Source organism: Bifidobacterium choerinum (assembly GCF_002761235.1).
In the GTDB taxonomy this organism is placed as follows: domain Bacteria; phylum Actinomycetota; class Actinomycetes; order Actinomycetales; family Bifidobacteriaceae; genus Bifidobacterium; species Bifidobacterium choerinum.
Genome location: NZ_CP018044.1, coordinates 1953919 through 2010682, shown reverse-complemented (window position 1 = coordinate 2010682; position 56764 = coordinate 1953919). Strand labels below are relative to the sequence as shown.

Below are 56764 nucleotides of genomic sequence, written 5' to 3'. Positions count from 1 at the left end.
CGCTCATAGGCGTGGCCGTGCAGCTGGCCGGCGTCGTGTGGATCGACCGCATCATGCCGCCGGTCGTCAACGGCGCGATCGTCGCGATCATCGGCTTCAACCTCGCGCCGACCGTGTGGACGAACTTCCAGACGGCGCCGGACACGGCGCTCGTCACGCTGTTCGCCGTCATCCTCGTCGCCGTGCTGTTCAAGGGTCTGCTCGGCCGCCTCAACATCCTCATCGGCGTCCTCATCGGCTACGCGTACGCGTGCGTGCGCGGACAGGTCGACTTCGCGGCGATTGAAAAGGCCGCATGGATCGGCTTCCCGCGCTTCCACCTGCCGCACGTCGACTTCTCGGTGCTGCCGATGTTCCTGCCGGTCGTCCTCGTGCTCATCGCCGAGAACGTCGGCCACGTCAAGTCGGTCGCCGCGATGACCGGCCACGACTACGACGACCAGATCGGCACCGCGCTCATCGCCGACGGCCTCGGCACGACGGTCGCCGGCTTCGGCGGCGGCTCCGGCACGACGACCTACGGCGAGAACATCGGCGTCATGGCCGCGACGAAGGTGTATTCGACGGCGGCCTACTGGTGCGCCGCCGGCTTCGCGTTCATCCTGTCGCTGTGCCCGAAGTTCGGCGAGGTCATCAACTCGATCCCCTCCGGCGTCCTCGGCGGCGTCACGACGCTGCTGTACGGCATGATCGGCATGATCGGCGTGCAGATCTGGGTCGACAACAAGGTCGACTTCAGCAAGCCGCTCAACATCATGACCGCCTCGATCGTCATGATCATCGGCATCGCCAACTTCCAGTTCGCGATCTCCGACGTGCAGTTCAACGGCATCGCGATCGGCTCGATCGCCGTGCTCGTGCTCTACCACGGCCTCAAGGCGATCGGACGGGCGACCGGCGCGATCCCGAAGACGCCGTCCGCCGACGACTCCGCGCCGTCCAGGCCGTCCGCCGGCGAGGACGAGGCGGCGCAGTGGACGTCCCCGAAGGACGCGCAGCCCGAGCAGCGGGATTCCGTGAAGATCGTCAAGTAACGACAGACCGCGCGATCCGTCCATGGACCTCGCGCGGGCCGGAAGCGGACGTGGGGCCGTGTAGCGGGGTGCTGCTAAAATGTTCGAGTTTGCGCATCCTGCGCCGACATCTGACTAGGAAGGCCACCGTGCCCGCTTCACCTGTTCCATCCGTTCCATCCGACATCACCCCCGCATCCGGCGTCGACGATTCCGCCGTGCAGGAGACCAAGACCTTCGCCGAGCTCGGCGTCGACAGCCCGATCGTGCATCTGCTGGCCGACGAGGGCAAACGCGCCGCGTTCCCGATCCAGCAGGACACGCTGCCCGATTCGCTCGCCGGCCGCGACGTGCTCGGCCGCGGCCGCACCGGCTCCGGCAAGACGCTCGCGTTCGCGATCCCGCTCGTGACGCGCATCGCGGAATCCTTCGACGACGACCGCGAGCACGGCCGCCGCGAGCCGCGCGGCGCGAAACCGCATCCGCGCGGCCTTGTGCTCGCGCCGACGCGCGAGCTCGCCAACCAGATCAACGACGTCGTCGCGCCGCTCGCCGCGCTGTACGGGATGACGACGACGACCGTCTACGGCGGCGTGCGCTACGCGCGGCAGTTGCGCGACCTCAACGACGGCGCGCAGATCGTCGTCGCCTGCCCGGGCCGTCTCGAGGACCTCATCGAGCAGGGCGCGCTCACGCTCGACGACGTGCGCGTCGTAGTGCTCGACGAGGCCGACGAGATGGCCGACATGGGCTTCCTGCCGCCGATCAAGCGTCTGCTCGCGCAGATCCCGCGCGACGCGCAGCACATGCTGTTCTCGGCGACGCTCGACCATGGCGTCGACGCCGTCGTCGACGAGTTCCTCGACGATCCGAAGGTGCACAGCGTCGACGAGGCGACCGACCGCGCCGACCTGATGACGCATCATGTGTTCCTGACGACGAAGGCCGACAAGAACGAGCTCGTGCGCGCGCTCGCGAGCGGCAAGGGCCGCCGCATCCTGTTCACGCGCACGAAGTTCCAGGCGAAGAAGCTCGCGAAGGCGCTCACGCAGCAGGGCATCCCGGCCGCGGAGCTGCACGGCAACCTCAGCCAGAACCAGCGCGACCGCAACCTGCAGGCCTTCGAATCGGGGGCGACGAACGTGCTCGTCGCGACCGACGTCGCCGCGCGCGGCATCGACGTCAGCGGCGTCGAACTCGTCATCCAGGTCGACCCGCCGGACGACCCCAAGTCGTTCCTGCACCGTTCGGGACGCACGGCGCGCGCCGGCAAGGCCGGTGATGTCGTCACGATCGTCACGCCGGACCAGAAGCGCTATGCGCGCGGGCTGCTGCGCCGCGCGGGGCTGACGATCAAGCCGCTCGAGATCCGTCCGGACTCGCTGCAGGTCGCCGAGCTCGTCGGCGAGACGGCGCCGCTCGTCGAGGGATGGGAGCTGCCCGAGCTCGAACGCCGGCGCGGCAAGCGTCCGCACGGCAGGAGGCCCGAACGCCGCGAGGTGCGCCAGTCGCGCAGCGCGAAGGCGCGGCGCAACCAGACCCGCACCCGCGAACGCAACCGCGAGCTGCAGCGGCAGATCGACGACGAACGCCGCGAGTTCGCGCAGCGCTTCCTCGGCGACGTGCACAGCGTGCGCGCCGCCGAATCGCAGGCCGCCGAACCGGCCGGCCGTGACGAGAAGCCGCGCCGCGACCATCGCCATGACGACCGTCGCGACGACCGGCGCGGGCGTCGCCGTCACGGCGATGAGCGTCGCAGTGAGGAGCGCCATGGCGGCAAGCGCATCCACCGCCGCGAGCAGCTCATCGTGCGCGACGAGCGCGGCGAGGACGCCAAACGTCAGGAGCGCCGCGAGGATGCGCGCCGCAGGCGTCGGCAGGAGAACGGCGACCAGGCCAAGTCGGCCAGGCGCGGCGGTGCGAAGAAGCGCGGCGGCGGCATGCGCAAGCGCGCCAACGGCGAGCGCCGTTCGGCGCCGTTCCGCACGCGCTGAGCGGGCGCATGTCCATCGCCGACGCCTATGCAATCGCGATGAGGGGCGGCATCCGGAACATGTTCCGGATGCCGCCCCTCATCGATGTTCGTACGCCGTGCCGGTCATGCAGCCGGCCTCGCCGTCCCGTCCGCCTATTCGTCCCGCCTGGCGGGATCGCCCCCGTTGAGCTTCGCGGCGATCCTCGCGGCGAGCGCGCGCGGGACGAGGCGCACGCCGAAGGCCGCCATCTTCGCGAGCGCGCCCTGGTAGGCGAGCGCGCTACCGGCCTGCATCTTCGCATAGGCGAAGGCGGCCGTGCGTTCGGGCGTCGACGGCCTGAGCACCGGCAATGTGTAGAAGTTCTTCCCCCTCATGTGCGCGGCGCTCTCGAATCCGGTGGACACGGGGCCGGGGCACACCGTCGTCACCGTCACGCCGCTGCCGCGCAGCTCGTAGGCGACCGCCTCGCCGAGCGAACGCACGAAGGCCTTCGTCGCGTAGTACATCGCCATGTACGGTCCGGGGGCGACCGACGCGACCGACGCGACGTTGAGGATGCGGCCGTGGCCGCGTGCGCGCATGTCGGCGCCGAAGCGGCGCATGAGCTCGGCGAGCGTGACCATGTTCACCTGCATCATCGCGCGCATCCGCGTCCCGTCCATGTCGAGGAAGGCGCTCCAGTCGCCGAATCCGGCGTCGTTGACGAGCGTGTCGACGGCGATGCCGCGTTCGCGCGTGAAACGGTGCAGGCGCTGCGCGGCGTCGGGATGCGCCAGGTCGATCGTGACGGCGATGACGTGCGCGTTGAGGTCGTGTTCGAGCGTCGCCTTGAGCACGGCGAGCCTGCCGGCGTCGCGTCCGGTGATGACGAGGTCGGCGTCGTGCTGCGCACAGCGCAGCGCGAGCTCCCTGCCGATGCCGCCGGTGGCTCCTGTGATCAGTGTCGTCATGATGGGGTCCTTTCCGCGGGGTTGCGCAGGTCGCGCGGGACGTCCCCGCCGGCGCTCCCGCGCGCGTCGTCGCCGCCCACTGTAGTCCGCCGCCGCTGGGTCCGGGATGTGTTCAGCTCGTCGCCGACGCCGTGCGCGACATGCCCGCGGGGCGTCCATATGGAATAGCAGGCGCGCCGCCGGCGTTGATTCTGGTGGTGCCAGCGGCCCGTCACGGGCGTGCCCTATGATCGGGGCGCCGGCTTTTCCGATGTAGATGTATTGGCATAGGGCAAGGAGCGAAACGATGGCGACTGCGGGCATCATCGTCGCGGCGGCGCTGCTCAGCGCGCTGCTGCTGTGGTATTTCCTCGCGCCCCGGCGCGCCGCGCACGCGGATGAGGACGTGTCCGGCGGCGTGCAGCGGGTGCGCATCGAGGTCAAGGGAGGCTATGAACCGGGCGAGGTCATCGTGCGCGCCGGCGTGCCGACGCTCATCGACTTCGACCGGCGCGAGGGCGGCGAATGCTCGTCGCACGTCGTCTTCGCCGACCTCGGCGTCGACGCCGCGCTGCCGGCCTTCGCGCACACCGAACTGCCGCTGCCGGCGCTGCCCGCCGGCGACTATCCCTTCGCCTGCGGCATGAACATGCTCCACGGCATGCTGCGCGTCGAAGGCGACGGCGGCGACGCGGCCGCCACGGTGTTGCCCGCCGCGCCGGCCGCCGTCGCCGAAAGCGACGACATGCTGCGCGAGCGCCAGCATGCCGAGGACCTCGACCGGGCCCACGAGATCCGGACGCTGACGCGCCGTCTCGTCGTCGCCGCCGTGTTCACGGTGCCGCTGCTGCTCGTCGCGATGCTGCCGATGATCCCGTCCGTCGGCGTCTGGATGCGAGCCTCGCTGCCGGCGTGGACGCTCGGCCCGTGGCTGCAGCTCGCGCTGACGGTCCCGGTCATGTTCTACTGCGGCTGGCCGGTGCACCGCACCGGATGGCTCGCGATCGCGCACCGCGCGCCGGAGATGAACTCGCTCGTCACGCTCGGCACGATCGCCGCCTTCGGCTACAGCCTCGTCGCCACGGTATGGCCGGGTCTGCTGCCGGCCGCGGCGCGCGCGCCGTACTACGAGGCCGTCGGCACGATCATCACGCTGATGATTCTCGGCCAGCTGCTCGAGGCGAAGGCGCGCGCCGGCACCGGAGACGCGATCCGCGAGCTCATCGGGCTGCGTCCCGACACGGCGACCGTCATCCGCGACGGACGTCCGACGACCGTCGCGACCGCGGACATCGCCGTCGGCGACGTCGTCGAGGTGCGCCCCGGCGAACGTCTGCCCGTCGACGGCGTCGTCGTGTCCGGCACGAGCGCCGTCGACGAGTCGATGATCACCGGCGAGTCGCTGCCGGTCGCCAAGACGGTCGGCGACCCGGTCACCGGCGCGACGATGAACACGACCGGCGCGCTGCGCTACCGCGCGACGCGCGTCGGCGCCGACACGACGCTCTCCGGCATCATCCGCCTCGTGCGTGCCGCACAGACCTCGAAGGCGCCGATCCAGCGCATGGCCGACAAGGTCGCCGGCGTGTTCGTGCCGGCCGTCGTCCTCGTCGCGATCTGGACCTTCGTCATCTGGTGGTGCGTCGGCGTGCCGCCGCGCGGCCTGTACGGACTCATCTGCGCGATCTGCGTGCTCGTCATCGCCTGCCCGTGCGCGCTCGGTCTGGCCACGCCGCTGTCGATCACGACGGCGACCGGACGCGGCGCGCGCCACGGCGTGCTCTACCGCAACGCCGAGGCGCTCGAGACGGCCGCGAAGATCGACGTCGTCGTCTTCGACAAGACCGGCACGATCACGCGCGGCGAGCCGCACGTCGTCCGCATCGCCGCGCTTGGCGCCGACGGCGCCTTCGACGCTGCGATCGACGACGCGACGCTCGCCGTCGTCGCCGCCGCCGAGGCGAAGTCGGAGCATCCGCTCGCGCACGCCGTCGTCGAGGCCGCCCATGCGCGCCATCTCGACGTCCCCGAATGCCTGACCTTCGTCGCCGTGCCCGGAGGCGGCGTGCGCGCTGACGTGGACGGCCACGACGTCGTCGTCGGCGCCGACCGCTTCGTCGGGGAATCCGTCGGCGCCGACGGCCTCGCCCCGGCGCGCGAGACGATGCGCCTGGCCGCGCAGGACGGCGCGACGCCGGTCGTCGCCGTCGTCGACGGCCGCGTCGTCGCCGTGTTCGCGATTCGCGACACGATCAAGGACGACGCGCGCGCCGCCGTCGACGCGCTGCATGCGCGCGGCATCGGCGTCGTCATGCTCACCGGCGACAACCGCCTGACGGCCGACGCGATCGCGCGCGAGGCCGGCATCGCGCATGTCGTCGCCGACGTGCGTCCCGAGGACAAGGAATCGGTCATCCTCGCGCTGCAGCGCCAGGGACGGCATGTGGCGATGGTCGGCGACGGCATCAACGACGCGCCCGCGCTCGCCCGCGCCGACCTCGGCATGGCGATGGGCACCGGCACCGACGTCGCGATCGAATCGGCCGACGTCACGCTGATGAACGGCTCGCTCACGTCGGTCGTCACCGCGCTCGACCTCGCGCATGCGACGATGCGCAACATCCGCCAGAACCTCGGGTTCGCGCTCGGCTACAACGGCCTGGGCATCCCGGTGGCCGCCGGCGTGCTCTACCCGGTCTGGCACGTGCTGCTCAACCCGATGATCGCCGGCGCGGCGATGGCGTTCTCGTCGCTGTCGGTCGTGCTCAACGCGAACAGGCTGCACGCCTTCGTCTCCGGACGCGCGCACCGCTACGCGATGCACGCTGCGCCCATCGGTGAATCGACGCTCGAGGCGGCGCGCGGCGGCGCGGGCCGTGTGCACAATGGTGACGGAACCAAGGACACTGCAACGAAAGGACATGCGATGGCAGATGAAACGGCAGCGGGGATCCTCAAGGATGCGATCGACGAGCAGCTCAGGCAGGAGGAAGCCGATGCCGAGGACGTCATCGACCCGGTGTGCGGCATGACGGTCGACCCGAAGGCGGCCGCCGCCAAGCGCGTGTGGCACGGCCGCACGATCTACTTCTGCAACCCGCACTGCGCCGAGGTCTTCGACACGAACCCGTCGAGCTACGTGGACGACTGAGCGCCGTCCATCGTTACGACGAATGCGCCGCGGGGCGCGCGCCGGCGATCCGGTGCGCGCCCCGCGGCGCATTCGTATCGGAATTCGGCGGCCGTCAGGCGCGGCGCCGGCCGCGCACGAGCGAGACGACGACGCCGATGACGACGCCGAGGCCGGCCGGCACGAGCCAGCCGAGCGCCAGGTCGTTGAGCGGCATCCATCCGCACGCCGTCTCGAGCCACGTCCAGCGGCCGCCGAGCGCGGCGACGAGGCCGACGACGCCGTTGGCGATGCTGTCGATGGCCGTGAGCAGCACCGTCCAGAAGTAGACGGCCGGGAAACGGCTCGTGAAGACGGAGTCGAACAGCGACAGGACGACGAGGACGATCGCGATCGGGTAGAGCGCCTCGAGCACCGGCACCGACAGGTTGATGATCGCGCTCAGGCCGATGTTCGCGATGACGAGCGCGACGAGCGCGAACGCGAGCGTCCAGACGCGGTAGGAGAGCGCATGCGGGAACTGCCTGTGGAAATACGACGCGCAGGTGGAGATGAGCCCCGCGCACACGTTGAAGCAGGCGACGACGAAGATGACGCCGACGAAGACGGTGCCGGCGTGGCCGAAGACCTGCTCGGTGAGGTTCGTGAGCACCGTCGCGCCGGTGTCCTTCTCGCCGTCGATGCCGCGGTACGAGCCGGAGACGGCGCCGACGAAACCGAGCATCGCGTAGATGACGACGAGCATGACGCCGGTGAACAGGCCGCCGAGGGCGGTCTCGCGGCGGTTGCCGTGCTCGTCGCGCACGCCCATCGCGCCGATGTTCGCCGAGATGACGATGCCGAAGTACAGGCCGGCGAGCAGGTCCATCGTCTGGTAGCCGTCGAGGAAGCCCTGCATGAGCTGATGGTGCGCGTACGCACCGCCCGGCGCGGCGAAGGGCGGATGGTGCACGCACAGGCAGGTGACGAACAGGACGGCGATCATGACGAGCAGCAGCGGGCCCATGATCTTGCCGAGCACCTGCGACAGGCGGTCGGGGTGCTGCGCGACGAGCCAGGCGAGCGCGAAGAAGACGATCGAATAGATCAGCTGGGTGACGCCGGGGTCGTCTCCGACGAAGGGCGCCACCGCCATCTCGAAGGATGTGGACGCCGTGCGCGGAATCGCGAACAGCGGGCCGATCGTGAGCATGATCGCCACGCCGAGCACGAGCGCGAAGCGCCTGGACACGCGCGCGCTGAGGTTGGCGAAGCCGCCGGCGCGCGCGACGACGATGACGCCGAGGATCGGCAGGCCGACGGCGGAGACGACGAAGCCGACCATGCCGAGCGCCGTGCGGCTGCCGGCGAGCGCACCCAGATACGGCGGGAAGATGAGGTTGCCGGCGCCAAAGAACATCGAGAAGAACGTGATGCCGACGATGACGCGCTGCCGTCTCGTCAGCCGCGTCTCACCCGCGCCGGGCAGCCGCGCGCCGTCGGCCTGCTCGACGTGTTCGGCGATGTCCTGCGCGACCTCGACGGCGTTCTCGGACGCCGGGTCGTCGGCGCCGTGCGCACCGCCGGACGTTGTGGGATGGGAATGGGAGTTCGGTGCGCGCATGACGTCGGATCGCCTCCAGAATGAATCGATGGGAAAGGATGGTCGCCCTCAAGTATAGGAGCCGTGAGCGGAGCGGAATGCGACGCCCGCGTACGGCGAACGGCGGCCGGGGCGCCCGCAGCGCCTTCCTACACTGAAGACGGCGTGGCATGGGCGGCGATGAAAGGGGATCGGATGCGGCAATCGGCGGACGGCATCATCGGCATGGAGGAGGGCAAGGCGGCGGGCGGCGGTACGGGCGCACCGTCTCGCCGACGGCTGCTGCTCGCGTCGTCGGCGGCCGGGCTGCTGCCGCTCATGCGCCGATGGCTCGGCCTGCGTCGCGGCGCCGTCGTCGGCTTCGTCCCGAACGCGAGCTTCGCCGAACACTACGGCTTCGCGAACCGGATGACGGCGCCGTGGTGGCGTCTGCGCGGCCTCGACGTGCGCGTCGTCGACTTGGACGGGAGGCGCTCGCGGATCTGCTCGCTGCTGCGCGGCTGCGACCTGCTGTACCTGTGCGGCGGCAACAGCTTCCATCTGATGCGCTGCCTGCGCGCCGCCGGCGTCGCGCCGCTCATCCGGGAACTCGTCGACTCGGGCGTGCCGTATGTGGGAGAATCGGCCGGCGCCGTCGTCGCGGCCCCGGACATCGACTACATCGCGCCGATGGACGCCCGCCGCGAACCGGCGACGACGTTGCGCGCGCGGCGTCGGCCCGCCGCACCGACGCCGGGGCTCGGCCTTACCGACGTGCATGTCGTCCCGCACGTCGGCGGCCGTATGCTCGGCGCGGCGGCCGACGAGATCCTGCATATGCACGCCGGCGACGCCGGATACCTGCCGCTGCGCAACGACGAGGCGCTGCTCGCCGAAGGCGGGCGTATGCGCCGCCTCGCCACCGGCTCGGCAGCCGCGCGGCTGCTGTAGCGCACGGCCGGCATGGGCCGCACGGACGCGGATGCGCCGGTGGCGAGACATGGACGGCGATATGGCCGCGCGGCGGCGCGGTGCGTTAGACTTGGGGGCGGTATCGTCACAGCGACATCGTCACCAGCAATGGAGGAACGCATATGAGCGCAGAAGCAAACGTCGGAGTTGTCGGACTCGCCGCGATGGGCGCGAGCCTGGCACGCAACCTCGCCCGCCACGGCAACCGGGTCGCCGTCTACAACCGGCACTATTCGCGCACCGAGCACCTGCTCGACGACTACGGCGACGAGGGCGAGTTCTATCCGGCGAAGACCGTCAAGGAGTTCGTCGACCTGCTCGAGAGGCCCCGCACCGCGATCATCATGGTCAAGGCCGGCGCGGCGACCGACGCCGTCATCGACGAGCTCGCCGAGTACATGGAGCCGGGCGACATCATCGTCGACGGCGGCAACTCGTACTTCAAGGACACGATCCGCCGCGAGAAGGAGCTGCGCGCCAAGGGCCTGCACTTCGTCGGCATGGGCGTCTCCGGCGGCGAGGAGGGCGCGCTGCTCGGCCCGTCGATGATGCCCGGCGGCTCCGACGCGTCGTGGGAGCGCCTCAAGCCGATCCTCGAATCGATCGCCGCGAAGGCGGACGACGGCGAACCGTGCGTCATGCACGTCGGCGAGAACGGCGCCGGCCACTTCGTCAAGATGGTGCACAACGGCATCGAATACGCAGACATGCAGCTCATCGCCGAAAGCTATGACATCATGCGCCGCGGCCTGGGCATGACGCCCGACGAGATCGGCGACGTCTTCGCGCGGTGGAACGGCACCGACCTCGACTCCTACCTCATCGAGATCACGGCCGAAGTGCTGCACAAGAAGGACCCGCAGACCGGCAAGCCGCTCGTCGACGTCATCCTCGACCATGCCGGCATGAAGGGCACCGGCACGTGGACCGTGCAGACGGCTCTCGAGCTCGGCGTGCCGGTCACCGGCATCGCCGAGGCCGTGTTCGCACGCGGCCTGTCCGACCAGACGGCGCTGCGCGACAAGGCGCAGGCCGACCCGTTCGAGGGCCCCGACGGCCACATCGAACTCGGCGTCGAGACACGCGAGGCCTTCATCGAACGCATCCGCCAGGCGCTGTACGCGTCGAAGATCGTCGCGTACGCGCAGGGCTTCAACGAGATCTCGCGCGCCGCCGAGACCTACGGCTGGGACATCGACATGGCGCATCTGGCGCGCATCTGGCGCGCCGGCTGCATCATCCGCGCGAAGTTCCTCGACCGCATCTCCGAAGCCTTCGAGGACGGTGCCGCCGACGTCTCGCTGCTGTTCGCCCCCTATTTCAAGCAGGGCATCGAGGCCAGCGAGTCCGACTGGCGCCACGTCGTGGCCACGACGGCCGAGGTCGGCCTGCCGGCGCCGGTCTTCTCATCGTCGCTCGCGTACTTCGACGGCCTGCGCGCCAGGCGTCTGCCGGCCGCCCTCATCCAGGGCCAGCGTGACCTGTTCGGCGCCCACACCTACCGCCGCGTGGACCAGCCGGGCGCCTGGCACATCCTGTGGGCCGAGCCCGGCCAGCGGGAAGTGAGGATGGCCGACTGACGGCCCCGTGCATATGCGAAGGCCGCCGACCCCGGGATAGGGGTCGGCGGCCTTCGTCGTCCGGTTGCGTGCGGCGGACGGTCGCCGTTCAGGCGCGCAGCTTCGCCGTCGACGCCTCGTCGCCGATCCACAGCAGCTGGCGTCGCGCGTCGGCGAAGGACGCCGGATAGTGCATGTCGCGCTCGTTCGTGAAGGTCTGCGCCATCGCGTCGGCCTTCGCCGCGCGCGAGCCGCAGATCCACAGATAGTCGGTCCTGGCGATCATCGGCACCGTGAAGGTCAGGCGCGTCGGCGGCGGCTTGGGGGAGTCGTCGACGCCGGTCACGAGGACGTCCGGGTCGTCGCCGAGCAGCTCCTTGTGGTCGGGGAACAGCGAAGCGAAATGGCCGTCGGGTCCGACGCCGAACATCATGATGTCCATCGCCGCCGCCTGGCCGAGCTCGCCGAGCAGCTCCGACTGGTAGACGGCGGCCGCGTGCCGCAGCGCGTCGCGCGTCTGCCGGGGCGTCGCGTCGGCACGCTGCCGCGCGTCGCGCGTGTCGGCCGGCATCGCGTGAATCTGCGCGTCGTCCATGCGCCCCTCGGCGACCAGACGGTCGAACAATGCGCCGCGCGCCTGCTTCTCGTTGCGCTCGTCGCTGTCGGCGGGCACGAAGCGTTCGTCGCCCCACCAGATGTGCACGCGGCGCCAGTCGACGACGTCGAGCAGCGGCGAGGACGCGATCGCCCTGAGGATCGCCGTGCCGTCGGTGCCGCCGGTCACGGCGACGTCGACGCGCTCGCGATCGGGCCGGTCGAGCACCTCGTTCATCGTCAGCAACGTGCGCGCGGCGATCGCCTCGGCGAACAGCCGCTGGTCGGGGTAGGTGATGAGTTCGCGTTCGATCATCGCATGTCCTCCTGCAGCCGGTCCCTCGCGCCGTCGGGGTGGATGCGCCGCCAGCCGTCGGTGATGACCCGCGCGTAAATCTCGTCGGGGTAGAGGCGGCCGAGCTCCTCGCTCAGGCAGTCGCCGAGCGAGCGCATCGGCAGCGGAATCGTCTGCGCGGACTGCTCGGGCACGCTGATCGTGACGATGTCGTCGTGGTCGTGGCAGCGCACGAGGCTGAGCACGCCTCCGTCCTCGCGCGTCAGGTTCACCGCGCAGATCGCCGTCGCGTCGTCGTCGGTCTCGATCGAAACCGGGATGTCGAGGCTGACGGCGAGCCATGCGGCGAGCAGGTCCTTGGGCAGGTAGTCCGCCTCGCCGACGACGTTCGCGGCCGTGATGCGCATATGCGGCGGCTGGTCGAGCATCGCCGCGAGCAGCGCGCGCCAGCGCGTGAGCCTCGTCCACGACATGTCGACGTTCTTCGGCGAGCGGTTGCGCCGCAGGTCCTCGATCGTGCGCATCGGGTTGACCGAACGCATCGCGTCGGTGATGCGCGACTGCGCCATCGCGCCGACGAGGTCCTTCGACGGGTTGGCCGGCGCCTCGGTCGGCCACCAGGCCACGATCGGCGCATCCGGCACGAGCAGCGGCGTGACGAGCGTGTCGAGATGGTGGATGAGGCCGCCGCGCGGACGCAGCACGATGATCTCGCCCGCGCCGGCGTCGGCGCCGATGCGCACCTCGGCGTCGAGGTAGGTGCGGTCCTCCTCGGGCTCACCCATGCGCCTCGAGCTCGGCGCGATCGCGATGACGCGGCACGGATGGTCACGGCTCGCGTCGTTCGCCAATGCGAGCGAGTTCTCGAGATGGTCCTCGTCGGTGACGATGAGCAGCGTCAGCACGCGGCCGAGCGCGACCTCGCCGCGCTCCTCGTGCAGTTCGTCGATCTTGTTCGAGATCTCATTGGTCTCGGTGTCCCGCATCGTAATGATCATGGCATCCTCCAACGGTGTCCGTCGCGTGCAAGCATCTCCACGGCCTCCTGCGGGCCCCACGTACCGGCGCGGTAGGGCTGCGGCTGTCCCAGCGTCGACCAGAAGTCCTCGATCGGGTCGAGGATGCGCCAGGACAGGTCCACCTCCTTCGTCGTCGGGAACAGCGGCGGGTCGCCGAGCAGCACGTCGAGAATCAGGCGCTCGTAGGCCTCGGGGGAGGCCTCGGTGAACGAACGACCGTAGCTGAAGTCCATCGACACGTCGCGCACCTCCATCGACGTGACCCCCGGCACCTTCGAGCCGAAGCGGATCGTGACGCCCTCGTAGGGCTGGACGCGGATGACGATCGCGTTCTTGCCGAGCTCCTGCGTCGCCGTCGACTCGAAGGGCAGATGCGGGGCGCGCTTGAAGACGAGCGCGATCTCGGTGACGCGCCTGCCCAGACGCTTGCCGGTGCGCAGGTAGAAGGGGACGCCGGCCCAGCGGCGCGTGTCGATGTCGAGGCGGATCGCCGCGTAGGTCTCGGTCGTCGAATCCGGGTCGATGCCCTTCTCCTCGAGATAGCCGCACACCGGCTCCGAGCCTTGCCAGCCGGCCGAGTACTGGCCTCGCGCCGTGTGGGCGGCCAGGTCGCGCGGCAGCCGCACGGCGGAGAGCACCTTCGTCTTCTCGGCCATCAGGTCGCGCGCCGAGAACGAGACCGGCTCCTCCATCGCCGTGAGCGCCATGAGCTGCAGCAGATGGTTCTGGATGACGTCCCTGGCCGCGCCGATGCCGTCGTAGTAGCCGGCGCGCCCGGCGACGCCGATGTCCTCGGCCATCGTGATCTGCACATGGTCGACGTAGTTCGCGTTCCAGATCGGCTCGTACATCGTGTTCGCGAAGCGCAGCGCGAGCAGGTTCTGCACGGTCTCCTTGCCCAGATAGTGGTCGATGCGGAACACCGAATCGGGGTCGAAGACCTCGGAGATGACCTCGTCGAGCTGCTGCGCGCTCGCCAGGTCGTGGCCGAAGGGCTTCTCGATGATGACGCGGCGCCACGCGTCCTCGCCGGACTTCGCCAGGCCGCAGTTCGCCAGCTGGCGCGCCACGATCGGGAAGTCGCGCGGCGGTACCGACATGTAGAACGCGTGGTTGCCGCGCGTACCGCGGTCGCGGTCGAGCTCGGCGACGGTGTCGCTCAGGCGCGCGAAGGCATCCGGGTCCTCGAAGGTGCCGCGCACGAAGCGGATGCCGCGGGCGAGCTGGTCCCAGGTCGCGTCGTTGAACTGCGTGCGGCAGTGCGCCTGCACGTTCTCCTTGACGAACTCCTTGAAGTGGTCCTCGGTCCAGTCGCGCCGCGCGAAGCCGGTCAGGCCGAAGCTCGGCGGCAGCAGGCCGCGGTTCGCCAGATCATAGATGGCCGGCAGCAGCTTCTTGCGCGACAGGTCGCCGGTCACGCCGAAGATCACGATGCTGCATGGTCCTGCGATGCGGGGAAGGCGCAGATCCCTGGGGTCCCTCAGCGGGTTGACCCAATCGAGCGGCGCCGCCCCTTGTTCAGTTGTCTGTGTCATGTCTGCCATCCTAGCGCCGCCCGCGTCCCCGTCCGTACGCGCACGCCGCTTTTCCACGCTCGGGGCAATGGATGCGTCCTACGCGTGCGATCGCATGCGCGCCCTGATGCGCGCGGCGATCGACGGGCCGGCCTTCGCCGCCGCAGGACGCAGCGGGCAGCCGGCGCAGACGATCGAACCGGGCGACGGCTCGCACGGTCCGGCCGAGCAGCCGGCCGTCAGCTCGACGACGTCGATCATGCCGTGCGCGCGCGCATGCTCGACGATCTGCTCGACGAAGTCGCGCGGCAGCCCGCGTCCGGCCGCGCACTGCGCGACGCTCATGCCGGCCTCCAGATCGGCGACGACGGCGGCGACGACGTGCGTGCGTGCGCCGCGCGCCGGCCGGCGCCCGTCGCCGGTGCGCCTGAAGCCGCTCATAGCAGCCACCTCAGCGTCTGGAACGCGACGACGGCAAGCAGATAGGCGACGACGAGTCCGAGTCCGACCGACTGCATCGCGATGCGCGTCGAATACTGCCGTCTGAGTTCGGCGACCGTCGCCAGGCACGGCGTGTACGCGAGCGTGAACAGCATGAACGCGATCGCGGCGGCGCGTCCGTGGCCGCCCGAGCTCTCGTCGAAGGAGGCGCGCATCGCGGCGCCGAGCGAACCCTCGCCCTGCTGCTGCTCGTCCTCGTCGCCGGTGTCGATGCTGTAGGACTGCGCCATCGACGCGACGACGACCTCCTTGGCGACGAAGCCGGTCATCAGCGCCGCCGAGGCGTGCCAGTCGTCGAAGCCGGCGGGCGCGAAGACCGGGGCGACATGGTCGGCGACGACGCCGTAGAGGGAATCGTGCACGTCGTCGACCTTCGCGAAGGAGCCGGCCGCGGCGGTCGCCGGGATCGACTGCAGCAGCCACATGACGACGAGCATCGAGACGATGATCGTGCTCGCGCCGCGCACGAAGCCCCACAGCCGCATCAGCACCGAGCGGCCGAGCGTGATCAGGCGCGGCACCTGGTAGGGCGGCAGGCTCATCGCGAACGGCTCGGAGCGCACGTCGGTGAAGCGCACGCGGCGCAGCAGGACGCCGACGAGCAGGATGAGCACGATCGAGCACACGTACATCAGGAAGACGACGAGGCCGGCCCGGTCGCGGAAGAACGCGTAGGCGAGCACGAGGTAGACGCTCAGGCGCGCCGTGCAGCTCGAGAACGGCACGAGCATGCCGACGAGGACGCGTTGGCGCGAATCGGGCAATGTGCGCGTGGCGGCGAGCGCCGGCAGGTTGCAGCCGAAGCCGATGACGATCGGCAGGAACGCGCGGCCGTCGAGGCCCATGCAGCGCATCGCGCGGTCCATGACGAAGGCGGCACGCGCGAGGTAGCCGGAATCCTCGAGCAGGCTCAGCAGGATGAACATGATGCCCATCGGCGGGATGAAGGTGGCGACGGCGACGACGCCGTCGATGACGCCGTCGACGACGAGCGAATGGACCCACGAACCGGACGCGGCGGGGCCGAAGCGCGCGAAGAGCCAGTCGGCGCCGGCGACGAGCCAGTCGCGCACGGTGCCGTCGATCCAGTCCTGGGCGGGGCCGGCGAGCGTCGTCGTCGCCTCGAACACGCCGAGCATGAGCAGCAGGAAGGCGACGACGCCGAGGACCGGGTTGAGCAATACGCGGTCGATGCGGTCGGAGACGGTGACGCGGTCGCGCGCCCGCATGTCGAGCCTGGAGAGCACGTCGGCGGCCCAGTCGAAGCGCGCGTCGGCGCCGCCCTCGACCCAGTCGCGCGCGTCGACGTCGCCGACCTGCACCTTCGTCAGGCCGTGCGGCATCGGCGTGCCGGACAGATGCGCGCCGACGGCGTCCATCAGCGCGGCCGCCCCGGCGCCGGTGCGCCCGTCGACCTCGACGACCGGCACGCCGTCGAGCGCGCGCGACAGCTGCGCCGGATCGACGCGCGCACCCTGCCGCGCGGCGAGGTCGTTCATCGTCAGCGCGACGACGGTCGGGCGTCCCAGTTCGAGGACGGTGGCGAGGAAGTACAGCGCGCGCGAGATGTTCGTCGCGTCGACGACGGTCACGACGAGGTCCGGGTCGCCGTCGCCCCCCAGCCCCATGACCGCCTGCGCGGCGACCTCCTCGTCCGGCGAGAGCGGCAGCAGCGAGTAGGTGCCCGGCGTGTCGATGAGGTCCCAGCGTTCGCCGTCGTGGTCGTAGACTCCCTCCTCGAGCAGCACCGTCGTGCCGGGCGCGTTCATGACGCGGGCCCTCGCGCCGAGGATCGCGTTGAACAGCGACGACTTGCCGACGTTCGGGTTGCCGATGAAGACGATGCGCGGCATGCCGCCCTCACGCACGCGGTGGCCACCGACGTCGCAGCAGGGGCGTGCGCCGCGGCGGGCGGCGCCGGTGCCATGGTCGTCGTGGCGGCGCGCGGGCAGCAGCGCCGCCAGTCCGCGTCGGTGGTCGTGATGGTCTGAGGTCATGGTCGGTCCTTGGATGTGGTTCAGGAGGAGAAAGAGGACGGAGATTGTCGCGCGCCGGTCAGTCGGCGGCGGGCGTGACGGCGATGAGCGAGGCGGTGCGCCCGTCGAGCGCGATGCGCTCGGTGCCCTTCGCGACGACGCGGCCGCCGAAGTTCGCGCGCTGCACGACGCGGATGACGGTGCCGGCGCGCAGCCCCAGCTCGAGCATGCGGAATCGGTGGCGTTCGTCGACGCCGACGGCCGTGATCGCCATGTCCTCGTTCGGCGGGCAGTTCTCGACGGTCAGTGGGGAAACGGTCAGTGGGGAAGAGGTGTCCATAAGCGCACATTGTTATGGCGATCGTGGGGAAAGTCAATAGTTCCGAGACGGAAAACGGGACGGAAAGCGACAAGGGCCCCGACGAGGCGGAATCAGTCCGCGCCCAGCGTGCGGCAGGTCTGCCCCAGACCCCGGCTGAGCGCGACGACGTCGAGCAGCCGGTCGATTTCGTCGTCCGGCAGGTCGGTGTGCTCCCTGGCGGCGCGCCGCACCGTGACGCCCTCGGCCATCGCGTCCTTCGCGAGCCCCATCGCGCGCTCGTAGCCGACCGCGTCGTTGAGCGCCGCCGCGATCGACGGCGACTGCTCGGCGTGGCGGCGGCCGCGCTCGACGTCGACGCGGATTCCCTCGACGCACTTCGTGCGGAACATGTCCATCGCGTTGATCGCGAGCGTCATGCCGGTGAGGATCTCGTGGATGATCACCGGGTCGAAGGCATTGAGCTGCAGCTGGCCCTCGGCGGCCGCCCAGTTGACGGTCACGTCCATGCCGAAGACGACGAAGCAGCACTGGTCGACGCATTCGGGGATGACCGGGTTCACCTTGCCCGGCATGATCGACGAGCCCGCCTGGCGTGCCGGCACCTTGAGGTCCTCGAAGCCGCAGCGCGGCCCTGAGTTGAGCAGACGCAGGTCGTCGGCGGCCTTCTTCAGATGGACCGCGAGGTTCTTCAGGCAGGCGCTCGCGGCGATGTAGGCGCTCATGTCGGTGACCGAGGCGACCGGGTCGGCGGCGGCGTGCACCGGCAGCCCGGTCAGCCGCGCGAGAGTGCGCGTCGCGCTCTCGCGGAAGCGCAGGTCGGCGCACACGCCGGTGCCGATCGCCGTCGCGCCGAGGTTGAGGTCGCACAGTTGGTCGACGAGCGCGTCCATCGCCTGCAGGTCGAGCTTGAGGAACGACGCCCAGGCGTGGAACTCCTGGCCGAAGGTCATCGGCACGGCGTCCTGCAGCTGCGTGCGCCCGATCGTCACGTCGTCGGCGTGCCGGTCGGCCAGTGTGTGGAACGCGTCGCGCAGGCGCCGCGCGGCGGCAGCGAGCGGCGTCAGCCCGCCGCAGATCGCGAGCTTGCAGGCGGCCGGGTAGGTGTCGTTCGTCGACTGCGAGCGGTTGACGTCGTCGTTGGGGTGGATGTAGGCGTAGTCGCCGCGCGGACGTCCGCAGATCTCGAGCGCGCGGTTGGCGATGACCTCGTTCATGTTCATGTTCAGGCTCGTGCCGGCGCCGCCCTGCAGCACGTCGACGGGGAACTGGTCGGCGAGAGCGCCGCCCTCGGTCTCCTCACAGGCCTGTTCGATCGCCTTCGCCTTGTCCTCCTCGAGCAGGCCGAGCTCGGCGTTCGCGATCGCGCAGGCGCGTTTGACGACGGCGTAGGCGCGGATGAGCGCCTCGTGCGAGGAGTCGGGGATGCCGCTGACCGTGAAGTTCTCGATCGCGCGCTGCGTGTGGATGCCCCAGTACACATCCTGCGGCACCTTGAGCGTGCCGATGCAGTCGTGCTCGGCCCTCATGGCCGGCACGTCCCGCGCCTCCGTCTCCGTGGCCGTATCGTCCGCGGCCGCCGTCGCGGCGTCCCGTCCTCCCCCGTCCCTGCCGATGCCGTCTCCGTCGCGCTGTCCGTCCATGATCTCGCTCCTTGTCCTTGCGCCGTCTGCGCGGTCCGCGCATATGCCCGCCGCGTTTTTCCGGCCTATGATTCTATGTTCGCGCCCGTGGACGCGGCAAGGACGATATTGCTTACAGCCGATTGCCCGCGCGTCGCCTCATGCGCGCGGTTCAATGGGGGCTATGGAAAACTTCGAGACCAACCAGAACGTGCATTTCACCTCGTCCAAGCCGATCTACGACTTCTATGTGGCGGGACCCTACGAGACGGCCGAGCAGGTCGAGAGCATGGAGCGCCTCGAGCGCGTGCTCAAGGGCCGCGGCAAGAACCTGTACCTGCCGCGCTTCGCGATGGACGTCAACGTCTCCGGACCGCGCGCCGTCTTCGAGGACCGCATCCGCGCGATCGGGAACTCGGCCGCGCTCATCGCGAACTTCGACGACAAGGACCCCGGCACCGTCTTCTCGATGGGCTACGCCTACGCGCTCGGCAAGCCGGTCTACGCGTACTGCGAGGGCATCCTGCCGAACGCCCGCATCAGCCTGATGATCGATCAGGCGGCCACGGCGGTGCTCGACGGCCCCGCCGACCTCGAGAGCCTGCTCGATTCGGGCCGCATCAAGCCGCTGAACCTCGAGCAGTGCTGAACGGCGACGTCGCGGCGCGCGTCCGTGCGCGCCGCGGCCCGCATGGACGGTGAGCGACGATGACCGACGACGACATGCGTTTCGAGCCGCTGCGCGCCGATGTGATCGAATGCGCGCAGAGGGCGCACGGCGACGCCGACACGCAGCTGTTCGCGTTCTTCGAGGAGCTCCGGCGCGTCGACCTCATCTACGGCGCCTACGGACGCCGCTCGGGGCTGCCGCTGAGCGTGTACCTGATCTTCGACTACATCTGCGAGAACGACGGCACGTCGCAGCGCGAGATCTGCGCGTACACGCTGCTGCCGCGCCAGAGCGTGAACAACGTCGTCAACTCGCTCGCCGCGCAGGGCCTGCTGCGGCTCGAGGGCAGCGAGCACGACCGACGCGTCAAGCGCATCCGGCTCACCGACGAGGGGAGGCGCTGGCGCGAACGGCTGATCGAGCCGCTGCGCGGCGCCGAGCTGCGCGCGATGGCCGAGCTCGAACCCGACGAGCGCCGCGCGATGATCGCCTACGTCGACAAGTTCATGAACGCGCTCGAACGTCAGATCGGCGCCCTCGGGGGCTGATCGGGCGCCGACGGCCCCTGTCCGCGCGGTTTCTCCCGGACGCTGTGCGCTGCGGCGCGGACAGGGGGCATGTGAAGATGCTGCAAGGATGACGCGCCGAGGCCGATACCGGCGGCGAGGGGAAGGTATGCTTACTGATTGTCCCAATATGGGACAGTTTTGGTAGTGCCTTTGACGCTTCGGCTGGCGGCTTTGGCGGTCTTGGTTCCCTGGGTTTTGAGCTGGTCGTCGGCGCTGTCGATGAGGTCGCCGTCGCCGGCATGAGGTGTTCCCGCTGGCCCGTGTGCGACCTGGCCGGCGGTGTGGCCCGTCTGGCCGATGATCGTGGTGGCGCGGTGGTTGAGGTTGAGGTGACCGAGGTGGCTGGTCGCCTGCCCGCTATCGCCGCTGCTGCGCAGGCCTTTCATGGGTTTTAGTTTCCTTCTCCGAACGTGGTCGAGAACAGCGCGTAGAGTTTGCTGTCGCTGGGGATGCGCCCGTCAATCGGGATGACAGCGTTGCCGCTTTTCATCAGGCCGTGTCCCCGGGGCACGTTGGTGAAGTAGCGGCGCTGGTCCTGGCTGAAGTGGAGCCTGAGGATCCGCCACCGCGCTCGAGCGTCCACGACGCACCTACTGCAAGGCGTTCTCGCGCCCTCGCTCGGCGCGCTGAAGGGCGCGGTAGACCGTGGAGCGGCCCACGCTGAACAGCTCGGCCAGCTCGCCCACGGTGTGCTCGTCGGCAGCATGTAGCCGGACGAGGTGAGCTTCTTGCCGGGGGTGAGTTTCGGTGACTTTCCGCGCAGCCGGCCCTTGGCCTTGACGACCTTCATCCCCTCGCGGGTGCGGGCACGGATGAGGTCGGCTTCGAACTCGGTGACCATCGCCAGCACGTTGAACAACAGTTTCCCCATCGGGTCGGTCGGGTCGTACACCGATCCGGCGATGCTCAGCTTCACTTCCCGCGCCGCGAGGTCGTCGGCGATCTGGTGGGCATCACGGACTGAACGCGCCAGCCGATCGAGCTTGGTGACCACGAACGTATCGCCGTCCCGACAGGCAGCCAGCGCCTGCCGCAGGCCCTCACGGTCGGCGTTGCGGCCCGTGAGCCCGTGATCGACGTAGATGCGCTTGGGATCGACGCCGAACGCCGCGAGTCCGTCACGCTGCGCGGTCAGGTCCTGCTCGTCGGTGGAGACTCGGGCATAGCCGACCTTCAAAGGGGACATGCTCCCCAGTGTGTCATATAGCCTCCCTTCACCGGACAGTTCACCGGACGGGTCTTACGGGACAGCCCGCCAGGCGTGCCGTCGTTCCTCTCGATAAGTAGCGGTGGTGTCCAGTGAGGGTTCCCCTTACGGGTATGCGATCTGGGCTGACGCCTGTGACCGAGTGTTCAGTGCGCGTTGTATAGTTCAGTCCATGCTGACTATTGCTTCGCGTCTCGACGTGATGAACCGCCTGGGTCGTGCACTGGCCGACCCCACTCGATCCCGGATCATCTTGACCCTGCTCGACCATCCCGCTTACCCGGTGGAACTGGCCCGAGATCTGGACCTGACACGCCCGAACGTGTCCAACCACCTGGCATGCCTGCGCGATTGCGGGATCGTCGTCTCCGAGCCCGAGGGTCGTCGGACACGATATGAGATCGCCGATTCGCATCTGGCGCAGGCGCTGACGGCACTGGTCGATGCCACCCTGGCAGTGGACGAAGACGCCCCGTGCATCGATCCCGCCTGCTCGCTTCCCGGATGCGACGCAGCTGGGGAGGGCGCATGATCCTCACCTCGGTCTTGCAGGCGATGGGCCTGTTCGCAGCGACCAACATCGACGACATCATCGTGCTCTCCCTCTTCTTCGCGCGAGGGGCAGGCCAGCGCGGCACTACCGCCCGCATTCTGGCCGGCCAGTACCTCGGATTCGCCGGCATCCTCGGTGCCGCGGTCCTGGTGACCATCGGTGCCGGAGCATTCCTGCCCTCGGCAGCCATCCCGTACTTCGGTCTCATCCCTCTGGGCCTCGGCCTCTGGGCCGCATGGCAGGCCTGGCGCGGAGACGATGACGACGAGGCCAAGGTTGCCGGCAAGAAGGTCGGCGTGTGGACAGTCGCAGGCGTCACCCTTGCCAACGGCGGCGACAACATCGGCGTCTACACCCCTGTCTTCCTCAGCGTGGAACCTCTCGCAGTAGTCGTCTACTGCATCGTCTTCCTCGCGCTCGTCGCGGTCCTGGTGGCCCTGGCAAAGTTCGTCGCCACCCTCCCCCCGATTGCCGAAGTGCTCGAACGCTGGGAGCACATCCTCTTCCCCATCGTTCTCATCGGCCTCGGCATCGTGATCCTCGTCAGCGGCGGAGCCTTCGGACTCTGACGTAGCGGCAGCGAACCAAACGGCCCCGACCGGGCGCACCCCTCTCGGTCCAGACCGCGACACCTACCTGCAGCCAGTCCTGCGTGATCGCGGCAACAAGATCGCCACAGAGCGCTGCAAGAACCCCGCCACCAAGCGAACGAAGCCACAGCGGATCACACGACATACCGCCAACCGGTGCAAAAACGGACAATTTTCGGACCTCGTCGCATGACGCCGTTTTTCTACCTTCCCGAGGAACTATGAGACTCGTACTGCGTTTCATGAAACCGTACCGCCCGCTGCTGGCGCTGACGATCGCACTGATGGCCATCGACGTCGTCGGCGCGCTGCTCGTGCCGACGCTCGCTGCGCGCCTGCTCAACGAGGGCGCCGCCGCAATGACGATGCGCACGATGGCCACGACCGCGATGTGGATGGTCGCCGCCTCGCTCGTCGCGTGCGCCTGCGCGATCGGCGCCGGCTACTGCTGCTCGCGGCTGTTCGCGCGCGCCGCCAAGGACATGCGCGACGCGATCTACGCCAAGTCGCTCAACCTGTCCGTCTTCGACTTCCGCCAGTTCGGCACCGCCTCGATGGTCACGCGCACGATGAGCGACGTCGTCAACATCTAGACGGCCATCACGAACGTCATCATGATGATGCTGCCGGTGCCGTTCATCTTCGTCGTGGCGCTCACCTTCGCGTTCAGCCTCGACACGGTGCTCGCCTGGTGGCTCGTCGGCGCGATCGCGAGCGTCTGTGTCATCGCGACGTTCACCCTGCGCTCCGCCGCACCGGCACCTGCAGCGCCTGCTCGACCGCATCGGCGCCGTGCTGCTCGAGAACCTCACCGGTGTGCGTGTCGTGCGCGCCTTCGGCAAGGAGCCCTTCGAGGAGGCGCGCATGGACCGGGCCTTCGCCGCCTATGCGGCCACGTCGATCAGGGCGAACCGCCTGTTCGCCAACCTTGACGGCCTGTCCTACCTGTTCATCACGCTGTTCATCATCGTCGTCTACTGGCTGTGCGGAGGGCGCATCACGGCGGGCGCGTTCCAGATGGCGACATCGTCGCCATCATCGAATACGCGGTCATGGCGCTGTTCTACCTGATGGCCGCGCAGATGGTCGTCGCGATGCTCCCCAGGGCGCTCGAATGCTGCCGCCGCGTGCGCGAGGTGCTCGACCGCACGCCAGACGTGGCCGACCCGGCCGACCCCGTCGACATGACATGCCGCGGCCCGCTGGCCGACGGCGAGGTACTCGCCTTCGACGACGTGACCTTCCGCTTCGCCGACGCCGAGGAGGACACGCTGCGCTACGTCAGCTTCACGGTGCGCACCGGCGAGACCGTCGCCATCATCGGCGCCACCGGCTCGGGCAAGTCGACGGTCGCCTCGCTCGCGATGCGCTTCCACGACGCCAGCTGGGGACGCGTGATCGTCGACGGCGTCGACGTGCGCGACATGCGCCAGCACGACCTGCGTGCGCGCATCGCCTATGTGCAACAGCGCGCATGGCTGTTCTCCGGCGATGTGGAGTCCAACCTGCGCTACCGCGACGCGTCCGCCGACGACCACGAGATCGCCGAGGCGCTCGAGATCGCGCCGACCGGCGCGTGCTCTTCGGCCAGCATTTCGCCGCGATCTCCGGCGCAGGCCCGCTCGTCGGCCCGATTCTGGCCGCGCAGATGGGCTACCTGCCGAGCGTGCTGTGGATCATCCTCGGCGTCATCTTCGCCGGCGCCGTCCAGGACATGCTGATGCTGTGGATCTCAGCGAAGCGCCGCGGCCGCTCCTTCGGCCAGATGGCCACCGACGAGATGGGCAAGGTCGGCGGCATCGTCATCTCCGTCTTCCTCGTCGTCGTCACCGCGATCGCGATGGCCCTCCTCGCGCTCGTCGCGATCAAGGCGATGGCGAGCTCGCCGTGGGCCGTGTTCTCGCTCGGCATGACGATCCCGATCGCGCTGGCCATGGGCTGCTACGAGCGCTTCCTGCGCCCGGGCCGCGTCATCGAGACGACGGCGCTCGGCTTCGTGCTGCTCGTTCTGGCGATCGCCGGCGGCGGCATGATCGCGTCCAATCCGACGCTCGCGCCGATCTTCACGCTCGACGCCAAGCAGCTCGTCGTCGCGCTCATCGTCTACTCCTTCGCCGCGGCCGCATTGCCGCACTGGCTGCTCGTCACGCCGCGCGACTACCTGTCCACATTGATGAAGATCGGCACGCTCGCATTGCTCGTCGTCGGCATCGTCGTCGCGAACCCGCAGGTGCAGGTCCCCGCGCTGACGACGCTCGCGTCGCGTTCGGACGGCCCGACCTTCTCCGGCGCGCTGTTCCCGTTCCTGTTCGTCACGATCGCCTGCGGCGCGCTCTCCGGCTTCCACGGCGCCGTCTCCTCGGGACTGACGCCGAAGACCGTCGAGAAGGAGAACCAGATCCGCATGATCGGCTACGGCTCGATGCTCGTCGAATCGTTCACGGCGATCATCGTGCTCATCGCGGCGGTCACGATCAGCCAGGGCGTCTACTTCTCGATGAACATGTCGCCCGCGCAGATCGAGGCGGCCGCGCGCGACGCCGGCGCGACGACCTTCGCGATCGGCATGGCGAACTTCCTCAAGTCGTATCTGGGCGGCGAGAACGCGATGGCGTTCTGGTACCACTCGCGATCATGTTCGAGGCGCTGTTCATCCTGACGACCGTCGACAACGGCACGCGCGTCGCACGCTACCAGATCGGCGACCTGCTCGGCAACGTGCGCCGCCTCAGGCGCTTCGCCGACCCCACATGGCGCCCCGGCAACCTCATCACGACCTTCATCGCCACGGCCGCATGGGGCTCGATGCTCTATATGGGCGTGTCGGACGCCAACGGCGGCATCAACGCGATGGTGCCGATCTTCGGCATCTCCAACCAGCTGCTCGCCGCCGGATGCCTGATGCTCGTCACCGTCTGTGTCGTCAAGGCCGGCCTGACGAAGTACGCGTGGATACCGGCCGTGCCGCTCGTCTGGGACGTCGCCGTGACCTTCACCGCCGACTTCCAGAAGATCTTCGACCCGCAGCTGGGCTACTTCGCGGCCGCCTCCGCATGGCGCGCGAGGATCGACGCCCGCGCGCTCGAGGGCGACGCGCTCGCGGCCGCGCACGCGTCGCTGTCGAACGCGTACCCCGACGGCGCGCTTTCGGTGTTCTTCCTCGTCATGATGACGGCGTTCCTCGCGGTCGGCGTGAAGACGTGCGTCGCCACGGTGCGCGCACGCCGCTACGGCGCCGAGTTCACGAGCGAGGAGCCCTTCGTCGAATCGTCGTGGTTCGCGCCCTCCGGACTGTTCGCCACGAAGCTCGAACGCAAGGCGCGCGCCGAATACGAGCTGATGACCGGCGCCGCGCCGCGAGCCGATGAGGACCGGGACGAGGACCGGGTGCGCGGACGCCGAGGCGCGCCCGCTCGCAGGCGTCGCCGGGGTGCCGGCATGACGGGCGCCGGACGCGCGGCCTCATGGGCCGCGCGGCTGTGGCGCGGCGCAGTCTGGTATCTGCGCGAACTGAGCGGCGAGGCGCGCTACGACCACTACGTCGAACGGATGCGCCGCGAACATCCCGACCGCACGCCGCTGGGCGAACGCGAGTTCCTGCGCGAGCGCGAACGCCACGAGCGCGAGCATCCGAACACGAGCTGCTGCTGCTGAGGGCGGCGCGGCCATGGGCGCAAGGCGGCCCCGGGCCACATCCATCGTGACCCGGGGCCGCCTTTATATATACCGGTCGGATCGCGCCGGCCGGCGTCCGTGCTCAGCGTATGAGGCCGATGGCGATCTTCATCGCGACGACGCGCGTCGCCGACGCGGTGACCCTGTCGGCGAAGGCGTCGTCGGCCGCGGCGCGCGCCCGCAGCCCGGCGAGGATCGGCGTCGTGTACGCCGGGTCGTTGATGCAGGCGACGTCGCCGCCGGCCTCGACGAGGCGCACGCCGAGCTGCGTCGGTTCGACGCCGCCGACGGCGCTCGCCGACAGCGAATCGGAGATGACGACGCCGTCGTAGCCGGTGCGTTCGCGCAGCAGCTCGGTGACGATCGGCCGGGAGAAGGCGGCCGGCACACCCGGGTCGAGCTGTGCGTACGAGGCGAGCGACATCATGACCATCGCCGGACGGCCTTCCCCGATCGCCTCGGTGAACGCGGCCACTTCGGGCCCGTCGGCGTCCGTCGTCGTGTCGACGATGCCGTCGGCCGTGAAATCGGTGTTGCCGGTGACCGAGCCCAGTCCGGGGTAGTGCTTGACGGCCGTCGCGACGCCGGCGTCGCGCATGCCGTCGATGAACGCGACGGCATGGCGCGCGTCGCCGTCCGCATCGAGGCCGAAGTCGCGGTCGAGGGCGCCGATCGGCGCGTTCGCCGCACGATCGATCGTCACCGTGTCGACCGACGGCGCAAGATCCACATCGACGCCGGCGGCATGCAGCTGCGCGCCCCAGCGGCGGCTGTCCTCCCGCAGCGCGTCCACGGTGAGCCGGCCCTGTTCCAGCGCGCTCGGCATCGTCTCGAACCCGGGGCCCTGCAGATGCTGCACGAGGCCGCCCTCCTGGTCGGTGGCGACGAGCAGCGGCGTGCCGTCTGTGGCGTAGCCGCGCAATGCGTCGATGGCGGCGCGCACGCCGTCGACGCCGGAGGCCCAGTTGCCCATCAGGATGACCGAGCCGACGTGGTCGTCGCCGATCAGCGAGGCGAGCGCCGACGGGTCGGTGCCGGCGGCGAGCGGCGCCATGACGAGCTGCGCGGCGCGCTCGTCAAGGCTCATCGCATCGACGATGCGCTTCGCGCGCGCCGTCGCGTCCCCGCGCCGCTGCGCGGCGTCGTCCTTCCCGTCGTCATCGCCCTTCGCGTCCCCGGCGCCGTCATCGTCCCTCTGCGCCGCGTCGCCCGTCGCCGGATCCGGCGACGGCGCGGGGGAGGAGGGGGATGACGTCCGCGCCGAGGTGGTGGCCTGCGTGCGGAAGTGCTCGCGATGGCGGGCGCCGGCGGCGAAGGCGATCGACACCGCGAGCACGAGCGCGACGGCCGCCGTCGCGACGAGCGCCAGGACATGTCCCGCGCGATTGCCTTCCGCGTCCCTGCCGTGTCTGCCGTTGCCCCGTGCCGCCATGCCGTACGCCCCTTTCCATGCGCGCCGCGTGTCCGCCGTGCGCCTCTTCTGCCTTGTCACGCCCCGCATCGCCCTGCGTGGCGACCGGCGTGATCCGTGAGCCCAGTCTAGCAAGCGCCGTCGCGAGCCGGTCCGTCCGCCCCGCACGGCCCCGCGCGCTTTTCGCGCACTCTTCGCCACTCTTCACGCACTCTTCACGCGTCGGCCTGTGCTTCTTCGGCTCGGTTCTGTAGACTGGACGAATGTCTTTCTTCGATTTCGGACCCCTGTTCGGCCAGGGACCGCGCAGGCGGCCCACCGATTCCGCCACCACCAACGACGATCCGATCGTGATCAACATCGAGACCGATGGCGAGGACGCCCCATCCCCCTCGGGCGCGCCGCCGACCGCGCCGCCGCGCATCACGCGCCGCGCGCCGTCGGGCGGGTCGGGCCGCGGCTACAAGATCGTCATCGGCGTCGTGCTCGCGCTCGCCGTCGTCGTCGGCCTGTTCTTCGCCGTCGCGTCCTTCGCGACCGACGTCATGTGGTATGACCAGCTCGGCTTCTCGAGTGTCGTGTGGACGCTGCTGGGCACGCGCGTCGGCCTGTGGATCGCCTACGCGCTGCTCATGGTGCTCATCACCTACGTCGCCGCGACGCTCGCGATCCGCGCGCGTCCCGACTTCGCCGACGGATCGACGATCCGCGTCAACGGCGACACGATCGAGATCGGCCGCGGCGTCTCCTCGAAGAACGCCCGGCGCGTCGCCGTCGGCGTCTCGCTCGTCGCCGGCCTGCTCTTCGGCTCGCGTTTCAACGCGAACTGGTCGCAGGTCCTGCTGATGTTCCACGCCAAGCGCTTCGGCGTCACCGACCCGCAGTTCGGCATCGACAACGGCTTCTACGTCTTCGTGCTGCCGGGCCTGTCGCTGCTGCTGTCGGCGCTGTCGGTGCTGCTGTTCGTCGCGCTCGTCTTCTCGATCATCACCCATGTGGCGATGGGCGGCATCCGCTTCACGATGCCCCGGCGTGGACGCAGCATCTTCTCGATGACGCGCCGTGCCCGCCGCCAGATCGCGATCTGGCTGATGGCGTGGATGTGCTCGTGGGCCGTCAACCAGGCGTTGTCCGTTTTCTCGACGCTCACGGACGAAGGCGACCGCATCACCGGCGCCACCTACACGACGGTGAACGCGTCGATCCCGATCACCTTCATCCTCGCGGGCCTGACCGCCATCGCCGGCGTCGTGCTCGGCGTGTGGCTCATGCGTTCGCCGGCGCTCACCGACGCCGCTTCCGCGAAGACGGCGCCGCCGGCGAGCGCGTGGAGGGAATGGCGCGTCCCGGCGATCACCGTCGCGTCGTGCCTCGTCGTGTCGCTGCTGCTGTCGTCGCTGTGGCCGGCGCTGCTGCAGCGCTTCCGCGTCAACCCGAACGCCCAGGAGATGGAATCGGCGTACATCCAGCGCAACATCGACGCGACGCGCGCCGCCTACGGGCTCGACTCCGTCAGGACCGAGGAGTACAAGGCCACGACGAAGGCCGAGGCAGGCGCGCTGCAGCACGACACGGAGACGACGGCGCAGATCCGCCTGCTCGACCCGCAGATCGTCTCGCCGACCTTCAAGCAGCTGCAGCAGATGAAGCAGTACTACACCTTCGCGGACACATTGGCGGTCGACAAGTACGACATCGACGGCGTCAACCAGGACACCGTCATCGCCGCGCGCGAGATGGACCTGTCGGGCAACGACAACCGCAACTGGGTCAACGACCACACCGTGTACACGCACGGCTACGGCGTCGTCGCCGCCTACGGCAACCGCGTGACGAGCGACGGCCAGCCGGAGTTCTTCGAATACGGCATCCCGACGCAGGGCTACCTCACCGACACGCAGCACTACGAGCCGCGCATCTACTTCTCGCCGAACGCGCCCGAATACTCGATCGTCGGCGCGCCCGAGGGTACGAAGTCGTGGGAGTTCGACTATCCGACCTCCGGCGCCGAGGGCGCGACGACGACCTTCGACGGCGACGGCGGCCCGAGGCTCGGCAACATCATGGCGAGGCTGCTGTACTCGATCCGCTTCGGCTCCGACCAGATCCTGTTCTCCGACCGCGTGAACGCCGACTCGCAGATCCTCTACGACCGCTCGCCCAAGGAGCGCGTCGCGAAGGTCGCGCCGTACCTGACGCTCGACGGACGCGTCTACCCGGCCGTCGTCGACGGCCGCGTCAAGTGGATCATCGACGGCTACACGACGTCGGACCGCTACCCGTACGCGCAGATGACCGACCTGGCCTCGGCGACCGAGGATTCGACGACGGTCTCGTCGTCGTCGGTCGCGGGGCTGAGCCCCAAGCGCGCGAACTACATCCGCAACTCGGTCAAGGCGACCGTCGACGCCTACGACGGCTCGGTCGACCTGTACACGTGGGACGAGGCCGACCCGGTGCTCAAGGCGTGGCAGTCGATCTTCCCGGCGAACTACCATCCGATGTCCGAGATCTCCGGCGACCTGATGGCGCACATGCGCTACCCGGAGGGCATCTTCAAGGTGCAGCGCCAGCTGCTGTCGAAGTACCATGTGACGCAGGCGAGCCAGTTCTTCTCCGGCGAGGACTTCTGGCAGACCCCGGTCGACCCGACCGAGTCGAAGGCCCAGCAGGCGCAGGACGTGCTGCAGCCGCCGTACTATCTGACGCTCAAGACCGGAGGCTCGAAGGAGCCGGTGTTCTCGCTGACGAGCACTTACATCCCGGCGGGCGCGAGCACGCGCGAGATCCTCACCGGCTTCCTGTCCGTCGACTCCGACGCCGGACGCACGAAGGGCGTCAAGGGGCCCGACTACGGCACGATCAGGCTGCAGGAGCTGCCGAAGGACTCGAACGTGCCCGGACCCGGCCAGGCGCAGAACAACTTCAACGCCGACGCCGACGTCTCCAAGGAGCTCAACCTGCTCGAATCGGGTTCGACGCAGATCGAACGCGGCAACCTGCTCACGTTGCCGCTCGGCGGCGGCCTCGTCTACGTCGAGCCGGTGTACGTGAAGTCCTCCGGCGCGACGAGCTACCCGCTGCTCAAGAAGGTCCTCGTCGCCTTCGGCGACAAGGTCGGCTTTGCGGACACGCTCGACGAGGCGCTCGACCAGGTCTTCGGCGGCGACTCCGGCGCCTCGGCCGGCGACGCGGATAACGCGGGCGCATCCGCCGGCGTGGCCGGCGCCGCCAAGGACGAGGCGGACAAGGACGAGACGCCGTCCGCCTCGGCCAAGGACCCGGCGCTCAAATCGGCGCTCGACGACGCCGCGAAGGCGATGAAGGACGCGGACAAGGCGATGAAGTCCGGCGACTGGAGCGCCTACGGCGAGGCGCAGCGCCGCCTCGAGGAGGCCGTCAACAAGGCCCTCGAGCTCGAAGGCTGAGCGCCGGCGCCGCGAACGGGGGTGCGCCCCACGGACCATATGGTCCGTGGGGCGCACCCCCGTTTTGCGCCGCATGGCGTAGCGGCGCCGGGCGAGTTCCGCGCCGCGGTTATGCTAGGACGTTATGATCACATACAGCTACAGGCAGGCCGGCGACGACGACGTGGACGTCATCACCGACGTCTACAACGAGGCCGTCGTCGAGGGCGGCTCGACGACCGACCTGACGCCGGTGGGGCGCGCGAGCCGCAAGGCGTGGCTCGAACGGCACCGCGATCCCTACGCGGTGTTCGTCATCACGGCCGAGGAGGACGGCGTGCGCCGCGACATCGGCTTCGCGTCGATCTCGGTGTTCTACGACCGTCCCGGCTACGACGGCGTGTGCAGCCTCGCCTACTACATCGCGCGCGACGCGCGCGGCAGCGGAGCTGGTGCCTTCACGATGCGCGCATTGCTCGACGAATGCGCGGCGCGCGGCATGCGGCGCGCCTGCACGACGATCTTCGCCGACAACGCGGCCTCCACCGGCCTGTGCGAGCGCTTCGGCTTCACCCGCTACGGCTACATGCCCGACGCGGCCTACGATTCGCGGCGCACATTGCACGCCATGAGCTACTGGTACGTCGACATCGACCGCTGACCGGCACGCCCCGGCGGGGCGCACACCGCCGCGCACAACCCCAAGTAACACAAGGAAGCAACAGGAAAAGAGCGACATCTTATGGCATCGGACTACTGGCTCATCGCGGGACTGGGCAACCCCGGCGCGAAATACCGCAACACCCGGCACAACATCGGGTTCATGACCGTCGACCTGCTCGCCGAACGCTGGGGCGTCGGCTTCGCCAGGCACAAGGGGCTCGCCGAGCTCGGCAAGGGGCTGATGACGATGGGGGAACGGCGCCAGAAGGTCTTCCTGTGCAAGCCGCTGACCTACATGAACGACTCGGGGCAGGCCGTCGAATCGATCCGCGAGTACTACCACATCGGCGTCGACCACATCGTCGTCATCCACGACGACATGGACCTCGACTTCGGCCGCATCAAGCTCAAGTCGGGAGGCTCCGCCGGCGGCCACAACGGCATCAAGTCCATCGACCGCTGCCTGCACACGCCCGACTACGCACGCGTGCGCATGGGCGTCGGCCACGCGAGCCGCTCCGGCGACGCGCACGACAACACGATCAACTGGGTGCTCGGCGAATTCAACGCCGCGCAGAGGAAGCAGCTGCCCGAATTCCTCGCCGACGGCGCCGACGCGGCCGAGACGATCGTCTTCGACGGCCTGACGAAGGCACAGGACCGGTTCAATGGCCGCTGACGACACCGCAACCACACCCGCGACCGCATCCATCGGCACGATCGACGGCGCGCTGACCACGCTGCGCGGGCATCTCGACGCCGACCCCGCCTTCCACGACCTGACGCACGGCCTGACCGAAGCGGACCCCGACGCCGGACAGCCGGCGCTGACGATCGGCGCGCCCGACGGCATCCGCCCGGCGCTCGCTGCCGCACGCGCCGAACTCTCGCCGATCGTCGTCGTCGTGCCGTCGGGACGCGAGGCCGAGGAACTCGTCGACGACATCCGCTCATGGTACGGGGGAGACCCGGCCGCCGTCGCCCAGCTCGAGGCATGGGAGACGCTGCCGCACGAACGGCTCTCGCCGCGCGCCGACACCGTCGCCAACCGCATGGAGGTCTTCCGCAGACTGTGCCATCCCGAAGCCGGCAGCGCGATGTTCGGCCCCATCCGCATCCTCGTCATGCCGGTGCGCTCGCTGATCCAGCCGCTCGTCGCCGGCATCGGCGACGTCGAGCCGCTCGTCTTCGCGCTCGGCGAACGGACCGCGCTCGACGAGGCCTCGGCCGCGCTCGTGCGCAACGCCTACACGCGCGTCGACCTCGTCATGGACCGCGGCGAATTCGCCGTGCGCGGCGGCCTCATCGACGTCTTCCCGCCGACGATGCCGCACCCGGTGCGCATCGAGTTCTTCGGCGACGACATCGACTCGATCCGCGAGTTCCACGCCTCCGACCAGCGCACCTACGGCCCGCAGATCGACTCCGTCTGGGCGACGCCGTGCCGCGAAGTGCAGCTCACCGACGAGATCCGCGCACGCGCTCGCTCGCTCGTCGGACAGATCCCGAACGCCGACGACATGCTCGAATCGATCGCGCAGGCGATCCCGGTCGAAGGCATGGAATCGCTGCTGCCGGCCCTCGTCGACGACATGCGGCCGGTCTCGTCGATGCTGCCGAAGGACGCCGTCGTCATGCTGTGCGACCCGGAGAAGCTGCGACGCGCCGTCGACGACCTCGCGAAGACGGCCAACGAGTTCCTCGCGACGAGCTGGCACGTCGCCGCCTCCGGACACGGCGCCGGCGCGCCGATCGACTTCGCGGGCGCGAACTTCCTCGACTACGACGAGGTCGTCTCCTCGCTGGAGTACAGTGAACGCGAACTATGGAAGATCAGCGGCTTCACCGTCGACACGTCGCTGCCCGGCCACGTGCAGATCGACGCGCAGACGCCCATGGCGTTCCGCGGCGACGAGCGGCGCACCGAACAGGGCGTGCGTTCGCTGCTCGACGACGGCTACGACGTGACGGTGACGGCCGCCGCCCAGGGCACGCTGCACCGTCTGACGCGCATGCTCAACGCTGTCGGCGCCACGCGCTTCGAGGCCGTGCGCTCGCAGGCGCGCGACGGCTTCGTCGACGCCGCCGCGAAGGTCGCGCTGCTCACCGAACGCGACCTGACCGGCCGCGAAAGCGTCGCCGGAGGGCCGAAGACGCCGCGCAGGCGCCGCAAGTCGATCGACCTGATGGAGCTCAAGCCGGGCGACTTCGTCGTGCACGAACAGCACGGCATCGGCCGCTTCGTCGGCATGCGCCAGCGCACGACCGGATCGGGGCGCAACCGCACAACGCGCGAGTACCTCGTCATCGAATACGCGCCGAGCAAACGCAACGCGCCGCCGGACAAGCTGTTCATCCCGACCGACCAGCTCGACCTCGTCAGCAAGTACATCGGCGCCGAGGTCCCCAAGCTCAACAAGCTCGGCGGCTCGGACTGGGCGGCCACGAAGGCCAAGGCGAGGAAGCACGTCCACGAGATCGCGCAGAATCTCATCAAGCTGTACGCGGCGCGCCAGCGCACGAAGGGCTTCGCGTTCAGCAAGGACACGCCGTGGCAGAAGGAGCTCGAGGACGCCTTCCCGTACCAGGAGACCGCCGACCAGCTCACGACGATCGACGACGTCAAGGCGGACATGGAGAAGCCGGTGCCGATGGACCGGCTCATCTGCGGCGACGTCGGCTTCGGCAAGACCGAGATCGCCGTGCGCGCCGCCTTCAAGGCCGTGCAGGACTCCAAGCAGGTGGCCGTGCTCGTGCCGACGACGCTGCTCGTCCAGCAGCACTACGAGACCTTCACCGAACGCTTCGAGGGCTTCCCGGTCAACGTCGCGGCGATGAGCCGCTTCCAGAGCACGAAGCAGATCGACGAGACGATCAAGGGGCTCGCCGACGGCGGCGTCGACGTCGTCATCGGCACGCACAAGCTGCTCAACCCGAAGATCAGGTTCAAGGACCTCGGCCTCGTCATCATCGACGAGGAGCAGCGCTTCGGCGTCGAGGCGAAGGAGGCGCTCAAGGCGATCCGCACGAACGTCGACGTGCTGAGCCTGTCGGCGACGCCGATCCCGCGCACGCTCGAGATGGCCGTCACCGGCATCCGCGAGATGTCGACGCTCGCGACGCCGCCCGAGGACCGCCTTCCGGTGCTCACCTACGTCGGCGCCTACGAGGACGCGCAGGTCACGGCGGCGATCCGGCGCGAGCTGCTGCGCGGCGGCCAGGTCTTCTACATCCACAACCGCGTCGAGGACATCGACAAGAAGGCCGCGAAGCTGCACGAGCTCGTCCCCGAGGCGAGGGTCGGCATCGCGCACGGCAAGATGGGGCGCAAGCAGCTCGACCAGATCATCCGCGACTTCTGGCACCGCGACATCGATGTGCTGCTGTGCACGACGATCGTCGAGACCGGCCTCGACATCTCGAACGCGAACACGCTGATCGTCGACCACGCCGACCGCTTCGGCCTCAGCCAGCTGCACCAGCTGCGCGGCCGCGTCGGCCGCGGCCGCGACCGCGCCTACGCGTACTTCCTGTACGACCCGGGCAAGCCGATGACCGAGCAGTCGCACGAGCGCCTCGTGACGATCGCGCAGAACACGGCGCTCGGTTCCGGCTTCGACGTGGCGATGAAGGACCTCGAGCTGCGCGGCACCGGCAACCTGCTCGGCGATGAGCAGAGCGGCCACATCGAGGGCGTCGGCTTCGACCTTTACGTGCGCATGGTCTCCGAGGCGATCGAGGACTACAAGGAGCCCGACCGCGTCGAGCCGCCGGTCGTCACGATCGACCTGCCGATCGAGGCGTCGATCCCGGTCGACTACATCGACTCGGACAAGCTGCGTCTCGAGGCGTACCGCAAGCTCGCCGAGGCGAGGAACGACGACGACCGCGAGGAGTTGCGCGAGGAGCTCACCGACCGCTACGGCGAGCCGCCGCAGGTCTTCACGTCGCTGTTCGGCATCGCGCGGCTGCGCGAACGCGCCCGCGACCTGCGCGTCACCGAGATCGTCGGGCAGGGAGGCAAGCTGCGTGTCGGCGGCATCGACCCGCCCGAGTCGGTGCGCATGCGCATCGAACGCATCTACAAGGGCGCGCAGTACCGGCCGCTCACGCACACCTACACGATCCCGACGCCCTTCGCCGGGTCGCTCGGGTCGGGGCCGATGGACTCCGACGAGGTCATCCGGTGGGTCGGCCAGCTGCTCGACGACCTTGCGTGGACGCCGAGGCCGCGCTCCTGAACGTCTGTGCCGCGCACTGCGGTGCACTGGACGGACGGGGACGGACGAAGCATCTGGAACGTCGAAGGGCCCGGGGTCGCCCCCGGGCCCTTCGACGTATCCGCGGACAACGGATATGCGTCCGTCAGCCGCGCAGCGCGCGGTGCAGCCGCTCCTCGAGCGCCTGATGGCCGAGGGGCCGTCCCTGGCCGTCGAGGCTCGATCGGTCGGCGTGCGCCTCGTCGCGGATGCGGCCGTCGGCGAGCACGAGGATGCGGTCGGCGAGCCGCACCGCCTCGCCGATGTCGTGGGTGACGAGCACCGTCGCGAAGCCGAGCCGCGCGCGCAGCCCGGCGAGCAGGTCCTGCATGTCGAGCCGGGTGAGCGCGTCGAGCGCGCCGAAGGGTTCGTCGAGCAGCAGCAGATCCGGTCGGCGCGTGAGTGCGCGGGCGAGCGAGACGCGCTGCCGCTGGCCGCCGGAGAGCTGCGTCGGCAGCTTGTCGACGGCGTCGGCGAGCTGCACCTGGGCGAGCGCCCCCGCGGCCGCCTCCCTGCGCGCGCGGCGCGTCATACGCCCGCAGTCGCCGGCCATGCCGAGCGTCACGTTGTCCCAGACGCGCAGCCAGGGGACGAGGCGCGCGTCCTGGAAGCCGAAGGCGACATGGTCGACGGTGCGCACCCGGCCGCGGTCGGCGTCGAGCAGCCCGGCGACGATGCGCAGCAGCGTCGACTTGCCGCAGCCGGAGCGGCCGATCAGCGCGACGGTCTCGCCGGCGTCGACGCGCAGGTCCACGTCGGCGAGCACGGCGCGTCCGTCGAAGGCCTTGCACACGCCGTCGAGCGCGACGGCGGGCGCCGCTGCGCCGCTCATGCGCCGCAGTCCATCGTCGCGGCCGCGATGTCGGGCATCCGGTCGATGAAGCCGAAGTCCACGTATTCCCGGGCCTGCGCCTCGAGCATCGCGCGCCCGTCGGCGTCGATCGGCACGATCCTCGGCACGTCGAAGCGCGCGATCTGGTCGGCGACCTCGTCCGAGGCGCCGAAGCGCCGGTAGGCGTCGGTGATGATCGCCGGGCGCTTCGCCGCGGCCTCGGACTCCCGGACGAGCGCCCGGTACATCGCCTTGACGGCTTCGGAGTGCTTCGTCGCGAAGTCGCGCGAGACGATGTGGATCGAGACGTTGTGGTTGTCGTAGTCCCTGCCGTCGGCGAGCAGCTTCGCGCCCGGCGTGGCCATCGCCGCCGCGAGGTTCTGGTCGAACGACGACAGCGCGTCGATCTGCCCGGAGGTGAAGGCCGCCTGGAAGTTGCTCGGGCTCATCTCGACGACGTCGACGTCGTCGACGCTCACGCCGGAGCCTTCGAGCGCCTTGTGCAGCACGTAGTCGCCGGTCCCGCCGCGCTTGATGATGGCGACCTTCCTGCCCCTGAGGTCGGCGAGCGATCCGACGCCGGAGCCGGGGGCGGCGACGATGCCCTGCGAGTCGCCGTCGTAGTATTCGATCGCGAAGGCCGTCCACGGCTGGCCCTGCGCGATGAAGTTGATGAAGGAGCCGGTGCCGGTGCTCGTCGCGTCGGCGTTGCCGGACAGGACGGCGGCATAGGCGTCGGTCGGGTTGTACGGGCCGGTGAACTCGACGTCCGTGGAGCCCATCGCCTCCTCGAGGAAGGGCTCGTCGCGCACCGTCGTCAGATAGTTCGCCGTGGACAGATAGGCGACGCGCATCGTGGCGTCGTCCTTCGCCTGCGCCGACGTGCCGCAGGCGGCGGCGCCGGCGAGCAGCGAGGCCGCGCAGACGGCGGCGAGCAGACGGCGGACGCGGTGATGGAATCGTGATGTGGATGACATGGTGCCTCCTTGGGGCATGGCCGCATGGCCGCGTCGTCACGGCGCGACCGTGCGGGGTTTTCGATGGTTGGTGGTCCTGAGGATGAAGGCGGTGCCGGAAAAGGGGAGTCGGAAAGCGGCGTCAGCCGCGCACGTGCGCCAGGCGCTCGAGTGCACCGACGACCCACTCGCTGAGCAGGCCGAGCGCCGCGTACAGCACGATGCACAGCACCATCTGGTCGGTGCGGAAGAACTGCTGCGCACGGGCGAGCAGATAGCCGATGCCGGCCGACGAGTTCACCGTCTCGCAGGTGACGAGCGCGATCCACGAGACCGTGATCGCGAAGCGCAGGCCGGTCATGAACTGCGGCAGCACGCCGCGCAGCAGGATCTTCGTAAAGACGACATGCCGCGGCATCCGGTAGGCGCGGGCGAGCTCGAGCAGCCGCGGGTCGATCGCGCGCACGCCGTCGCGCACGTTGACGTAGACGAGCGCGAACGCGCCGATCGCGATCAGCGCGACCTTCATCGCCTCGCCGATGCCGAGCATGACGATGAGCAGCGGCGCGAGCGCCGGGAACGGGATCGCGCGCAGCATATGGACCGGCCTGTCGACGATCGCCCCGCCGATGCGGCTCGCGCCCGAGACGACGCCCGCCGGCACGGCGAGCGCGACGCCGACGGCGAGGCCGGCGAGCACGCGCAGCACGCTGACGCGCACCGACGGCCACAGCACGCCCTCGTCGCACATCGCGACGAAGGCCGCGGCGACCTCGCCGGGGGAGGGCAGCGCGCGCGTGCCGGCGGGCGAACGGGTGCACAGCGCCCACAGCGCGAACAGCGCGAGCGTCGAGGCCCAGGCGGCGCCGGCGCCGATGGCACGCCGCGCCCATCGCCCCGCGCGCGGCGCGGCCGATGATGGTGACGCCGATGCCGCCGATGATGATGTGGAAAGCGACGACGGCGCGTCGGGGACGACGGCGCCGATCTGCTCCGGAACGGACATGACATTCCCTTCGATAGCATTGCCTATTTCAGGTTCGACGAGTGTGATCTCAGCCCAGCCGATCCGCTTTCCTCCCGTCGCCGCGGCCGTGCGCGGCGGCGGCGTCCAGCACATGTTTGAGATCATGGCCCGGGCACCCCGTGTCGGCATCCATTGTTGCCCGGGACGTTGGACAACGGGTGGGGATCCGTATGGTTTCCGGGCGCCGCGGGCGCGCCCCGCGCCGCCCGCGACACGGGGCGCGCCGGGGTGGGAGCGCTCACAGTTTTCGCCGACGGGAAGTTGCGAATCGTCCAACAACGGCATTACTCTTGCAGATGTCATCACAACCCGTACACACAAGGAGCAGTTGTGGCAGCAATTGAAAGCGTGTATGCACACCAGATTCTTGATTCCCGTGGCAACCCGACCGTCGAGGTCGTGCTTGACACCGAAGACGGCGCCCGTGGCATCGGCCTCGTGCCGTCCGGCGCGTCGACCGGCGAGGCGGAGGCCTGGGAGCGTCGCGACGGCGACAAGTCCGTCTACCAGGGCAAGGGCGTCCTCGGCGCGGTCAAGGCCGTCAACGAGGAGATCGCCCCGAAGGTCATCGGCATGGACGCCACCGACCAGCGCGCGCTCGACGACCTGATGATCGAGCTCGACGGCACCCCGAACAAGGGCCGCCTCGGCGCCAACGCGATCCTCGGCGTCTCGCTCGCCGCCCTGTACGCGGCCGCCGAGACCGCCGAACTGCCGCTCTACCGCTACATCGGCGGCACCAACGGCCACATCCTGCCGGTCCCGAACATGAACATCATGAACGGCGGCGCGCACGCCGACTTCGCGACCGACATCCAGGAGTACATGATCTCCCCGTACGGCTTCGAGACCTACTCGGAGGCGCTGCAGGCGGGCGTCGAGGTCTACCATACCCTCAAGAACGTCCTCAAGAAGCAGGGCCTGGCCACCGGCCTCGGCGACGAGGGCGGCTTCGCTCCGAAGATGAAGACCAACGAGGATTCGCTCAAGTACATCATGGACGCGATCTCGGCCGCCGGCTACGAGCCGGGCAAGCAGATCGGCATCGCGCTCGACGTCGCCTCCTCCGAGTTCTACAACAAGGAGACCGGCAAGTACCACTTCGACGGCGAGGACCGCGACTCGGCCTACATGCTCGACTTCTACGAGAAGCTCGTCGACCAGTTCCCGATCGTCTCCATCGAGGATCCGTTCCAGGAGGAAGGCTGGGAAGACTGGGCGAAGATCACGAAGGCGCTCGGCGACCGTCTGCAGTTCGTCGGCGACGACCTCTTCGTCACCAACCCGGCGCGCCTGAAGAAGGGCATCGACATGGGCGCGGGCAACTCGCTGCTCGTCAAGCTCAACCAGATCGGCACCGTCTCCGAGACCCTCGACGCGATCGAGCTGGCCACGAAGAACGGCTTCACGTCGATGGTCTCCCACCGTTCCGGCGAGACCCCGGACACGACGATCTCCGACCTGGCCGTCGCGAAGAACACCGGCCAGATCAAGACCGGCGCCCCGGCCCGCGGCGAGCGCATCGCCAAGTACAACCGCCTGCTCGAGATCGAGGAGGAGCTCGGCTCGACCGCCGAGTACGCCGGCTACAGCGCCTTCAAGGCCTGCAAGCAGTACATGTGATCGCCCCTCACGTGACGGCGGCCGCCGCCAAGTGAGCATCATATGAACGAAACCACCCGTCGCATCCGCTCGTCGAATGCGGCGGGTAGTTTCGTATCCATGAGCAAACGACCACGCGCCACGCAGACGAAGCAGCGACCGGCCAGACGGACGAGCGCGGGGCCGATCGCCTTCTTCGTCGCGCTGTTCATCGTCGCGCTCGGGCTCATCCAGCTCATCTCGACCTTCCATTCGTACGCGCTCGACCTGTCGGAGCTCAACAGCCTCAGGAAGCAGGAGGCGGCGCTCGTCGCGCAGAAGCAGGAGCTCGAGAACGACATCGAGCGGTGGGACGATGACGCCTACGTGACCGCGCAGGCACGCGAGCGCCTCGGCTACGTGTTCCCCGGCGAGCAGCCGATCCGCGTCGAGCATCCCGAGGCCGTGACCGGCAGGAAGGCGCCGCCGCCGCTCGACGGCGCCGACGAGACGCAGGAATCGACGCTGCCGTGGTACAGCGAGATGGCGTACTCGTTCAAGGAGGCCGACGCCGGCAAGGACAAGACGCGCGGCGCGCGGACGGACGACAAGGCGGACAGCGAAACAGACGGCAAGGCGGGCGCGGACGGCGCCGCCGCGCCATCAGACGACCAGAGCAAGGAGCAGCAGTGACCGATTTCGATGCCGAGACGATGAGGCAGGCGCAGGAACTCGTGGACCGTTTCCTCGCCGAACCGGCGAGCGACGAGGACGTCGAGACCGTCGGCGCGCAGCTGGGGCGCTTCCCGCGCGGCATGGTCGCCGTCGGCGCGCGCTGCCGCTGCGGCCGTCCGCTCGCCGTGATCACGCGTCCGCTCGTCGACGGCCGGATCCCGTTCCCGACGACGATGTACCTGACGAGCCCAGAGGCCGTCAAGGCCGCGTCGCATCTCGAGGCGGACGGCCTGATGAAGGAGTACAACGCGCGCCTGAACGAGGACGAGGACCTGCGCCGCGCCTACGAGCGCGCCCATATGATGTACCTCGCGTTCCGCCATGCGCTGGCCATGCGCCTGAACGACGACGAGACGCACATCGAGGGCACGAGCGCCGGCGGCATGCCGACCCGCGTCAAGTGCCTGCACGCGCTCGTCGCGCAGAGCCTCGTCATGGGCCCGGGCGTCAACCCGATCGGCGACGACGCGCTCGAGCGCATGCGCGGCGAGTTCGACGCGGACGTGTGCCGCTGCGCGCCGCTCGACGAGGGGCGCTCGGCGAGGCGCGCGCGCCGCCACGCCGCCGAGCGCGCCGGCGACGACGCTCGGCGCGGCACGGACGCGTCCGGTCCGTCCGTCGTCGTCGCCGGCATCGACTGCGGCACGAACTCGATCCGCCTCAAGATCGCGCGCGTCGACGCCGACGGCATCCACGACGTCGTGCCGCGCATGCTGCGCGTCGTGCGTCTGGGCGAAGGCGTCGACGAGACGCACCGCTTCGCCGACGACGCGCTCGAACGCACCTACGCCGCGGCGCGCGAGTTCGCGGCCGTGCTCGCCGAGCACCGCGTGGACGCGCTGCGCTTCGTCGCCACGTCGGCGACGCGCGACGCCGAGAACCGCAAGGAGTTCGAGGACACGATCGAATCGATTCTCGGCGTGCGCCCCGAGGTGATCTCCGGCACCGAGGAGGCCGACCTGAGCTTCCTGGCGGCGACGGCGATGACGTCGCGCGACGACCTCGAGCCGCCGTTCCTCGTCGTCGATCTCGGCGGCGGCTCGACCGAGCTCGTCGTCGGCGGCGACGGCGAGACGATGCCGGTGACGAAGGTGCGCGCGGCGTTCTCGATGAACATCGGCTCGGTGCGCATGACCGAACGCCATCTGCACTCCGACCCGCCGACGCAGCGGCAGATCGACGAGACCGTCGCCGACATCGACGCGCACATCGACGAGGCCTTCGGGCATGTGCCGGCCGGCTCCGTCAACACGATCATCGGCGTGTCCGGCACCGTCACGACGATGACGGCATTGGCGATGGGGCTGCCCGACTACGACCATGCGGCCGTCGACGGCGTGCGCATGGATTTCGCCACCGCCTTCGACGTCGACGACCGCTTCCTGCACATGACGCGCCGCGAGCGCGGCCAGTACCGCACGATCCATCCGGGACGCATCGACGTCGTCGGCGGCGGCGCGCTCATCTGGAGCCGCGTGCTCGAACGCGTCGCCGAGGCGGCGCGGGCCGACCACGGCAAGGTCATCGACTCCTATGTGGCCAGCGAGCACGGCCTGCTCGACGGGCTCGTGCTCGACATGGGACGGCGGTTGCTCGCCGCGCGCTGACATGGCATAATGCCTACGTGCCGGCGAAGCCCGCCGGCGCCGCGCCCCCATGGCGAAATCGGTAGACGCATTCGACTTAAAATCGAACGCTGCGGCGTGTGGGTTCGAGTCCCACTGGGGGCACCGAGGGCTGAAGGCCGGTGATCGTTGGCGTTCCAATGATCGCCGGCCCTTTCATATCGGCCGGCCATGTGCCGCGGCCATGTTCCGGACGCGCGCGGCCGTGCCTTGTCCGGTCACGACGCCGTCATCCGCCCGTAATACCCCGTAACACAACGCGCGCTTTTCCTTCGTACACTCGCAGCATCATGACCATGAGACCTACGGACGACGGGAGCCACATGAGCGAACCAACCACCGGCGCATCCGGCGCGGCCGCGCACACGCACACGCACACGAGCGTCGTGAAGGACCCGGACAGCGGCGTGCCGATCATGCTCGCGCAGGCCGTCGTGCTCGCCGCGACGCTCACGTTCTGCGAGATCTTCTGCGCGCCGCTGACCGCGACCTTCCGTCCGGCCGTCTTCGCGCTCGTGCCATGGGCGGGCGTCGCCTCGCTGCTCGCTGTCATGTTCGCCTTCGTCGTCGGCTTCGCGTTGCTGTGGTGCGCCGAATCCTTCGCCTACCGCATGCGCCGGCGGCTGCAGCCGCTCGTCTACGCCGCGATCGGCGCGCTCTCCTTCGGCGTGTGGACGGTGTGGGTCGTCCTCGGCGTGCGCAACATGATCACCGGACGGCTCGGCGCCGGCGCGCTGTCCGCGCACGACACGACGATCGCCGCCGTCAGCGGCGCGCTGCTCGGCATGGCGGCGTTCTTCGCCGCCTATACGCTCGGCGAACGGCTCGCCCGGCACCGCGCGGCGCTTGCCGCGCTCGCCGTCGCCAGCGCGCTCGTCGCCTGCTATGGAGGCTACGTCCTCTTCGTCATGCTCCATACGCTGTGAGTGCCCGCGACACGCTCCGAGAGCCCCTCATCGGCCTCCGCGCATGCCGGCCGCGCCGGCCGGCATGCGCGGAGGCCGTGCACATTGGCCGGCAGCCTATGGCGGAACACGGACGCGGCGCCTATACTGCCAGATATGTTCAGCGTCCTTGATCTGTTCTCCATCGGCGTCGGCCCCAGCTCCTCGCACACGGTCGGGCCGATGCTCGCGACGCGCGCCTTCGCCGAGGCGCTGCGCGAACGCGGCGTCCTGCCCCGTGTGGCGCACGTCGCCGTCACCCTTTACGGCTCGCTCGCCCTGACCGGGCTCGGACACGGCACCGACCGCGCCGCCGTCGCCGGTCTCGAGGGCAACGACCCGAAGACCGTCGACGTCGACTACCTCGCCGATCTGCGCGCACGCTGCGAGGCGCGCGGCGCCATCGACCTCGACGGCGTACGCACGATCCCCTTCAACTTCGCGCACGACGTCGTCCTCGACGGATGGCACCGTCTCGCCGCACACCCCAACGGGCTGCGCTGCATCGCCTACGACATGCAGGACGGCGTCGTCTTCGAACAGGTCTGGTACTCGATCGGCGGCGGCTTCATCCAGCAGGGCCTCGTCGGCGATCCGGTGCTGCCGATCCACGCGCACGACGCACGCGCCGAGCAGGCGGCGAAGGAGGCGCGCGAAGGGGAGTACCGCCGCGAGGACGACCTCGCCGGCGTGCCGCATCCGTTCACGAGCGCCGACGAACTGCTTGCGATCTGCGCCGACGAGCATAAGTCGATCGCGCAGGTCGTGCGCGACAACGAGACGGCGCTGCACGGCGCCGACGTGCTCGACGCGCGCCTCGACGCGATCTGGGAGGCGATGCGGAGCTCGGTCGTCGCCGGCTGCACGAGCACGCAGCGGACGCTGCCCGGCGGCCTCGACGTGCCGCGGCGCGCGCCCGGCGTCTACGCGCGGCTGCGCGGCGCCGGCGACGTGCTGCGCGGCGAGCCATCCGCCGGCCTGCGGCATCTCGAATCGGCGGAATCGTCGTGGATCGACCTGTTCGCGCTCGCCGTCAGCGAGGAGAACGCCGCGGGCGGACGCATCGTCACGGCGCCGACGAACGGCTCGGCCGGCGTCATCCCGGCGGTGCTGCTGTACTACCGGCGCCTGCTCGCCGGCGCGAGCGACGAGGACATACGCGACTTCCTGCTCACGGCCGGCGCCGTCGGCTATCTGATCAAGCGCAACGCGTCGATCTCCGGCGCCGAGGTCGGCTGCCAGGGCGAGGTCGGCTCGGCGTGCTCGATGGCGGCGGCCGGGCTGTGCGCCGTCGTCGGCGGCACGCCGCGGCAGGTCGAGAACGCGGCCGAGATCGGCATGGAGCACCATCTGGGGCTGACCTGCGACCCGGTCGGCGGTCTTGTGCAGATCCCGTGCATCGAACGCAACGCGGTCGCCGCGAACACGGCCGTCGTCGCCGTGCGCATGGCGATGCTCGGCGACGGCTCGCACATCGTCACGCTCGACCAGGTCATCCGCACGATGAAGGAGACCGGCGAGGACATGATGGCGAAGTACAAGGAGACGTCGAAGGGCGGCCTGGCGCTCAACGTCGTCGAATGCTGACGTGGGCGCCGTCGGCGCAACGGCCGGTCCTGTGCTAGGCTGAATCCCGTTGTGCCTGGAAACCAAGGAGGAAACATGGCTAACGAGATGCCCGGGGTCGAAGGCGGATTCGGCGACCTGCCGACGATGACGTTCCCGCAGAGCGAGGCGCCCAAGGGACTCAAGGTCGTCGAGCTCGTCGAGGGCGACGGCCCGATCGTGCGCCGCGGCGACACGGTGACCGTCAACTACCACGGCCAGGTCTGGGGCGGTGACAAGGCCTTCGATTCGAGCTTCGAGCGCCACCAGCCGGCGAGCTTCGGCATCGGCGTCGGCCAGGTCATCAGGGGATGGGACCAGACGGTCCCGGGCCACAACGTCGGCTCGCGCCTGCTGATCTCGATCCCGCCGGAGTACGGCTACGGCTCGCGGGGCGTGCCGCAGGCGGGCATCGGCGGCGACGACACGCTCGAGTTCGTCGTGGACATCATCGCCACGCGCTGAAAGGACGCTCGTCCATATCCGTCCGCACCGCGCGCCGGGGTTCCGGGCTGCGCGGTGCGGGTTTTCGCATATCACAGGCTTGTTCCATCATGAAGGAGGACACCATGGCTCAGGAGGAGAAGACCGTCCTGCTCACGCAGGAGGCGTATGACAAGCTCAAGGAGGAGCTCGCGTACCGTGAGGGCGAGTACCGCGAGGAGATCACCGAACGCATCGCCGCGGCCCGCGCCGAGGGCGACCTGTCCGAGAACGGCGGTTACCAGGCCGCGCGCGAGGAGCAGGGCAAGAACGAGGGGCGCATCAACGAGCTCATCGTCAAGCTGCGCAACGCGAAGATCCTCGAGGCGCCGGACGCCGGCACCGTCGGCAACGGCTCGCTCGTGACGATCGAGCTCGCCGGCCGCGAGATGAAGTACGTGCTCGGCTCGCGCGACATCGCCGTCGCGACCGACTACGACGTCATCAGCCCCGAGTCGCCGATCGGCGCGGCGATCCTCGGCGCGCACGAGGGCGACGTCGTCACCTACAAGGCGCCCAACGGACGCGACATCTCGGTGACGATCAAGGAGTCGAAGCCGCTCGACTGAGCGTGCGGGACCCGTCATGCAAGGGCGCCCCGGGACCACACGGTCCCGGGGCGCCCTTGCGATGCGCCTCGCTGCCCTCAGCCGAGCGCGGCGAGGCGGCAGATGACGAGGTAGATCGCGACCATGTGGCAGGTGTAGCCGGCGATCGTGCCCAGATGGAAGATCTCGTGGAAGCCGAAGACCCTCGGCCACGGGTCGGGGCGGCGCAGCGCGTAGACGACGGCGCCGGCGATGTAGCAGGCGCCTCCGGACAGCAGCAGCCACACGACGGCGGGGCCGGCGGCGGGGGAGACCCAGAACATGCCCATGAACGCGACGCCGGATACTCCGAAGATGACGTAGACGAGCGTATACAGCCAGCGCGGCGCGTCGATCCACACGACGTGGATGAGGATCGCGACGGCCGTGCAGCTCCACATGCCGATGATGATCGTGTTGCGCCAGAACGGGTCGAGCGCGAAGGAGACCGGCGTGTAGGTGCCGGCGATGAGCAGGAAGATATTGACGTGGTCGATGCGGCGCAGCACGTCGGTCACGCGCGGCGACCAGTCGCCCAGATGGTAGGCGGCGGAGTTGCCGAACAGGATGAGGGAGGCGGTCATGAAGACCGCGCACGCCCATTTGAGCCCGGCGCCGTACGCCAGGCAGATGAGCACGATGCCGGCGGCGAGCGCGAGCGGCGTGGCGACGGCGTGCAGCCAGCCGCGCATCGCCGGCTTCTGACGCCCGTGGACGTCGAGGCGGATCCGGCGTGGCGCGCGGATGCGCACGCCCTCGAGCTTCGCCGCCTTCTCCTCGCCCTTGGCGATCGCCTTCTTCGCGCGGCTGTCCGCCTTCGCGCGGATCGTCGCCGCCTTCGCGCGCGCCCGGCTGCGCGCCGCCTCGGCCTTCGCTTCGAGCGCCGTGCTGCGGGCGGCCGCCAATGCGCGTCGGCGCCGCTCGAGCAGCTCCTCGCCGTCCATCGTCGCCGTCTCGTCCGTCCGTCCGTCCATCGCAGGCTCCTTTCCGCACGTGTCGTCCACGCTCAGGTTACGCAATCGTAGGTTACTATAGCGTAGGTTGCTGACCGCCTGCATGCGGCCCCTTGCGATTGCGCCCTGCGCGAGCATCCGGAGCCGGCCCGCGCAGGCCGCCGGACGCCATTGCCGCGGTGGCCTATCATGGTGGCATGGCTGATTTTTCACAGATTCTCGCGACGCGCCCCGATTTCGACGCGTCCGACAAGGAATGGCTCCACCACCTCGTCGCCGACTGGCAGGTCATCGCCGACCTGAGCCTGGCCGACCTGCTGCTCGTGCTGCAGAAGGGCGACGGCAGCTTCGTCATCGCCGGCCAGTGCCGCCCGTCGACGGTCATGAGCCTGCGCGCCGACGACGTCGTCGGCGAACAGGTCGACGACGAGCTGCAGGAGGAGATGGCCGAGGCGATGAAGTCGGACGGCGTCCACCGCTCGCCGGTGCTGCGCCGCATCGGCGACGCCCTCGTATGCAACGTGTACGCGCCGATCCGCCACGGCGGCAAGGCGCTCGGCCTCGTCGTACGCGAGACGAACCTCGCGACGCGCGAGTCGAACGGCCGCTACGAGCTCGAAAGCATCGGCGCCGGCAAGCAGCTGTACGGGATGATCCCGCGCGGCCAGTTCCCCTACAAGGACTCCGTGCTCAGCCAGCGGCACAACGCGCGCGTCTCCGACGGCTTCATCCTGCTGTCCGCCGACGGCGTCGTCCAGTACGCGTCGCCCAACGGCATCAGCTGCTTCAGGCGCCTAGGCATGGTCGACATGCTCGAGGGCGCGAACCTCAGCGAGGTGGGCACAAGCCTGATCCACGAGAACGACCCGGTGCCCGAATCATTGCCGCTCGTGCTGCTCGGCAAGGCCGCGATCGACTCCGAACTCGTCGCGAACCGTTCGGCCGTCTCGATGCGCTCGCTGCCGCTGATGGACGAGCACGGCCGCACCGGCGCGATCGTATTGTGCCGCGACGTCAGCGAGCTGCGCCGGCGCGAGGTCGAGCTGCAGACGAAGGACGCGACGATCTCCGAGATCCACCATCGCGTCAAGAACAACCTGCAGGCCGTCTCCGCGCTGCTGCGGCTGCAGGCGCGCAAGACGAAGTCCGAGGAGGTCAAGAAGGAGCTCAAGGAGGCGCAACGGCGCGTGCAGACGATCGCGATGGTCCATGAGGGGCTGAGCCAGTCGGCCGACGAGATCGTCGACTTCGACAAGGTCATCGCCAACCTGCTGCGCATGAGCGTCGACCTGACGGCGATGAGCGACCAGCGCATCACAATCGACTTCGTCGGCAGCTTCGGCATGATGCCGGCGCAGGACGCGACGCCGCTGTCGCTCGTGCTCACCGAGCTGACAACGAACGCCGTCGAGCACGGTTACGAGGGCCGCAAGGAGGGCCACATCACGGTGACGGCCGACCGCAACGGCAACAAGCTCGACATCGTCGTGCAGGACGACGGCAACGGCATGGGCAGCGAGGAGGAGGACGGCATGGCGCGCTCCTCGGGGTCCGGCCTGGGTACGCAGATCATCAACACCTTCGTGACGAACGACTTCGGCGGCACCGTCCGCTGGGAGCCGGTCGACACCGGCGGCACGCGCGTGCGGCTCGCCATCAAGCTGCGCGCCGCCTGAACGACGGCATGGAAAGCGCCCGGCGGCCACGCGATCGCGTGGCCGCCGGGCGCTTTCCATATGTTTGCGGTATGCGTCCCGCCGACCGTCAGCCGAGTTGCATCGACGCGGAGCGGCGCGCACGCATCGCGCGGCGCTTGAGGGCCCTGCGCTCGTCCTCGCTCAGACCGCCCCAGACGCCGTAGTCCTGGTTCGTGTCGAGCGCGCATTTGAGGCATGCGTCGATGACCTTGCAGGTGCGGCACACGGACTTGGCCTCCTCGATCTGCTGGTAGGCGGCGCCGGTGTTGCCCACCGGGAAGAACAGCTCGGGGTCCTTGTCGCGACATGCCGCCTTCGCACGCCAATCGAATGCACTGCTCATGGTGATGACATCCTTCTTCTGTCCGATATCGATAACGATTACGTTGCTCATGCTAGGCAATAACCGGCGCGATTTCAAGACCCCGCGCGAAAAGGGCCGCACACGGCCCTTCATCGCACGGCGCACTGCACGAGCCGGGCACGGCCCGCCTCGATAAGCACGCCGCGCCCCGGCGTGCGCAGGTCCTCGGCCGTCAACGCGTCGACGATGCCCGCCGGGATGCCGTCGGCGAGGTCGACGGCGCGCTCGCCGACCGGGAAGACGAGGCGGCGCGTGCAATGCTCGGGCACGCGCAGCCTCCGCGACGAGCCGAGCGCGAACACGACGCAGCGTCGTCCCGAGCACACGAGCTCCTGGATGCGGGCGGCCTCGGGATCGGCGACGAAGGGATCGAACCAGGCGTCGGCGTCGTCGATGCACACGACGTCGGCGCCGGTCGCCCGGGCGCCTTCCCCGATCGTCTCCAGCAGCGTCGTGCGGCCGCGGCCGGGACGTCCGACGACGGCGAGATTGCCGTCGGACGGGTCGAACAGGCACTGTCCGACGGCGACACCGTCGTCCTCGAGGCCGATCGCGATCGCGCCCGGCGGCGCCGCGACGTCGCCGGCATGCACGAGGCGGGGCAGCGGCGCCGTGAACAGCGGCGGCCCGCCGCGCCGGCCATGCACCTGCGAGGCGCGTCCGATCTCGGCGACGAGGCGGTCGGGATCGGGGTCGCACGCACAGCGCAGCCGCACGAGCACGTCATCGATGCGCGCGATCGCGGCTCCCGGCTCGGTGACGCGCAGCCCGGCGGCGTCGGCGGCGCCGAGCATCTCCTGCGACTGCATCATGTCGCGCACGCGCAGGCAGATGCGCAGCGCCATGTTCGCCTTCATCGGCGCGCCGATCTCGCCGAGCGGGTTCTGCGTGCACACGATCAGATGCATGCCGAGCGAACGGCCCAGCGACGCGATGCGTGTGAGCCGGCCGGCGAGGTCGGGCAGCTGCCCGGTGAGCATGTGGAACTCGTCGACGACGACGACGAGCCTGGCCGGTGGGTCGGCCATGTCCATCAGGTTGGCGACGCCCCGTGCGGCCGCGAGTCGTTCGCGGCGCGTCAGCTCGTGTTCGAGCGCGAGCAGCGCGCGCTTCGCGTAGGCGAGGTCGAGGTCGTTGACGCATCCGCGCACATGCGGCAGGCCGGCGAGCGCGTCCATCGCCGAACCGCCCTTGAAGTCGAGCAGCACGAACTGGACGCGCCACGGCGGGTAGCGGCATGCGAGCGCCAGGCACCAGTCCTGCAGCAGCACCGACTTGCCCGAGCCGGTCGTGCCCGCCACGATCGCGTGAGGGCCGAAGCACGCGAGGTCGATGACGGCGGCCCGTCCGTGCGCGTCGGCGCCCACCGGGGCGCGGCAGCCGCCGTCGGCGACACACCAGCGGTGCGCGATCGAACGGAACGGGGCGGCGTCGCCGCCGAATCCGAGCACGTCGGCCAGCGGTATCGGGGTGATCGGCGCGGACGATGCGGCGTCGTCCGCGCCCGCGCCGCGTCCCGGCGGCGCATGCGGCTCCATGGTCCATCCGGCGTCGTCGGATCGGCTTTCATGCCGTCCCGACGCCATGAGCACGAGCGAGGCGAGCGTGGCGACGCAGCCCGAGGCGGTCATCATCGCGAACAGCCATTGGCGGCCGGCCAGCAGCATGGCGAGCATGACGCACTGCGCCGCGAGCGGGGCGCCGTAGGCGCACATGCGCACACGGCGCCCCGTCCGCTCCCGTTTCGCCGCGTCCTTCGTCCTGCCGTCCATGCGCACAGCTTGCGCCGTCGCGCCGCGCGCCGCCAAACCGTCGGCGGGTCGTGCGCGCCCGGTTGCGCCGTGGGCGTGGCGTCAGACCTGCTGCTCGGACTGCGTGCCGACGACGCCGGCCTTGTGCGTGCCGTCGACGAGCTGCTTGAACAGTTCGGTGTTGCGCGCGTCGTCGAGCAGCACCGACGAGCCGACGCCGTCGACGTAGTAGCCGGGGTCGGTCCAGTACACGGTGCCGGTGATGCCGCCGGCGCCGGATGCGTCGCGGAAGGCGAGCAGCATGCGCGCCATCGTCGCCGGCGTCGCCCGTTCATCGACGCTGATCGCCGCCATCGCCGCGTCGCCGACGCGCGTGAGCTTGGGGATGTTGAGCAGCGTCGAGGGGGAGGCGGCCTTCTTCGCGATCGCGCCAATGACCTGGCGCTGGCGCTGGGCGCGGCCGAAGTCGCCCTGGGGGTCGGAGTAGCGCATACGAGAGAACGCGAGCGCCTGCTTGCCGTCGACGACGTGGCAGCCCGCCTTCCAGTGCATCTCGGACTTCTCGTCGTCGACGTCCTGGTCGTAGCACAGCTCGACGCCGCCGAGCGCGTCGACGATCGTCGTCAGGCCGCCGAAGTTGATTTTCGCGACGTGGTCGATCTTCTGTCCGGTGATGTCCTCGATCTTCGCGACGAGCGACTTCCTGCCGTACAGGCCGAGCACGGCGTTGATCTTGCTCAGCGCGCCGTCGACCTCGACGAGCGAGTCGCGCGGGATCGAAATCAGCGAGCTGGGCCCGTTCTTCGGCTTGGTGAGCACGAGGATCGTGTCGGTGCGTTCGCCGGTCGTGCCGTCCTGGCCGGTCGTGCCGTCGCGTTCGTCCGAGCCGAGGATCAGCCATGAGGTCGCCGGTCCGGAGGGCCTGGCGGTGAGCCAGTCGGCGCGGCGCAGGCCCGAGTCGACCCAGTGCCAGGCGCTCAGACCCGCGATCAGGGCGGCGGCGAGCAGCGTCGCGAGGACCGCCACGGCGATCCTGCGCGCGCGGTGCGGCCTTGGGGGGCGTGGCGCGCGCGCCACGGCGGTCGCGGCCGCCGGACGGTTCGCCGCCTGCGCGGTGCGTGTGTGGCCGGCGGCCGCCGGAGTCTCGCGGCGGACGGCCGTGGCGCGGCGCGCCGTCGTGCGCGGCGGGATCGATGCGGGCTGTGCGGATGGTGCAGATGGGGCCGGCGCGTCGGGATGCGCCGGTTCGCCCCGCCGCGTCCCGGCTGCGCTCCGGCTGCGCGGCGCGAAGCTCGGCGGCACGGAGGCGGCCGTCGCGTCCCGTGTCCCGAAGCGGTGTGACGCGGCCTGCGCGTCGTCGCGCCTGCGGCGCGGCCGTGGTGCGAAGCTCGGCGGTGTCGTCGGCTCATCGGTGTTGCTCATCGTTCCTCCACTGGGCGCGTCGCGCCGTCATCGTGCCGCGGGCCGTCGTAGCCGGCCGTCTGTGTCATCGCGCTCATTCGCTCTTGGCGGGCACCGAGCAGATGGTCGTGTTGAGGTACTGGTAGGCGATGCCGATGTACTGGCCGGTCTCGGGGTCGCGGATCGAACCGTTCTCGGGGTCGACGACGCCGTTCGTGTTCGGGTCGATGAGCGTGCCGTCCTCACGCTTGATCAGGCCGGTCTTCGGGTCGACGGTCGGCTGCGGCTTCGCCGAGGGCGTAGCCGACGGCGTGTCCGTGGCCGCGTCGTCGGCCTCGGGCGTCGGCGTCGTCTCGTCGTCCTTGTCCTTGCCGTCCGCGTCGTCCTTCGCCGTGGATTCCGGGGCGGGGGAGGCGTCGGCGGCGTCGTCGCCGTACAGCGGGCGGTCGTCGCGCAGCCGCTGCCAGACCTCGGCGGCGTTGTCGGCCCACACGACGCGGTTCGGGTCGAAGGGCGCGGGCACGACGGGGACGGTCTGCGCGTACACGTGCGAGACGTCGAGGTGGCGCAGGCTGAGCGCGAGCGCGACGAGCGCGTTCGTGTCGGCCATGCCGGAGCTGATGTTGAGCGAGCGGATCGCGGCGAGCGCGAGCTGGTAGAGCTCGCTCGTCTGCGTGAACATGTTCTTCGATATCGCCTCGGCGATCAGCGATTTGACGAGGTACTGCTGGCGCGTCGTGCGCATGATGTCGCTGCCGTCGGTGCCGGTGCCGTGGCGCATGCGCGCGTAGTTCGTCGCCTGGCGTCCGTCGAGGTGGCGCATGCCCTTCCTGAGGTCCATGTCGGTGTTCGCGTCGACGGTGTCGACCGGGATGCACACGTCGACGCCGCCGATCGCGTCGATCATGCCGGACAGGCCCTTGAAGTCGACGACGACGAAGTTCGTGATGTGCATGCCGGTGAGCGCGTTGACGGCCGTCACCGTGCAGCTCGCCGCCGTCGACAGGTCGCCGCCCTCGCGGTAGGCGGTGGAGAACACCGAGTTGAACATGACGCCGTACTGGGCGGGGATGTCCTTGCCGTCGCTCGTGCGGCAGTCGGGCACGTCGACGATCGAGTCGCGCGGAATCGAGACGATGTTGATGAAGTCGCGCTTGGCGCTGATGTCGACGACCATCGTCGTGTCGGCGTTGTGCAGGCCGTCCTCGCCGTCGTGCATGCCGCCGGACAGCTCCGCGTTGCCGTCGTCGCGCGTGTCCTGGCCGATGAGGACGAACTTGATCGGGCGCCCCTCGTTGGGGTCGAGCTTCTCCTCATCGGCGAAGACGGTCTTGACGGCGCCCTCCTGGACGGCGTTGTTGAGGTTGATCCAGATGGAGGCCACGGCCGTGCCCGCGAACACGAGCGCGGCGGCGACGACGCAGGCGACGGCGGCGAGCGCGCGGTGGCGGATGCGCCACGCCACGGCGCTGTGCCGCGGCCTCGCCTTGCGGGAGCTGCCCAGATACGCTTCTCGTGTCTTCTTCGCGGTATGAGAGGCCAACGGTCCACCTTTCGTGCGTCGTTCCCCGTCGCGGGGTCCCCATGCGCGCGCACGGCCCCATGCCGACGACGTGCAATCGTATGCGATTATAGGACATGACGGTGAGAAAGCCGTGCGGGGGAGCCCGCGCGGCGCCCGGGGGCGGCCGGCGGGCGGATATACCCTTCTGCGTACACTGGGACGCATGACACTCTCGGGCAACAGTGAGATCCAGCGCATCATCGGCGCCGCACTGGCGGCGCGGCCGTATTCGCACAGCCAGCGCGCCGAGCCGAACGTGACGGCCGTCATCACCGTCGAGGACGACCTGCGCTACCTGCCCCGCACCTTCCGCGCCGTGCTCGCCCAGAGCGTGCTGCCGTCCACGATCGTCATCGCCGACTGCTCGGGGCGCACCGTGCAGTCCGTGCAGACGAGCTTCGAGATCATCCCGACGAAGGAGGACGTGCTCGAGACGATGCCCGAGCCGCAGCGCATCTCGATCCAGATCGTCCGCGTCGCCCAGGCGCGCTCCTTCGCCGACGCCGTCGCGAAGGTGCTGCGCAACGCGCAGGTGGACACGTCGACGAAGACGCTGTGGCTGCTGCACGACGAATCCCGCCCCGCCGACGAGCGCTGCCTCGAACGGCTCCTCGACGCATGGGCGAACTCGCCGACGGCGGCGCTGCTGGGCGCCAAGCAGCTCGACTGGGAGGGCCGCGCCCTGCACGATGTCGGCTGCTACGCGGCGCGCGGACGCGTCGTCTCGCTCGTCGTCGACGGCGAACCCGACCAGGAGCAGTACGACGGACGGCGCGACGTCTTCTCCGTCTCGCTCGCCGGCGCCCTCGTGCCCGTCAACACGCTCGCCGCCGTGCACGGCGTCAACCCGTGGTTCGGCACCTTCGACGAATCCGAGGACTTCTGCCGGCGCCTGTGCCTGTCCGGCCGCCGCGTCGTCGTCGTGCCCGGGGCTCGCATCGCGCACCGGCGCGCACGCTACGACGGCGTGCGCACGCGCGACGGCGGGGCGATCGAACCCGACGCCGCCGTCGACTCGTCGATGGCGCAGCTCGTCGGCGCGCAGAAATACGCGATGACCGACATGGCCGCCCCATGGTGGCCGCTGCTGTGGGTCGTCTCGCTCGCCGCCGCGCTCGTCGGCGCCGTCTCGCTGCTGTTCCGCAAACGCCCCTACCGGGCGATGTGCCGCCTCGTCATGCCCTGGGCCGCGCTCGTCGCCGTCCCCGGCGCGCTCGCCGCACGCCACCGCGTCGCCGCCGCGGGCCGGCGCCCGCGCTCCCAGATCGCGCCGCTGATCGCCGACCGCCGCCAGATACGCCAATGGAAGGCCCGCTCGCGCGCCTTCGACGACCAGCGCAGCAACGTCATCCTCGACCCGCTCGCCCTCGTCCACCTGCGCCACCGGCGCATCCGGCGTTGGGCGTGGGCGCTCGCCGCCGCGCTGCTAGCCTTCGGAGCGACGGCCGCGATGTACTGGCCGATCCTGCGCCACGCGTTCTCCGACGCCTCGATGCTCTCGACGCGGCTGCTGCCGACATCCGCGACGTTCCGCCAGCTCGCCGAGGCCGCCACGACGCCATGGGTCTACGGCGTCGGCACCGGCGTCCCCGCCCCGCCGTCGCCGTGGCTGCTCGTGCTCATGGCCGCGTCCGTGCTCACTGGCGGCCACGTCGCCGCGGCGCTCGCCCTCGTCTTCTTCCTGTCCGCGCCCGCCGGCGTCCTGTCGTTCTGGGCGCTCGCCGGCGTCGTCACCCGATCCAACCCGATCCGCGTCGCCTCCGCGCTGTGCTGGTACGGCCTGTCGCTCGCCTTCGGCCTGTACGACACGGCGAACCTGCCGATGCTCACCGTCATGACGTTCCTGCCGGCCGCGCTCGCGCTGTCGTTCAAGGCCGTCGGCATGTACCGCACCGAGGACCCCGTCAACCCGCGCTCGTCGGTGCAGGCCGCCGCAGCCGCCGCGCTGCTGTTCATCCCGGCCGTCGCCGCCGAGCCGCAGCTGCTGCTCGCGCTCGTCGTCATCTTCGTCGCGTTCCTCGTCTTCGTGCGCCGCCACCGGCTCATGCTGCTGCTCATCCCGCTGCCCGCCGCGTTCGCGCTTGCCCCGACGCTCGTCAACGCGGTGCGCTACGCCGGCGACGGCATGTGGCGCCAGCTGTTCGGCGACGTCATGGTCCCGACGCGCCCCGTCAACGGCGAGCCCGAGGCGATCGGGCTGACGACGATGGTGTGGCGCGCCTTCGGCCTCGAGGCCGCGCCGTCATGGCCGGCGATGCTCTCGTGCGCCGACCCCCTGCGCACGCTGATCGTGCTGTGCTGCGCCGTATGCGCCGTCATCGCGCTGCTCACGCTGCTGCGCCCCGGCATGCTGCGCCCATGCCGCATCCTGTGGACGGTGACGCTGTGCGGCCTCATGCTCGCCGTCACCTCCGCCGTTGTCGTCATCGCCGTCACGCCTGACGGCGCGGCCGCCGGATCGGTGCTGCCGGGCGTCGCGCTCGCCGCGTGCGGCATGCTCGCCTGCGTGGCGATGGCGGCCGGCCCGGGCGTCACGCCCTTCCACCGTCTCGTGACCGACCACATGCGACGCTTCGGCGCGACGACGCTCGTGCAGGGCGCCGTCACGCTGTTCCTGACGGCGATGACGGCCGTGTGCCTGCTGTTCGGCGTCCAGACGGCCAACGCCGGAGGCG

General features: G+C 69.8%; 46 protein-coding genes, 1 tRNA gene and 2 pseudogenes (2 of these 49 running past the window's edge). 28 read left to right on the top strand and 21 right to left on the bottom strand.

Going from position 1 to position 56764, the window contains the following annotated elements; all coding sequences use genetic code 11:
• Together BcFMB_RS08340 and BcFMB_RS08335 are read left to right on the top strand one after the other, a co-directional pair.
• Positions 1-1034, top strand: partial view of a uracil-xanthine permease family protein gene (locus tag BcFMB_RS08340; RefSeq protein ID WP_418215016.1) — the 3' portion only. It extends 349 nt beyond the left edge of the window; the window shows 1034 of its 1383 coding nt (coding positions 350-1383); the start codon falls outside the window, past its left edge; its stop codon occupies positions 1032-1034.
• Positions 1035-1231: 197 nt separating this feature from the next.
• Positions 1232-3007, top strand: a complete 1776-nt coding sequence (locus tag BcFMB_RS08335) for a DEAD/DEAH box helicase (RefSeq protein WP_232513795.1) — start codon at positions 1232-1234, stop codon at positions 3005-3007.
• A 134-nt stretch (positions 3008-3141) separates the two neighbouring features.
• On the opposite strand, the gene BcFMB_RS08330 is transcribed toward BcFMB_RS08335, so the two are convergent.
• Positions 3142-3939 carry an SDR family NAD(P)-dependent oxidoreductase gene (locus BcFMB_RS08330; protein ID WP_024541214.1) on the bottom strand — a complete coding sequence of 266 codons (798 nt, stop codon included), beginning with the start codon at positions 3937-3939 and terminating at the stop codon, positions 3142-3144.
• Between the two features lie 286 nt (positions 3940-4225).
• Between BcFMB_RS08330 and BcFMB_RS08325 the strand changes: the two genes are divergently transcribed.
• Positions 4226-7069, top strand: a complete 2844-nt coding sequence (locus BcFMB_RS08325) for a heavy metal translocating P-type ATPase (RefSeq protein ID WP_099721526.1) — start codon at positions 4226-4228, stop codon at positions 7067-7069.
• Between the two features lie 94 nt (positions 7070-7163).
• On the opposite strand, the gene brnQ is transcribed toward BcFMB_RS08325, so the two are convergent.
• The gene (gene brnQ / locus BcFMB_RS08320) at positions 7164-8651 is read right to left on the bottom strand and encodes a branched-chain amino acid transport system II carrier protein (protein ID WP_024541216.1); all 1488 of its coding nucleotides are present in this window, start codon (positions 8649-8651) and stop codon (positions 7164-7166) included.
• 174 nt (positions 8652-8825) lie between these two features.
• Here brnQ and BcFMB_RS08315 point away from each other — a divergent pair, with 174 nt between their 5' ends.
• Positions 8826-9560, top strand: a complete 735-nt coding sequence (locus BcFMB_RS08315; RefSeq protein WP_024541217.1) for a Type 1 glutamine amidotransferase-like domain-containing protein — start codon at positions 8826-8828, stop codon at positions 9558-9560.
• Positions 9561-9703: 143 nt separating this feature from the next.
• The gene (gene gndA / locus BcFMB_RS08310; RefSeq protein WP_024541218.1) at positions 9704-11161 is read left to right on the top strand and encodes an NADP-dependent phosphogluconate dehydrogenase; all 1458 of its coding nucleotides are present in this window, start codon (positions 9704-9706) and stop codon (positions 11159-11161) included.
• Between the two features lie 88 nt (positions 11162-11249).
• On the opposite strand, the gene pgl is transcribed toward gndA, so the two are convergent.
• The 7 genes from pgl to BcFMB_RS08275 all read right to left on the bottom strand — a co-directional run bounded on the left by pgl (position 11250) and on the right by BcFMB_RS08275 (position 18887).
• Positions 11250-12050 carry a 6-phosphogluconolactonase gene (gene pgl, locus BcFMB_RS08305; RefSeq protein ID WP_099721525.1) on the bottom strand — a complete coding sequence of 267 codons (801 nt, stop codon included), beginning with the start codon at positions 12048-12050 and terminating at the stop codon, positions 11250-11252.
• Positions 12047-13027 carry a glucose-6-phosphate dehydrogenase assembly protein OpcA gene (locus BcFMB_RS08300; RefSeq protein ID WP_024541220.1) on the bottom strand — a complete coding sequence of 327 codons (981 nt, stop codon included), beginning with the start codon at positions 13025-13027 and terminating at the stop codon, positions 12047-12049. The genes pgl and BcFMB_RS08300 overlap by 4 nt, the downstream gene beginning before the upstream one ends.
• Positions 13024-14592, bottom strand: coding sequence for a glucose-6-phosphate dehydrogenase (gene zwf, locus BcFMB_RS08295; RefSeq protein WP_033491510.1), 1569 nt, complete (start codon positions 14590-14592; stop codon positions 13024-13026). Before zwf ends, BcFMB_RS08300 begins: the two co-directional genes overlap by 4 nt.
• A 69-nt stretch (positions 14593-14661) precedes the next feature.
• A complete protein-coding gene (locus BcFMB_RS08290) occupies positions 14662-15003 on the bottom strand; it encodes a hypothetical protein (RefSeq protein ID WP_051354906.1) in 342 nt (113 codons plus the stop codon).
• Complete coding sequence (gene feoB, locus BcFMB_RS08285) at positions 15000-17060, bottom strand: ferrous iron transport protein B (protein WP_099721524.1); 2061 nt, start codon at positions 17058-17060, stop codon at positions 15000-15002. Before feoB ends, BcFMB_RS08290 begins: the two co-directional genes overlap by 4 nt.
• A gap of 58 nt (positions 17061-17118) precedes the next feature.
• On the bottom strand, positions 17119-17379 hold the full coding sequence (locus BcFMB_RS08280; protein WP_081707988.1) for a FeoA family protein: 261 nt from the start codon (positions 17377-17379) through the stop codon (positions 17119-17121).
• Positions 17380-17471: 92 nt separating this feature from the next.
• Positions 17472-18887 (bottom strand): aspartate ammonia-lyase, encoded by a 1416-nt coding sequence (locus BcFMB_RS08275; protein WP_029675600.1) that lies wholly within the window; start codon positions 18885-18887, stop codon positions 17472-17474.
• 277 nt (positions 18888-19164) lie between these two features.
• Between BcFMB_RS08275 and BcFMB_RS08270 the strand changes: the two genes are divergently transcribed.
• Both BcFMB_RS08270 and BcFMB_RS08265 read left to right on the top strand, forming a co-directional pair.
• A complete protein-coding gene (locus BcFMB_RS08270) occupies positions 19165-19629 on the top strand; it encodes a nucleoside 2-deoxyribosyltransferase (RefSeq protein ID WP_024541226.1) in 465 nt (154 codons plus the stop codon).
• A 59-nt stretch (positions 19630-19688) separates the two neighbouring features.
• On the top strand, positions 19689-20198 hold the full coding sequence (locus tag BcFMB_RS08265) for a MarR family winged helix-turn-helix transcriptional regulator (protein ID WP_051354907.1): 510 nt from the start codon (positions 19689-19691) through the stop codon (positions 20196-20198).
• A gap of 131 nt (positions 20199-20329) precedes the next feature.
• On the opposite strand, the gene BcFMB_RS08260 is transcribed toward BcFMB_RS08265, so the two are convergent.
• Together BcFMB_RS08260 and BcFMB_RS10120 are read right to left on the bottom strand one after the other, a co-directional pair.
• On the bottom strand, positions 20330-20605 hold the full coding sequence (locus BcFMB_RS08260) for a hypothetical protein (protein WP_024541228.1): 276 nt from the start codon (positions 20603-20605) through the stop codon (positions 20330-20332).
• A gap of 5 nt (positions 20606-20610) precedes the next feature.
• Complete coding sequence (locus tag BcFMB_RS10120) at positions 20611-21405, bottom strand: recombinase family protein (protein WP_428829188.1); 795 nt, start codon at positions 21403-21405, stop codon at positions 20611-20613.
• A gap of 193 nt (positions 21406-21598) precedes the next feature.
• Here BcFMB_RS10120 and cmtR point away from each other — a divergent pair, with 193 nt between their 5' ends.
• From cmtR to BcFMB_RS09730, 3 genes are all read left to right on the top strand, one after another.
• A complete protein-coding gene (gene cmtR / locus BcFMB_RS08245) occupies positions 21599-21958 on the top strand; it encodes a Cd(II)/Pb(II)-sensing metalloregulatory transcriptional regulator CmtR (RefSeq protein WP_099721523.1) in 360 nt (119 codons plus the stop codon).
• Complete coding sequence (locus BcFMB_RS08240; protein ID WP_099721522.1) at positions 21955-22548, top strand: cadmium resistance transporter; 594 nt, start codon at positions 21955-21957, stop codon at positions 22546-22548. The genes cmtR and BcFMB_RS08240 overlap by 4 nt, the downstream gene beginning before the upstream one ends.
• Before the next feature lie 242 nt (positions 22549-22790).
• On the top strand, positions 22791-23162 hold the full coding sequence (locus BcFMB_RS09730; protein ID WP_232513794.1) for a 6TM ABC transporter family protein: 372 nt from the start codon (positions 22791-22793) through the stop codon (positions 23160-23162).
• On the opposite strand, the gene BcFMB_RS09890 is transcribed toward BcFMB_RS09730, so the two are convergent.
• A complete protein-coding gene (locus BcFMB_RS09890) occupies positions 23159-23296 on the bottom strand; it encodes a hypothetical protein (RefSeq protein ID WP_232513793.1) in 138 nt (45 codons plus the stop codon). The genes BcFMB_RS09730 and BcFMB_RS09890 overlap by 4 nt on opposite strands.
• On the opposite strand from BcFMB_RS09890, the gene BcFMB_RS09625 reads away from it, so the two are divergent.
• The 4 genes and pseudogenes from BcFMB_RS09625 (at position 23290) to BcFMB_RS08215 (ending at position 26223) form a co-directional block, all read left to right on the top strand.
• Positions 23290-23640, top strand: coding sequence for an ABC transporter transmembrane domain-containing protein (locus BcFMB_RS09625; RefSeq protein ID WP_099721521.1), 351 nt, complete (start codon positions 23290-23292; stop codon positions 23638-23640). The two genes, BcFMB_RS09890 and BcFMB_RS09625, sit on opposite strands and share 7 nt — an antisense overlap.
• Positions 23622-24068, top strand: a pseudogene (locus BcFMB_RS09885) (ATP-binding cassette domain-containing protein); the annotation flags it as partial. The gene BcFMB_RS09625 and the pseudogene BcFMB_RS09885, both read left to right, overlap by 19 nt.
• 59 nt (positions 24069-24127) lie before the next feature.
• Positions 24128-25902 (top strand): annotated as a pseudogene (locus BcFMB_RS08220) (carbon starvation CstA family protein); the annotation flags it as partial.
• 6 nt (positions 25903-25908) lie between these two features.
• Entirely contained in the window at positions 25909-26223 is a 315-nt protein-coding gene (locus BcFMB_RS08215) for a CstA-like transporter-associated (seleno)protein (protein WP_099721768.1), read from the top strand.
• Positions 26224-26326: 103 nt separating this feature from the next.
• Here the strand turns inward: BcFMB_RS08215 and BcFMB_RS08210 are convergent, their stop codons facing one another.
• Entirely contained in the window at positions 26327-27736 is a 1410-nt protein-coding gene (locus BcFMB_RS08210; RefSeq protein ID WP_232513792.1) for a glycoside hydrolase family 3 N-terminal domain-containing protein, read from the bottom strand.
• Positions 27737-27918: 182 nt separating this feature from the next.
• Here BcFMB_RS08210 and BcFMB_RS08205 point away from each other — a divergent pair, with 182 nt between their 5' ends.
• The 4 genes from BcFMB_RS08205 (at position 27919) to mfd (ending at position 35966) form a co-directional block, all read left to right on the top strand.
• The gene (locus BcFMB_RS08205; RefSeq protein WP_099721519.1) at positions 27919-31083 is read left to right on the top strand and encodes a UPF0182 family membrane protein; all 3165 of its coding nucleotides are present in this window, start codon (positions 27919-27921) and stop codon (positions 31081-31083) included.
• A gap of 124 nt (positions 31084-31207) precedes the next feature.
• Complete coding sequence (locus tag BcFMB_RS08200; protein WP_024541237.1) at positions 31208-31723, top strand: GNAT family N-acetyltransferase; 516 nt, start codon at positions 31208-31210, stop codon at positions 31721-31723.
• 81 nt (positions 31724-31804) lie between these two features.
• On the top strand, positions 31805-32404 hold the full coding sequence (gene pth / locus BcFMB_RS08195; protein WP_024541238.1) for an aminoacyl-tRNA hydrolase: 600 nt from the start codon (positions 31805-31807) through the stop codon (positions 32402-32404).
• Positions 32394-35966, top strand: coding sequence for a transcription-repair coupling factor (gene mfd / locus BcFMB_RS08190; protein WP_099721518.1), 3573 nt, complete (start codon positions 32394-32396; stop codon positions 35964-35966). Before pth ends, mfd begins: the two co-directional genes overlap by 11 nt.
• A gap of 124 nt (positions 35967-36090) precedes the next feature.
• Here the strand turns inward: mfd and BcFMB_RS08185 are convergent, their stop codons facing one another.
• From BcFMB_RS08185 to BcFMB_RS08175, 3 genes are all read right to left on the bottom strand, one after another.
• Positions 36091-36816: an ABC transporter ATP-binding protein gene (locus tag BcFMB_RS08185; protein WP_099721517.1), complete on the bottom strand. Its 726-nt coding sequence runs from the start codon at positions 36814-36816 to the stop codon at positions 36091-36093.
• Positions 36813-37793, bottom strand: coding sequence for an ABC transporter substrate-binding protein (locus tag BcFMB_RS08180; protein WP_024541241.1), 981 nt, complete (start codon positions 37791-37793; stop codon positions 36813-36815). Before BcFMB_RS08180 ends, BcFMB_RS08185 begins: the two co-directional genes overlap by 4 nt.
• A 121-nt stretch (positions 37794-37914) precedes the next feature.
• Entirely contained in the window at positions 37915-38778 is an 864-nt protein-coding gene (locus tag BcFMB_RS08175; RefSeq protein WP_024541242.1) for an ABC transporter permease, read from the bottom strand.
• Between the two features lie 351 nt (positions 38779-39129).
• Between BcFMB_RS08175 and eno the strand changes: the two genes are divergently transcribed.
• The 8 genes from eno to BcFMB_RS08135 all read left to right on the top strand — a co-directional run bounded on the left by eno (position 39130) and on the right by BcFMB_RS08135 (position 46341).
• The gene (eno, locus tag BcFMB_RS08170; protein WP_099721516.1) at positions 39130-40422 is read left to right on the top strand and encodes a phosphopyruvate hydratase; all 1293 of its coding nucleotides are present in this window, start codon (positions 39130-39132) and stop codon (positions 40420-40422) included.
• Positions 40423-40521: 99 nt separating this feature from the next.
• Entirely contained in the window at positions 40522-41073 is a 552-nt protein-coding gene (locus tag BcFMB_RS08165) for an FtsB family cell division protein (protein ID WP_024541244.1), read from the top strand.
• Positions 41074-41093: 20 nt separating this feature from the next.
• Positions 41094-42722 (top strand): DUF501 domain-containing protein, encoded by a 1629-nt coding sequence (locus BcFMB_RS08160; protein ID WP_029675610.1) that lies wholly within the window; start codon positions 41094-41096, stop codon positions 42720-42722.
• A gap of 43 nt (positions 42723-42765) precedes the next feature.
• Positions 42766-42845: transfer RNA gene (locus BcFMB_RS08155), tRNA-Leu, on the top strand.
• 218 nt (positions 42846-43063) lie between these two features.
• Positions 43064-43666 carry a cadmium transporter gene (locus tag BcFMB_RS08150; protein WP_232513791.1) on the top strand — a complete coding sequence of 201 codons (603 nt, stop codon included), beginning with the start codon at positions 43064-43066 and terminating at the stop codon, positions 43664-43666.
• Positions 43667-43801: 135 nt separating this feature from the next.
• Positions 43802-45271, top strand: a complete 1470-nt coding sequence (locus tag BcFMB_RS08145; RefSeq protein ID WP_024541247.1) for an L-serine ammonia-lyase — start codon at positions 43802-43804, stop codon at positions 45269-45271.
• Between the two features lie 75 nt (positions 45272-45346).
• Positions 45347-45754 carry an FKBP-type peptidyl-prolyl cis-trans isomerase gene (locus tag BcFMB_RS08140; RefSeq protein WP_024541248.1) on the top strand — a complete coding sequence of 136 codons (408 nt, stop codon included), beginning with the start codon at positions 45347-45349 and terminating at the stop codon, positions 45752-45754.
• A 104-nt stretch (positions 45755-45858) separates the two neighbouring features.
• Positions 45859-46341 (top strand): GreA/GreB family elongation factor, encoded by a 483-nt coding sequence (locus BcFMB_RS08135; protein WP_024541249.1) that lies wholly within the window; start codon positions 45859-45861, stop codon positions 46339-46341.
• A gap of 77 nt (positions 46342-46418) precedes the next feature.
• Here the strand turns inward: BcFMB_RS08135 and trhA are convergent, their stop codons facing one another.
• Entirely contained in the window at positions 46419-47303 is an 885-nt protein-coding gene (gene trhA / locus BcFMB_RS08130; protein ID WP_024541250.1) for a PAQR family membrane homeostasis protein TrhA, read from the bottom strand.
• A 206-nt stretch (positions 47304-47509) separates the two neighbouring features.
• On the opposite strand from trhA, the gene BcFMB_RS08125 reads away from it, so the two are divergent.
• Entirely contained in the window at positions 47510-48988 is a 1479-nt protein-coding gene (locus tag BcFMB_RS08125; RefSeq protein WP_024541251.1) for a sensor histidine kinase, read from the top strand.
• A gap of 88 nt (positions 48989-49076) precedes the next feature.
• On the opposite strand, the gene BcFMB_RS08120 is transcribed toward BcFMB_RS08125, so the two are convergent.
• From BcFMB_RS08120 to BcFMB_RS08105, 4 genes are all read right to left on the bottom strand, one after another.
• Positions 49077-49352, bottom strand: coding sequence for a WhiB family transcriptional regulator (locus BcFMB_RS08120; protein WP_024541252.1), 276 nt, complete (start codon positions 49350-49352; stop codon positions 49077-49079).
• Between the two features lie 110 nt (positions 49353-49462).
• A complete protein-coding gene (locus BcFMB_RS08115) occupies positions 49463-51145 on the bottom strand; it encodes an FtsK/SpoIIIE domain-containing protein (RefSeq protein WP_099721515.1) in 1683 nt (560 codons plus the stop codon).
• Positions 51146-51226: 81 nt separating this feature from the next.
• On the bottom strand, positions 51227-52546 hold the full coding sequence (locus BcFMB_RS08110) for an LCP family protein (protein WP_099721514.1): 1320 nt from the start codon (positions 52544-52546) through the stop codon (positions 51227-51229).
• Between the two features lie 73 nt (positions 52547-52619).
• Positions 52620-54068: an LCP family protein gene (locus BcFMB_RS08105; RefSeq protein ID WP_418214994.1), complete on the bottom strand. Its 1449-nt coding sequence runs from the start codon at positions 54066-54068 to the stop codon at positions 52620-52622.
• A gap of 184 nt (positions 54069-54252) precedes the next feature.
• Here BcFMB_RS08105 and BcFMB_RS08100 point away from each other — a divergent pair, with 184 nt between their 5' ends.
• Positions 54253-56764: the 5' portion of a glycosyltransferase family 2 protein gene (locus BcFMB_RS08100; protein WP_099721513.1), read on the top strand. 587 nt of this gene lie beyond the right edge of the window; the window shows 2512 of its 3099 coding nt (coding positions 1-2512); it begins with the start codon at positions 54253-54255; its stop codon lies beyond the right edge, outside the window.

Excerpts from the sequence above, each read along its gene's own strand:
- BcFMB_RS08330 (WP_024541214.1), bottom strand. The coding sequence starts at position 3,939 with ATGACGACACTGATCACAGGAGCCACCGGCGGCATCGGCAGGGAGCTC.
- BcFMB_RS08325 (WP_099721526.1), top strand. The coding sequence starts at position 4,226 with ATGGCGACTGCGGGCATCATCGTCGCGGCGGCGCTGCTCAGCGCGCTG.
- brnQ (WP_024541216.1), bottom strand. The coding sequence starts at position 8,651 with ATGCGCGCACCGAACTCCCATTCCCATCCCACAACGTCCGGCGGTGCG.
- BcFMB_RS08315 (WP_024541217.1), top strand. The coding sequence starts at position 8,826 with ATGCGGCAATCGGCGGACGGCATCATCGGCATGGAGGAGGGCAAGGCG.
- gndA (WP_024541218.1), top strand. The coding sequence starts at position 9,704 with ATGAGCGCAGAAGCAAACGTCGGAGTTGTCGGACTCGCCGCGATGGGC.
- pgl (WP_099721525.1), bottom strand. The coding sequence starts at position 12,050 with ATGATCGAACGCGAACTCATCACCTACCCCGACCAGCGGCTGTTCGCC.
- BcFMB_RS08300 (WP_024541220.1), bottom strand. The coding sequence starts at position 13,027 with ATGATCATTACGATGCGGGACACCGAGACCAATGAGATCTCGAACAAG.
- zwf (WP_033491510.1), bottom strand. The coding sequence starts at position 14,592 with ATGGCAGACATGACACAGACAACTGAACAAGGGGCGGCGCCGCTCGAT.
- BcFMB_RS08290 (WP_051354906.1), bottom strand. The coding sequence starts at position 15,003 with ATGAGCGGCTTCAGGCGCACCGGCGACGGGCGCCGGCCGGCGCGCGGC.
- feoB (WP_099721524.1), bottom strand. The coding sequence starts at position 17,060 with ATGACCTCAGACCATCACGACCACCGACGCGGACTGGCGGCGCTGCTG.
- BcFMB_RS08280 (WP_081707988.1), bottom strand. The coding sequence starts at position 17,379 with ATGGACACCTCTTCCCCACTGACCGTTTCCCCACTGACCGTCGAGAAC.
- BcFMB_RS08275 (WP_029675600.1), bottom strand. The coding sequence starts at position 18,887 with ATGAGGGCCGAGCACGACTGCATCGGCACGCTCAAGGTGCCGCAGGAT.
- BcFMB_RS08270 (WP_024541226.1), top strand. The coding sequence starts at position 19,165 with ATGGAAAACTTCGAGACCAACCAGAACGTGCATTTCACCTCGTCCAAG.
- BcFMB_RS08265 (WP_051354907.1), top strand. The coding sequence starts at position 19,689 with ATGACCGACGACGACATGCGTTTCGAGCCGCTGCGCGCCGATGTGATC.
- BcFMB_RS08260 (WP_024541228.1), bottom strand. The coding sequence starts at position 20,605 with ATGAAAGGCCTGCGCAGCAGCGGCGATAGCGGGCAGGCGACCAGCCAC.
- BcFMB_RS10120 (WP_428829188.1), bottom strand. The coding sequence starts at position 21,405 with ATGTCCCCTTTGAAGGTCGGCTATGCCCGAGTCTCCACCGACGAGCAG.
- cmtR (WP_099721523.1), top strand. The coding sequence starts at position 21,599 with ATGCTGACTATTGCTTCGCGTCTCGACGTGATGAACCGCCTGGGTCGT.
- BcFMB_RS08240 (WP_099721522.1), top strand. The coding sequence starts at position 21,955 with ATGATCCTCACCTCGGTCTTGCAGGCGATGGGCCTGTTCGCAGCGACC.
- BcFMB_RS09730 (WP_232513794.1), top strand. The coding sequence starts at position 22,791 with ATGAGACTCGTACTGCGTTTCATGAAACCGTACCGCCCGCTGCTGGCG.
- BcFMB_RS09890 (WP_232513793.1), bottom strand. The coding sequence starts at position 23,296 with ATGACACAGACGCTCGCGATCGCGCCGACGAGCCACCAGGCGAGCACC.
- BcFMB_RS08215 (WP_099721768.1), top strand. The coding sequence starts at position 25,909 with ATGACCGGCGCCGCGCCGCGAGCCGATGAGGACCGGGACGAGGACCGG.
- BcFMB_RS08205 (WP_099721519.1), top strand. The coding sequence starts at position 27,919 with ATGTCTTTCTTCGATTTCGGACCCCTGTTCGGCCAGGGACCGCGCAGG.
- BcFMB_RS08200 (WP_024541237.1), top strand. The coding sequence starts at position 31,208 with ATGATCACATACAGCTACAGGCAGGCCGGCGACGACGACGTGGACGTC.
- pth (WP_024541238.1), top strand. The coding sequence starts at position 31,805 with ATGGCATCGGACTACTGGCTCATCGCGGGACTGGGCAACCCCGGCGCG.
- mfd (WP_099721518.1), top strand. The coding sequence starts at position 32,394 with ATGGCCGCTGACGACACCGCAACCACACCCGCGACCGCATCCATCGGC.
- BcFMB_RS08185 (WP_099721517.1), bottom strand. The coding sequence starts at position 36,816 with ATGAGCGGCGCAGCGGCGCCCGCCGTCGCGCTCGACGGCGTGTGCAAG.
- BcFMB_RS08180 (WP_024541241.1), bottom strand. The coding sequence starts at position 37,793 with ATGTCATCCACATCACGATTCCATCACCGCGTCCGCCGTCTGCTCGCC.
- BcFMB_RS08175 (WP_024541242.1), bottom strand. The coding sequence starts at position 38,778 with ATGTCCGTTCCGGAGCAGATCGGCGCCGTCGTCCCCGACGCGCCGTCG.
- BcFMB_RS08165 (WP_024541244.1), top strand. The coding sequence starts at position 40,522 with ATGAGCAAACGACCACGCGCCACGCAGACGAAGCAGCGACCGGCCAGA.
- BcFMB_RS08160 (WP_029675610.1), top strand. The coding sequence starts at position 41,094 with ATGAGGCAGGCGCAGGAACTCGTGGACCGTTTCCTCGCCGAACCGGCG.
- BcFMB_RS08150 (WP_232513791.1), top strand. The coding sequence starts at position 43,064 with ATGAGCGAACCAACCACCGGCGCATCCGGCGCGGCCGCGCACACGCAC.
- BcFMB_RS08145 (WP_024541247.1), top strand. The coding sequence starts at position 43,802 with ATGTTCAGCGTCCTTGATCTGTTCTCCATCGGCGTCGGCCCCAGCTCC.
- BcFMB_RS08140 (WP_024541248.1), top strand. The coding sequence starts at position 45,347 with ATGGCTAACGAGATGCCCGGGGTCGAAGGCGGATTCGGCGACCTGCCG.
- BcFMB_RS08135 (WP_024541249.1), top strand. The coding sequence starts at position 45,859 with ATGGCTCAGGAGGAGAAGACCGTCCTGCTCACGCAGGAGGCGTATGAC.
- trhA (WP_024541250.1), bottom strand. The coding sequence starts at position 47,303 with ATGGACGGCGAGGAGCTGCTCGAGCGGCGCCGACGCGCATTGGCGGCC.
- BcFMB_RS08125 (WP_024541251.1), top strand. The coding sequence starts at position 47,510 with ATGGCTGATTTTTCACAGATTCTCGCGACGCGCCCCGATTTCGACGCG.
- BcFMB_RS08120 (WP_024541252.1), bottom strand. The coding sequence starts at position 49,352 with ATGAGCAGTGCATTCGATTGGCGTGCGAAGGCGGCATGTCGCGACAAG.
- BcFMB_RS08115 (WP_099721515.1), bottom strand. The coding sequence starts at position 51,145 with ATGGACGGCAGGACGAAGGACGCGGCGAAACGGGAGCGGACGGGGCGC.
- BcFMB_RS08110 (WP_099721514.1), bottom strand. The coding sequence starts at position 52,546 with ATGAGCAACACCGATGAGCCGACGACACCGCCGAGCTTCGCACCACGG.